Here is a 57,238-nt window from a genome sequence, read left to right as displayed (position 1 = left end):
GTCTTGAAGACCATGGTGGCGAGGCCGAGCGAGGACGCGTCGGCGGTGGCGTTGAGCGTGGCCACGCCGATCAGGTCCCACAGCGCCTCGACGGTGCGGGCGGACTGGCCGTGGCGCGCCAGCCAGCTCGCGAAGTCCGTGCCGTCGAGGGCGGGGTCCTGCGGGTCGAGGCCGCGCAGGGCCAGCGCGGCGCGGCCCACCCGGGCGCGCTCGGCGAGCGAGAGGTGCGGGTACGTGGCGAGGCTCGCGGCCAGGTGCAGGGGGACGGGCAGGGCGGTGCGGCGCAGCCGGCCCAGGCGCGGCCTGCCGGAGGGGTGGCCGACGTCGAGGACGGGCACGTCGAGCCGGTCCTGCAGGGGCGCGAGGTGCAGCGCGTCGATCCGGTCGAGGAACGAGCTGTAGGCGGTGCAGCAGCGCAGGTAGACGTGCTGGCCGTTGTCGATGGTGAGGTCGCCGCGGCGGAAGGAGAAGGCGAGGCCGCCGAGCCGGGGCCGGCCCTCCAGGAGGGTGACGCGCACGCCGGCGTCGGCGAGCTCCAGCGCGGCCGTGATGCCGGCGAGCCCGCCGCCGACGACGACCGCGCCGGCGGCCGGGTCGCCGTCCCCGTCGGTGGGGCCGCGGCCGGGTCCGGTTGTCGTGGCTGTCATGTGCCCACCCCTTCGGCTACTCTCAGGGACGTTTTCGCAGGGCGGAGGGTTGCGCGCCGTTTACCGGCCCGGAACAGGGGCATCAAGCGCGCCCCCCGGCGGTCCGCCGGTGGACGCTGCGGGCGTCGAGTCCGGACAGGCCGCGCACGGCGACGTAGACCTTCTCCCGGCCGGGCAGTGAGACCCGGCCGCGCAGGACCGCCTCGGGGTCCTCGGCGATACGGTCGAGCAGCCGGCGGTAGATGCCGGCCATGGCGGCGACGCAGGCGCCGCTGCGCCGGTCGAGCATGGGCAGGAGCCGGGTGCCCTCGGCGAAGAGCGCGCGGGCGCGCCGGACCTCGAAGTGGACGAGGCCGGTGAAGTCGGCGCCGGCCGGGGGCCTGGCGGAGTGGAAGCCGTCGGCGCAGCCGAACTTCGCGAGGTCGTCTGAGGGCAGGTAGGTGCGGCCGTTGGCCGCGTCCTCGCGGACGTCGCGCAGGATGTTGGTGAGCTGCAGCGCCAAACCGAGCGTATCGGCGTATTCCGAGGCGCGCGCGGCATCGCGTGCGCCGGGCACGGTGCCGAACACCCCGAGGGAGAGCCGGCCGATGGCACCCGCGACGCACCGGCAGTACACCGCGAGGTCGTCCCAGGTCTCGTACGACTCGCCGCGCACATCCATCTGAACGCCGTCGATGAGTTCGTCCAGCCCGCCGAGCGGGATGGGGAAGCGGCGCGCGGCATGGCTGAGCGCGACGGCCACCGGGTCGGTGTCGTCCTCGGCGATCCGGCCCTCCCGGATCCGCGCGAGCAGCTCGCGCGTCTCCTCCAGCCGGCGGTGCTTGTCCCCTGCGTCCAGCGGTCCGTCCCCGATGTCGTCGACACGCCGCGAGAAGGCGTAGAGCGCCGACATGGCGCGCCGCTTGGCGGTCGGCAGGAGCCGGATGCCGTAGCTGAAGTTGCCCGCCTGCTGCCCGGTGACCGCCTCGCAGTAGCTGTACGCGGCGAGCACCGGTGCGGACGCTTCCTGCGATCCGTTCACGGTCCCGCTCACCCCTCTCTTCGCAGTGTCGCTCCCACCTCGCGCAGCAGGCTGAGCTTGGTGGGCTTGGGCGGTCCGGGCAGTACGTCGTGTCCTGCGGCGGCGACCGCGCGGAGCGCGGCCCTCCCCCCGCCCACGAACCCCGCGAGCAACAGCTTCAACCTGCCGTGGACGCTACCCACCAGGGGGGTGCCTTCATTCAGCAGTTCCCCGGCGCGTTCCCCTTCGTACGCGACCAGGGCGCGCAACGACGCGCCGCCGGTCGGGCGCGCGAGGTCGGCCTCGGTGACGTGGAAGCGCTTCATGTCCTCGGCCGGGAGGTAGACGCGGTCGCGTCCGAGGTCCTCGGTGACGTCCTGCAGGTGTTCCACGATCTGCAGCCCGGTGCAGACCGCGTCCGAGCGGCGGATCCGCTCGGGGCTGGCGGTGCCGGTGATGCCCAGGACGAGGCGGCCGACGGGGTTCGCGGACAGCTCGCAGTAGGCGAGCAGATCGTCGTACGTACCGTAGCGGCGGACGCGCTGGTCCTGCCGGTTGGCCTCGATCAGCCCCAGGAAGGGCTCCGGGGTCAGGCCGCACCGGCGCACGGTGGGCCGCAGCCGGCGCAGCAGCGGATGGCGCGGGCCGGTGCCGGAGCGGTCGAAGACGCGCCGCAGGTCCGCCTCGAAGGCGTCCAGCATCGCGAGCCGGTCCTCGCCCGTATCGGTCCGCCTCCCCGCGAGCCCCAGCAGCTGCGCGTCGCGCCCGCCGGGGGCGAGGTCGCCGTCGCCGATGTCGTCGACGAGGCGGGCGTACCCGTAGACGGCCATGAGGTCGTCCCGCCAGGCGCGCGGCAGGAAGAAGGGTGCCACGGGGAAGTTCTCGTGCGCGGCCTTGTCGAGCACGGCGCGCTCGTGCGCGTCCGTCCCCGCCGTCACCGCGGGCTGCCCGGACCGGGGACGGCGTGCACGCCTCGGGGCTGGAGAGTTTCCGTAGCCATTGCCGTCACATCTCCCGTTCTACACTGCCGACCCAGAACATCCTATTTCGGACACGCCGCAGGGTAGACACCCCCTTCGGCGCCCCCTGCTCCCCCTTCGGCACCCACTGTCCCGCCGTATCCGACGCCGTCTCCGGAGCCGCGGATACACCGGTATCGCACGCTTCGCCGCAAATCAGCACGGTACAGCGTACGCCGCACACCAGTCCGACGCGCGGCCGGGTAGGTGCTTGATCCATACAATGCCACGCGAGCAACGAATCAACCCTGCCAATAAGCCAGTTGATCGTTACGGAAAGGTCAAGGCCCCCGCCGGAGCGCACCGGCGAGGGCCCGCGGGAACCGGCCCGCGCCGGCCCGTACGGCACCTAGCGGGCCGTCTCCTTCTCGTACGCCCGGACCACTTCCTCGGTCGGGCCGTCCATGAGCAGCTGTCCGTGCTCGAGCCACAGCACACGGTCGCAGGTGTCCCGGATCGACCTGTTGTTGTGACTGACGAGGAAGACCGTACCCGCCTGCTTGCGCAGCTCGCGGATGCGGGCCTCGGAACGCTTCTGGAACGAGCGGTCACCGGTGGCCAGCGCCTCGTCGATCATCAGCACGTCGTGATCCTTGGCCGCGGCGATGGAGAACCGCAGCCGGGCCGCCATGCCGGACGAGTAGGTCCGCATGGGCAGCGTGATGAAGTCGCCCTTCTCGTTGATCCCGGAGAAGTCGACGATGTCCTGGTAGCGCTCGCGGATCTGCTCGCGCGCCATCCCCATGGCCAGACCGCCGAGCATCACGTTCTTCTCGCCCGTGAGGTCGTTCATCATGGCCGCGTTCACGCCCAGCAGCGAGGGCTGGCCGTCGGTGTAGACCTTGCCGCGCTCGGTGGGCAGCAGCCCGGCGATGGCCTTGAGGAGGGTGGACTTGCCGGAGCCGTTGGAGCCGATCAGGCCGATCGCCTCGCCGCGGTAGGCGGTGAAGCTCACGCCCTTGACGGCGTGCACCTCGCGCACCCCGGCGCCCGGCGTGCGCTTGATGATCCGGTTCAGGGCCGCGGTCGCGCTGCCCCGGCCGGTGTTGCCGCCGTAGACGCGGTAGACGATGTGGACGTCGTCCGCGATCACGGTGGGCACTCGGGAAGCGTTCCCGGCGGAGTCCGCGGCGGAGCTCGCGGTGGGGTTCTGTTCAGCCACGGCCGTACTGCTCCTCAGCCTTCCAGAAGTACACGAAGCCGCCGATGCCGACCACGACCGCCCAGCCGAGCGCCAGCAGCCACACGTGCGGCGGCAGGTGGATCCGGCTGTGGTCCTCGATCAGCGACCAGCGCATCAGGTCGATGTAGACGGCGGCCGGGTTGGCCGAGAGGACGTCGATGACCCACTTCGGGGCGTGCGTCTTCTGCAGCGCGTCGACCAGGCTGTACATCACACCGGACGCGTACATCCACGTCCGCGTGATGAACGGCAGCAGCTGCGCCAGGTCGGGAGTCTTGCTGCCCGCGCGGGCCAGGACCATCGCCAGGCCGGTGTTGAAGAGGAACTGCAGCACCAGGACCGGGACGATCAGCACCCAGGACACGTCGGGCATGTGCCCGAAGCCCAGCAGGAAAACGAACAGCACGCACATCGACAGCAGCAGCTGCTGGAGCTGCTGCAGGGCGAAGGAGATCGGCAGCGCCGCCCGCGGGAAGTGCAGGGCGCGCACCAGACCCAGGTTGCCCGCGATGGACCGCACGCCCGCCATCGCCGAGCTCTGGGTGAAGGTGAAGACGAAGACACCCGTCACCAGGAAGGGCACGTAGGTGCGGATGCCCATGCCCTTGCTCTGCTGCATCAGCAGACCGAAGATCAGGAAGTAGACCGACGCGTTCAGCAGCGGCGTCGCCACCTGCCAGACCTGGCCCAGCTTGGCCTGGCTGTACTGGGCCGTCATCTTGGCCCGGGAGAACGCGACGATGAAATGCCGCCGCGCCCACAGCTGCCGGGCGTACTCCGGCAGGCTCGGGCGGGCCCCGCTGACCGCGAGGCCGTACTTCTTGGCCAGCTCGGCGGCGGACAGTCCGTCGTCGGGCGATGGCGGGGCACTCATGGCGACCGCACTGTCGTGCGTTGTCTCGCTCACAGTTGACACTTTCGTCCTCAAGGTGCGCTGCCGGGGGCTCGCCCCGGGCCGCGCCCGATGCTCATAGACAAGAGCTTGTCAGATCACGGGAGGCCGACCCAGCCGGGTCAGGCGCCACACGGTACGCCACTTCATGGGGCGCCGTGGACCACAGGGAGTCGTCCAGCCCTCCTTGAAGCCCCCGAGCCAGGCCCGCAGCGCGGGCAGGGACGGCCGCCGGGCCAGGGTGAGCAGCAGCCACACCCCGAGGTAGACCGGGACCAGCGGGGCGGGGAGGTTGCGCCGGGCGAGCCAGACGCGGTTGCGGGCGACCATGCGGTGGTAGACCGCGTGGCGGCTCGGCGCCGTCGTCGGGTGGTGCAGCACCATGTCCGAGCGGTAGTCGATCATCCAGCCCGCGTCGAGGGCCCGCCAGGCGAGGTCGGTCTCCTCGTGCGCGTAGAAGAACTCGTCCGGCAGCCCGCCGACCTCGGCGAAGACGCGGGTGCGGACCGCGTTGGCGCCGCCGAGGAAGGTGGTCACCCGCGAGGAGCGCATCGGGTCGGAGGCGCGCAGCCGCGGCACGTGGCGGCGCTGGGTGACGCCCGTGTCGGGATCGGCGATCCGGAAGCTGATGATGCCGAGCCTGGGGTCGGCGGCGAACGCCTGCCGGCACAGCTCGGCGGTGTCCTGGCCGGGCAGCAGGCCGTCGTCGTCCAGGAACAGCATGACGTCGACCTCGCGCCCGGCGGGCCCGAACGCCTCGATGCCCACGTTGCGCCCGGCCGGGATGCCGACGTTCTCCGACAGCTCGACGGTGCGCACGGCCAGGCCGGGGACGGCGATCGGCGGCAGCGGGGAGCCGTTGCCGACGACGACGACCTCGATCGGGTCGCCGTCCTGCTTGGCGACCGACTCCAGCAGGGCGCGCAGCTCCGCGGGGCGGTTGCCCATGGTGAGGACAACCGCGCCGACCTTGGCCGAAGGGGCGGAGGAAGCGTTCATCGGAGCCTGCTCGACGCGAGGATGGACACGAGGTGCAGCACAGTCTGCAGCACCGCGACGGCGGCGAGCAGGACCACCGCGACACGGGTGAACAGCAGGTCGCCGTGGACGAAGTCCGCGATGCCGGCCACCAGGATCACCAGCGACGCCTCGACGCCGCCGACCAGCCGGTGGAACTTCAGCGCGGCCGCGGCCCTGCGGGCCAGGGCCATGCCCGAGGAGCGCGGCGTGGCCGCGGAGTCCTCGGCGGCCGCCATGCCGCTGCGGGCGCGGGCCACGTCGACCAGGTCCGTCTCCGCCTTGATCAGGATGGCGCCGAGCGCCGCCAGCGTCCCCAGGAACGCCCACTGCCACTGCGTGGCCGCGCCGTCCTTGTGCAGGACGTCCGCCGCACGGATGCCGAAACCGACCAGCAGGGCGGCCTCGGAGAGGTAGTGGCCCACCCGGTCGAGGTAGACGCCGGTCGTGGAGGTGACCTTGCGCCAGCGCGCGAGCTCGCCGTCCACGCAGTCCAGCAGCAGGTACAGCTGAATGAGCAGCGCACCGAGGATCGCCCCGGCCAGGCCCGGGATCACCAGGGCCGCGCCCGCAGCGATGCCGGCCAGGATCATCAGGCCCGTGTACTGGTTGGGCGTGAGCCTGGTGTTCAGCAGGACCCGGGTGCAGCGCAGGGAGATCTCGCGCATGTACAGACGCCCGGCCCAGTGCTCGCCGCTGCGCCGGTCCTTGAGCCCGCCGGGGTGGACGACCGGGCGGAGTTCAGCTAGTGACGGTTTTGGCATAGTCGGCGTAAGCGTCCCTGATCTGGTCGGTGGAGAGCGCGAGGTGCTCCAGGATCGTGTAGCGGCCGGGGCGGGTCTGCGGCGCGTACTCCACGGCCGTGACGAACTCCTCGGCGCTGAATCCGATCTCCTGCGGCAGCACGGGCAGGCCGTGCCGGCGCAGCACCTCGACCATCAGCGCGGACTCCTCGCGGGCACCGCGCAGGTACATCGCGAAGGCCGCGCCGAGGCCGCACTGCTCGCCGTGGCTGGCCGCCCGCTTGGGGAAGAGCAGGTCGAAGGCGTGGTTGATCTCGTGGCAGGCGCCGGAGGCGGGGCGGCTGTCGCCGGCCACCGACATGGCGATGCCGGTGAGCACCAGGCCCTCGGCCAGCACCTGCAGGAAGCCGTCGTCGCCGACGCCGCCGGGGTGGCGCAGCACGGCCTCGCCGGCCTGCCGGGCCATGGCGGCGGCCAGGCCGTCGATGTCCTCGCCGCGCTCGCGGGCGGCGAGCTCCCAGTCCGCCACGGCGGAGATGTTGGAGATCGCGTCGCCGATGCCGGAGCGCACGAAGCGGACCGGGGCCTCACGGATGACGTCGAGGTCGATGACGACGGCGATGGGGTTGGGCACGCCGTACGAGCCGCGGCCCGCGTCGTTGTCCAAGGTCGCGACCGGCGAGCACAGGCCGTCGTGCGAGAGGTTGGTCGCGACGGCCACCAGGGGCAGGCCGATGCGCGCGGCGGCGTACTTCGCACAGTCGATGATCTTGCCGCCGCCGAGGCCCACCACGGCGTCGTAGTGGCCGGACTTCATCGCGTCGGCCAGCTTGATGGCGTCGTCCAGCGTGCCGCCGCCCACCTCGTACCACGAGGCGCCGGGCAGCGCCGGGGCGAGCCGCTCGCGCAGCACCGCCCCGGAGCCGCCGCTGATGGCGACGGCCAGCTTGCCGGAGCTGGAGATCCGCTGATCGGCGAGGACGCTCGCCAGATCGTTGAGGGCTCCGGCCCGGATGTCGACGACGACCGGCGAGGGGATGAGCCTCGTCAGTACTGGCACGCGATCCCCCGGCCCTTGGCGAGGTCGTCGTGGTTGTCGATCTCGACCCACTGGACATCGCCGATGGGCGCCACGTCGACCTTGAAGCCGCGGTTGACGAGCTCCTGGTAGCCGTCCTCGTAGTAGAGGTCGGGGTCGCGCTCGAAGGTGACCTTCAGCGCGTCGGCCAGGTCGGCGGCGGCCTCGCCCTCGATCAGGGTGACGCCGATGTACTCACCGGTGGCCTCGGCCGGGTCCATCAGCTTGGTGATGCGCTGGACGCCCTTGGCGGGGTCCACGACGACCTTCATCTCCTCGTCGGCGAGCTGCTTCACCGTGTCGAGGGCGAGGATGATCTTCTGGCCGTTGCCGCGGGCGGCGAGCAGGGTCTTCTCGACGGAGACCGGGTGCACGGTGTCACCGTTGGCGAGGATCACGCCGTCCTTGAGGGCGTCCCGGCCGCACCACAGGGAGTAGGCGTTGTTCCACTCCTCGGCCTTGTCGTTGTCGATCAGGGTGAGGCTCAGGCCGTACTTGGCCTCCAGGGCCTCCTTGCGGGCGTACACGGCCTCCTTGCGGTAGCCCACGATGATCGCGACCTCGGTCAGACCGATCTCGGCGAAGTTGGCCAGGGTGAGGTCGAGGATGGTGGTGTCACCGTCCACCGGCACCAGGGCCTTGGGCAGAGTGTCGGTGTAGGGACGCAGACGCCGTCCGGCGCCGGCGGCCAGCACGAGGCCGATCATGCGGGTTCTCCTGTTTCGTCGTGTACTGCGGGTGCCCCGGAGGACACCCAGAAGCGGATGCTCTCGCTGAGCACCACGAGGGCGATGGCGGTCGCCAGGACCGTCAGCGCGATGGTGAAACCTCGGCCGTGCCACAGGGCGGCCGCGATGGTGACCGCCAGGACGCGACCCTCGTGTCCGCCGATCGCCCGCACCAGCCGGTGCGGGGGCGCGCCGGTGCCACCGCGGATGCGGTACACCGTGTCGTAGTGATGGTAGGCGACCGCGGCCACCAGGCCGAAAGCCGCAGGAAGGGCCCCGGGGGCCCCGGACTGCGCCGCCAGCCCCAGGACGATGCCGTACTCCGCGCCCCGGAAGACCGGCGGGACCAGCCAGTCGAGGGGACCCTTGAGGGGCTGGGCGACGGCGACGCCGGCGAGGATCGCGTAGACCCCGGCCTGCAGGACGGCCCGCCAGGTGCCGCCGCTGCCGGTGACCAGCGGTCCCAGAAGGAGGCTGGCGGCGGCGAGCACGGCCCAGAAGGGGGCGCTGTAGGCCCGGCCGGGCACCGTGCGGCCGAGGCTGCCCGCCGCGGCCTCGGCGAGCGGGCCCGAGTCGGCGAGGTCGGCCAGCGCCTGTGCGGCGCGGTCCGTACGGTGCGCCTTGCGGGTCACGGAGCGCAGGACGCGGCCCGCGGTGGTGTAGCAGGCGGCGAAGGCGCAGCCGATCAGCAGCACGTAGAAGACGGTGCGGGGGGTGGTGAGCGCGGTGAGGGCCGCGATCAGCGCCCAGCGCTCGCCGATGGGCAGCACGATCATGCGGCGGACCCAGACCGTCCAGCCGACGCTGTCGAGGCGTCCGGAGAGGGCCGCCGTCGGGCTCGTGTTGGCCGTGGCGTCGTGGTTCGCCTCGTTGAACGCGAAGTCGACGACGTGCCGGCAGGTCATGAGGACCATCGCGCCGAGCGCGAGCGCCCATACGTCATCGTGGCCGCCGCCGCGGGACGCTCCGAGGGCCAGGCCCGCGTAGAAGGCGTACTCCTTGGCGCGGTCGAAGGTCGCGTCGAGCCAGGCGCCGAGCGTGGAGTACTGCAGGGAGTAGCGGGCGAGCTGGCCGTCGGTGCAGTCGAGGACGAACGAGAACAGCAGCAGCGCGCCGGCGGCGACGAAGCCGCCGCGGGTGCCGGTCGCCGCGCAGCCGGCCGCGATCAGCGCGGTCAGCAGGGACGCGGTGGTGACCTGGTTGGGGGTGAAGCCCCGGCGGGCGCACCAGCGCGCGAGGTAGCGCGAGTACGGGCTGATGCAGAAGGTGGTGAAGAACCCGTCGCGGGACTTCACGGCGTTGCGCAGGCGCACGGCCTCGTCGTCGACGGCCTTGGCCTCGGCGAGGGTCTTCGCCCGCGCGTCGTCCCCGTCCGGCACGGCCGCGACGAGCACACCGAGCTCGGGCCGGTGCACGGCGACGCCGTCGGCTTCCAGCCGGGCGGCGACGGCGTCGGGCAGGCCGTCTCCCGCCGCGGCGGGGGACGCGGGTTCGCGGCCGGCCGGGCCGGTGCCCAGGACCGCCCTGAGCGCGTGCGTCAGCGACGCGCGCGCCTCCGGCTGCGCGGTGAGCGCACCCTCGACGGCGGCGGCCGGGAAGCGGGGGTCGGTCAGGGCCAGCCGCAGGGCGTGCACGTGCCCCACGAAGCCGGGGTCCACCAGAGCGACGCGCTCGGCGGCCGGCACGGCGGCCAGCGCCCCTGCGGCGTCCTCCGCCACGCGAACGTCGAAGCCGAGAGACCGCAGGTCCTCCTCAAGGGAGGAGCCGGCGGGCGGCGTACCGGTGAGGATGGCGGTCGACAGACGAACTCACTCCTTGCGGCTGACATGGCCGCCTCGGGGCCGCGGGACGCGGCGAGCGGCAGTCGTGCCGGCAACCCCGGCGGGGGCGGCACGTCGGCAGAGGCTATCGGATCACCGGAAGGCCCCGTTCACCGCACGTGCGCCTCCTGCCTCCGGCAGGCGTCCGCCACGGAAAGGACGCTCGGGCGAAGCGTCTGGTTCCAGGCCGGGCGGTCCGGCACCGCCGCACTGCGCCATCGCGGTCCCTCACCGTTGCGGCGGAGGAAACATGCCCGCCGCGACGGCGGGACACCACCGCGGCGGGAGTCCGGCGGAATGCACGGCCACCGGAATCGAACGCAGGTCGTGACTCGCCGTTCAGGCGCTAGGGTGCCGGTCATGACATGGCTGATCACAGGCGGTGCCGGATACATCGGATCGCACGTCGCCCGGGCGATGACGCAGGCCGGCGAGCGGGTCGCCGTGCTGGACGACCTGTCCGCGGGCGTGGCCGAGCGGCTGCCCGCGGACTGCGTGCTGGTGCGGGGCTCGGTGCTGGACCGCGAGCTGCTGGACCGTACGTTCGCGGAGCTGGGCGTGACGGGCGTGGTGCACCTGGCGGCGAAGAAGCAGGTCGGGGAGTCGGTGGAGAAGCCGCTCCTCTACTACCGGGAGAACCTGCACGGGCTGACCGTACTGCTGGAGGCGGCGGTCGCCGCCGGGGTGCGCAGCTTCGTGTACTCCTCCTCCGCGGCCGTCTACGGCATGCCGGATGTGGACCTCGTCACGGAGGACACCCCCTGCGCGCCGATCAACCCGTACGGCGAGACCAAGCTGGCCGGCGAATGGCTGGTGCGGGCCACCGGCAAGGCGCACGGCCTGTCCACGGCGTGCCTGCGCTACTTCAACGTGGCGGGCGCCGCGGTGCCCGAGCTCGCCGACACCGGGATCTTCAACATCATCCCGATGATGTTCGACCGGCTCACCCGGGGCGAGGCCCCGCGCATCTTCGGTGACGACTACGCCACGCCGGACGGCACCTGCGTGCGCGACTACATCCACATCGAGGACCTGGCCACCGCGCACCTGGCGGCGGCCCGCCGGCTGGCCGAGCGGACGGAGCCGGGCGACCTGACGCTGAACGTGGGCACGGGGCAGGGCGTCTCGGTGCGCGAGATGGCCGGCCTGATCGCCGAGGTGACCGGCCGCACGGAGCCGGCACCGCTGGTGGAGCCGCGCCGTCCGGGTGATCCGGCGCGTGTCGTGGCGTCGAACGAGCTGATCGCGAAGGAGCTCGGCTGGAGCCCCGCGCACGACGTGCGCAGCATGGTCGCTTCCGCGTGGGAGGGCTGGTGCCTGCACCACCCGGAGGCCCGGCAGGCTCTTCCGCGCGCCTGACGCGGGCCGCCCACGGGTGATCGCCGCAGGTCGGTGCGGTGGACATCGTCGCAGGTCAGAGCACATGACAACGGTGTTCAGTGCCGCGTTGCCCGATACCCCCCGCCCGTAGTTCACTGGGTGCCCGGACGGCAGGAGCCGGCCGGGCGGGCACCCGTTTCCTTAAGGCGGCATTCATGGGCGCAGGGCACGATCACGGTCACTCGCACGGAGGACCTCCACCGGGCACGACCGGCACGGCGGCCGCGGCCTACAAGGGGCGGCTCAGGATCGCCCTGGGCATCACGCTCACCGTGCTGCTGGCCTACATCGTCGGCAGCGCGCTGACCGGTTCGCTGGCGCTGTTCGCCGAGGCGGGTCACATGGCGACGGATGCGGTGGGCGTCTCGATGGCGCTGCTGGCGATCCACTTCGCCAACCGCCCGGCGTCGAGCCGGCGCACCTACGGCTACGCCCGGGCCGAGATCCTCGCGGCGCTGCTGAACTGCCTGCTGCTGCTCGGCGTGGGCGGCTTCATCCTCGTCGAGGCGATCGAGCGGCTGGCGAACCCCACGGAGGTCCCGGGCGGCCAGACCGTCGCCTTCGGTCTCGTGGGTGTGGTCGCCAACGGGATCTCGCTGGCGCTGCTGATGCGGGGGCAGAAGGAGAGCCTCAATGTGCGCGGGGCGTTCCTGGAGGTGCTCTCGGACGCCCTGGGTTCGCTCGCGGTGGTGCTCTCCGCGCTGGTGATCATGGCCACGGGCTGGACGCAGGCGGACCCGATCGCCTCGCTGCTGATCGCGGTGATGATCGTGCCGCGCACGGTCAAGCTGCTGCGGGAGGCGCTGGACGTCCTGCTGGAGGCGGCTCCCCGGCACGTCGACATGGACGAGATCCGGTCACACATCATGGCGCTGCCCGGGGTGCAGGATCTGCACGACCTCCATGTGTGGACGATCACATCCGGGATGCCGGTCCTCTCCGCCCACGTCGTGGTCGATCACCTGGCCCTGGACGCCACCGGGCACGAGAAAATGCTGCACGACCTGCAGGGCTGCCTCGGCGAGCACTTCGATGTGGAGCACTGCACCTTCCAGCTGGAGCCCAGCGGCCATGCGGAGCACGAGGCGAAGCTCTGTCATTGACGCCCCTGCCGGGTACGGCAGACTTGAGGGTCGAAGACCGACAACGAGGATGGTCAATGCCGATCACACCAGCCAATGGCCTCTCCGCCGACACCGCTGCTGCCCCCTCCCAGGAGGAGTCAGCCGAACCGATCATGCTGGAGCTGGTCGACGAGGACGGCAGAACCATCGGCACGGCGGAGAAGCTCTCCGCCCACATCGCCCCCGGCAGACTGCACCGGGCCTTCTCGGTCTTCCTCTTCGACGACGAGGGCCGGCTGCTGCTGCAGCGGCGGGCGCTGGAGAAGTACCACTCCCCCGGTGTGTGGTCGAACACGTGCTGCGGTCACCCGTATCCCGGTGAGCCCCCGTTCGTGGCGGCGGCCCGCCGCACGGGCGAGGAGCTGGGGATCGCGCCCGCGCTGCTGCGCGAGGCCGGAACCGTGCGCTACAACCACCCCGACCCGGACTCGGGCCTGGTCGAGCAGGAGTACAACCACCTCTTCGTGGGAATCGTGCGGGCCGAGCCGCGCCCGGCCCCGGAGGAGATCGCGGAGACCGCGTTCGTGACCCCGGCCGAGCTGGACGCGCTGCGGGCGCGCCTCCCCTTCTCCGCGTGGTTCATGACGGTGCTGGATGCGGCGCGCCCCGTGGTGCGCGAGATCACCGGGGACGCGGCGGGCTGGTAGGCGCGGGGAGCGGCAGGGCGGCCCAGACCACCTTGCCGCCGTTCGCGGTGTGCTCGACGTCGCACATGCCGCCGGCCTCGTCGGAGATGGTCTTGACCAGCAGCAGTCCGCGGCCGCCGATGCGCTCGTCGTCCGCCTCCAGGGGCTTGGGCCGGTAGGGATGGTCGTCCTCGACGGCCACCCGGATCCAGTGCCGTCCGATGGAGACCTCCACGGCCACCTCGGGCGAGAGCAGTGCGGCGTGCTGGACGGCGTTGGTGACCAGCTCCGAGACGATCAGCAGCAGCCCCTGCAGCAGATCCTCGCAGAGCGGCACGCGCTGGTGCCGGAGGAGGTCGCGCACGGCGTGCCGCGCCCGGGGGACGGAGGAGTGCAGCGCGGGAGCGGTGAACCGCCAGGCCCCGTCGAATTCGACCGGGCGCCGGGGTGGGGCCTGCCCCGGTTCGGGCGGGACGCTCCCGAGGATTTCCATGTCCGATACCAACCCCTCACCATGGTCGACCGCAACCACGAGTGTTGGGAAGATGAGGGTCCGTACCGGCGGGGTGACCACAAATCAGCGGCTATCGACGGAGTTTGATCGTGTGCGTATGCCACGGTCACTGACGCGACTGATCCTGGCCACCCTGTTCCACGCTCCATGAACGATCCGGAGCGCTTTGTTCCACCCCGGCGCCGGGGGAACCCGCCGGCGCGTCCGGCGGGCCCGGATAGCATCCGGCGTATGGAGCCCGCACTTCACCTGGACGTCGCCGACGGCGTCGCGACGGTCCGCATCGCCCACCCCGCCAAGCGCAACGCCATGACCACCAACATGTGGCGGGCCCTGCCGGAGCTGCTGGCGCGGTGCGCCGGCGACCCGGACGTCCGGGTGCTGGTGCTCACCGGCGAGGGCGGCACGTTCTGCGCGGGCGCCGACATCTCCACCCTGACCGAGGGCGCCGAGCGCTCGCGGGACCTCGCGATCGCGGCCGAGGAGGCGCTGGCGGCCTTCCCCAAGCCCACGCTCGCGGCCGTGCGCGGCCACTGCGTGGGCGGCGGCTGCCAGCTGGCGGCCGCGTGCGACCTGCGGTTCGCCGCCGAGGACGCGTCCTTCGGGGTGACCCCGGCGAAGCTGGGGATCGTCTACGGGGCCTCCTCCACGCGGCGGCTGGTGGAGCTGACCGGCCCCTCGGCGGCCAAGTACCTGCTCTTCTCCGGCGAGTTGATCGATGCCGCGCGGGCGCTGCGGACGGGCCTGGTGGACGAGGTGTGGCCGCCGGAAGCGCTGGAGAAGCGGGTGGCGGAGTTCGCGCAGGTGCTGGCCTCGCGCTCGCTGCTGACGCAGGCCGCGGCGAAGGAGTTCGCCGCGGGCCCCGCGGCCCCGGACCGGATCGCGCACTGGGCGCAGCAGGAGCGCGGCAGCGGCGACACCGCGGAGGGCGTCGCCGCGTTTCTGGAGCGCAGGGCGCCGCGGTTCACTTGGGCCGCCGGCGAGGGGCCGTACGGAGGGTCTGACCTCCGTACCGGCCTTTCCGTTCCCGGTTGCTGAGCTCTTTCTCGGCTGCGGGCTGTCTGTGGCCGGTCGCGCAGTTCCCCGCGCCCCTTACGGGGCCCTGGTCTTCAGCATCTGTGTGAGGTCCACGTTCCGCCACTCGGCGACGAGGTCGGCCGGGGCCTTCTCCGGCGAGCCCGCGTCGTAAGGCGGCTGGGGGTCGTACTCGATGAGCAGCTGGATGGACTGTGCGGCGCGGTCTCCGGCGATCCGGCCCGCGAGCGTGAGCCCCATGTCGATGCCGGAGGAGACGCCGGCGGCCGTGACGTACTTGCCGTCGGTGACGACGCGTTCGCCGGTCGCCTCCGCCCCGAAGGAGGCGAGCTTGTCCAGGTACAGCCAGTGGCAGGTGGCGCGACGGCCCGTCAGCAGCCCGGCGGCGGCCAGGACCAGGGAACCGGAGCACACGGACGTCGTCCACGTCGTGGTGCGGTCCACCTCCTGCAGCCACTCCCGGACGGGGCCGGGCGCCATCGGGCCGCTCGGGTCGGGCGCGCCGGGCACGACGACGATGTCGGGGGCTGTGACCTCGGCGAGGGAGGCCTCGGCGACCAGGGAGAGGTTGCCGCTGTCGTTGCGCACGGGCCCCCGGCGCTCGGCGACGAGCACGGCCTCGGCGCCGGGGAGCGGGCCGAGGGTGTCGAACGGGCCGATGGCGTCGAGGGCGGTGAAGCCCGGGTAGAGCAGGAAGGCGATCTGCACGGTGGTCCTCGTTCCGGTGTGTCGGATGCGGGTCAGGCGGGGGCCGGGGGCGCGGGTGCCTCGCCGCCGGGCACCAGGAGGGTATGCGGGGCGGGGCGTCGTGGAGCGCGTGGCCGGGCACGACGCGCATTTCCTGCCGCCGCCGGGCGGTGCCCGCCGGCCACTTCCCGCCGTACCGACCAGTCGGTAACGTGCGGGCATGACCTCACTCAACGGGCCCCTGCCCGAGCTCGCCGGACGCCGCTGTCACCAGTGGCTCAACGCCCTCCACGCGACGGTGTACTTCTCTCCCGACTACCTGCGGGAGATGGCGGGCCTGGGCGTCGAGGACGACAACGCGGCGAACATCGCCGGGCGCACGGCCCCGCTCGGCCGCGTCGGCGCCGGGACGGTCACCGCGGCGTACTACAACTCCAAGCACGAACTGATCGCCCGTCATGTTCCGGGCGTCTGGGACGTCGTCTCCCCGCAGGACGCCCTCGCCGCGCGCCTGCGCGCGGCCGACGCGACGCTCCGCAGGCTGCTCGGCGAGGACGCCGTGGCCGCCCCCGAGATGGCCGAGGCCGCGGAGCTCGCCCTGCGCGCCACCGAGGGCTGCAGCCGCGGGGGCCGCCCGCTGTACTCCGCCCACGCCGACCTGCCGGTGCCCGGCGCACCGCACCTCGCGCTCTGGCACGCCGCCACGCTCCTGCGCGAGCACCGCGGGGACGGCCACATCATGGCGCTCGTACGGGCCGGTCTCGACCCGGTCGAGGCCCTCGTCAGCCACACCGCCACCGGCGGCGGCATGACCACCAAGTGGCTCGTCGCCACGCGCGGCTGGACCGAGGACGAGCTCGCCGCCGGCCGGGACCGGCTGCGGGCCCGCGGGCTGCTGGATGCGGAGGGCGAGCTGACCGAGGCGGGCGCCGCGCTGCGCGACGAGCTGGAGGCGGAGACGGACCGCCTCGACGCCGCGCCGTACGAGCACCTGGGAGCGGCGGGCGTCGAGCGCCTGACCGCCCTGGGCAAGGAGTACGCGAAGGCGGCCATGCTCGCGGGCGCCTTCCCCGCGGACCTGCTCGGCAACGCCTGACGCGGCGCCCCGGGCCGCGCCGCGGGCCGGGCCCCGGGCGGCCGCCGCGGCGCCGCCGCGAGGCTCACGCACCGCGTTGTCGGCGGCACCTGCCACAATGCAGACCGCAGCCCGAAGAGAAAGCGGAGCGTGATCGTGACGGCAATTGGTGCGTCGCCCGGGGCGTCGATCGAAGGCAGGATCGCCGAGGAGCTCGGCGTGCGGGAGCGGCAGGTGAAGGCCGCGGTCGACTTGCTCGACGGCGGCTCGACCGTGCCGTTCATCGCGCGTTACCGCAAGGAGGCCACCGAGATGCTCGACGATGCGCAGCTGCGCACCGTCGAGGAGCGGCTGCGGTATCTGCGCGAGCTGGAGGAGCGCCGCACGGCGGTCCTGGAGTCCGTGCGCTCCCAGGGCAAGCTGGACGAGGCCCTGGAGGCGCGCATCCGCGCCGCCGACTCCAAGGCCCGGCTGGAGGACATCTACCTGCCCTTCAAGCCCAAGCGCCGCACGAAGGCGCAGATCGCCCGGGAGGCCGGGCTGGAGCCGCTGGCGGAGGGGCTGCTCGGGGACCCGGGCACCGAGCCGCTCGCCGCGGCCGCCGCCTTCGTCGACGCGGACAAGGGCGTCGCGGACGCCGCGGCGGCCCTGGAGGGCGCGCGGGCGATCCTCACCGAGCGCTTCGGCGAGGACGCCGACCTCATCGGCGAGCTCCGCGAGCGCATGTGGACGCGCGGGCGCGTGGCCGCGAAGGTGCGCGAGGGCAAGGAGGAGGCGGGCGCGAAGTTCGCCGACTACTTCGACTTCGCCGAGCCCTTCACCGAGCTGCCCTCGCACCGCGTGCTGGCGATGCTGCGCGGCGAGAAGGAAGAGGTCCTCGACCTCACACTGGAGCCCGAGCCGGCGGACGAGGCGGACCGGGCGGCCGCGGGCCCGAGCTCGTACGAGCAGATGATCGCGCAGCGCTTCGGCGTCGCGGACCGCGGCCGGCCGGCGGACAAGTGGCTGGGCGACACGGTGCGGTGGGCCTGGCGCACACGCGTCCTCGTCCACCTCGGGATCGACCTGCGGCTGCGGCTGCGCCAGGCCGCCGAGGACGAGGCGGTCCGCGTCTTCGCGGCGAACCTGCGCGACCTGCTGCTCGCCGCCCCGGCCGGCACGCGCGCCACGATGGGCCTCGACCCCGGCTTCCGCACGGGCGTGAAGGTCGCCGTCGTGGACGCCACGGGCAAGGTCGCGGCCACCGAGACGATCTACCCGCACGTCCCGCAGAACAAGTGGGACGCCTCGCTCGCCACGCTGGCCCGCCTCGCCCGGGAGCACGGCGTGGAGCTCGTCGCCATCGGCAACGGCACCGCCTCCCGCGAGACGGACCGGCTGGCGACCGATCTGATCACCCGTCATCCGGAGCTGAAGCTCACCAAGGTGATGGTCTCCGAGGCCGGCGCCTCGGTCTACTCCGCCTCCGCGTTCGCCTCCCAGGAGCTGCCCGGGCTGGACGTCTCGCTGCGCGGCGCGGTCTCGATCGCCCGCCGCCTGCAGGACCCGCTCGCCGAGCTCGTCAAGATCGACCCCAAGTCGATCGGCGTCGGCCAGTACCAGCACGACCTGTCCGAGGTGAAGCTCTCCCGCTCGCTCGACGCCGTCGTGGAGGACTGCGTCAACGGCGTCGGCGTCGACGTGAACACCGCGTCCGCGCCGCTGCTCGCGCGCGTCTCCGGCATCAGCTCCGGCCTCGCCGAGAACATCGTCGCCCACCGCGACTCCAACGGCCCCTTCCGGTCCCGCCGGGCGCTGAAGGACGTGGCCCGGCTCGGCCCGAAGGCCTACGAGCAGTGCGCGGGCTTCCTGCGCATCCGCGGCGGGGACGACCCGCTGGACGCCTCCAGCGTCCACCCCGAGGCGTATCCGGTGGTGCGGAAGATGGTCAAGAGCACGGGCGGCGAGGTCGCCTCCCTCGTCGGCAACACCTCCGTGCTGCGCTCCCTGCGCCCGGAGGAGTTCGTCGACGACACCTTCGGCCTGCCGACGGTCACCGACATCCTGCGCGAGCTGGAGAAGCCCGGCCGCGACCCGCGACCCGCCTTCAAGACGGCGAGCTTCAAGGAGGGCGTCGAGAAGATCGGCGACCTGGAGCCGGGGATGATCCTGGAAGGCGTCGTCACCAACGTGGCCGCGTTCGGGGCGTTCGTGGACGTGGGTGTCCACCAGGACGGCCTGGTGCACGTGTCGGCCATGTCGCGGACGTTCGTGAAGGACCCGCGGGACGTGGTCAAGCCCGGCGACATCGTGCGGGTCAAGGTCATGGACGTCGACATCCCGCGCAAGCGGATCTCGCTGACACTGCGGCTGGACGACGAGGCGGGGGCGCCGTCCGGCGGGGGCGGAGGCGGTCGTCCGCGCCCGGAGCGGGGCTCCGAGCGGGGCTCCGAGCGCGGCTCGGGACGCCGGGGTACGGGCACGAGTGCGGCTGCGGGTGCGCCGCAGCAGCGCCGCGGCAACTCCCGCGAGCGCGGGCAAGCGGCTCCGGTGAACGACGCGATGGCAGAGGCCCTGCGCAGGGCGGGCCTCCGCTAGCGCAGGACGAACCACGACGTACGTGGCGGGCCCGGCCGGCTGTCCATTCCGCCGGACCCGCCACGTCGTGGCACTTCGCCGTCGCGGCAGCTCTTTCCGGGCGACGGTTCTTCCGTGCGGTGGCTCTTTCCCGCCGGGCCGTGCCCTCGCGGCGCTCGCGCACTGCGGCGGGCACGTTTCCTGCCGCCGCAACGGCGTGGAACCACGACGCGGCAGACCGGCGGTACGGCCCGCCCCGCACCGCGGTGCGGGCCGCAGGCCGGGCGTCAGCGCTCCGTGAGACGGCCCTCCGAGACCTCGATCCGGCGGGTCGTACGGACCGCGTCCAGCATCCGGCGGTCGTGCGTGACCAGCAGCAGCGTGCCCGTGTACGAATCCAGCGCGGACTCCAGCTGCTCGATCGCCGGAAGGTCGAGGTGGTTGGTCGGCTCGTCCAGGACCAGCAGATTGACCCCGCGCGCCTGCAGCAGGGCCAGCGCCGAACGGGTCCGCTCGCCCGGCGAGAGGGTCACCGCCGGGCGCAGCACGTGATCGGCCTTCAGTCCGAACTTGGCGAGCAGCGTCCGGACGTCGGCGGGCGCGAGGTCGGGGACGGCCGCAGCGAAGGCGTCCAGCAGCGCCTCCGTACCGAAGAAAAGGGCCCGCGCCTGGTCCACCTCGCCCACGACGACGCCCGGGCCCAGCGCCGCGTGCCCGGCGTCCAGCGGCAGCCGGCCGAGCAGGGCCGCGAGGAGCGTGGACTTGCCGGAGCCGTTGGCGCCGGTCACCGCGATCCGGTCGGCCCAGTCGATCTGCAGGTCGGCGGGGCCGAAGGCGAAGGACCCCCGGCGCACCTCGGCGCCGCGCAGAGTGGCCACGACCGCGCCGGAGCGCGGCGCCGCCGCGATCTCCATGCGCAGCTCCCACTCCTTGCGGGGCTCCTCGACGACCTCCAGCCGCTCGATGAGCCGCTCGGTCTGCCGGGCCTTGGCGGCCTGCTTCTCGGTGGACTCGGTGCGGAACTTGCGGCCGATCTTGTCGTTGTCGCTCGCCTTGCGGCGGGCGTTCTTGACGCCCTTCTCCATCCAGTTCCGCTGGGTGCGGGCGCGGTCCTCCAGGCCGGAGCGCGTGTCGGCGTACTCCTCGTAGGCCTCGCGGGCGTGCCGACGGGCGGTCTCGCGCTCCTCCAGATAGGCGGAGTAGCCGCCGCCGTAGAGGCGGACCTGCTGCTGGGCGAGGTCGAGCTCGAGGACCTTGGTCACCGTACGGGTCAGGAACTCGCGGTCGTGGCTGACCACGACCGTGCCGGCGCGCAGCCCGGTGACGAAGGACTCCAGGCGGGCGAGCCCGTCGAGATCGAGGTCGTTGGTGGGCTCGTCCAGCAGGAAGACGTCGTAGCGGCTCAGCAGCAGGGAGGCGAGCCCGGCGCGGGCGGCCTGGCCGCCGGAGAGGCTGGTCATGGGCCGGTCGAGCCCGACGGACAGCCCCAGCGAGGCGGCGACCTCCTCGGCGCGCTCGTCCAGGTCGGCACCGCCGAGGCCGAGCCAGCGGTCGAGGCCGGTGGCGTAGGCGTCGTCGGCCCCCGGCGCGCCGTCCACGAGCGCCTGCGTGGCGGCGTCCAGCTCGGCCTGGGCCCGGGCCACCCCGGTCCGGCGGGCGAGAAACGCCCGCACGGTCTCCCCCGGCCGCCGCTCGGGCTCCTGCGGCAGATGCCCCACGGTGGCCGTCGGCGGACTGAGCGAGAGCCCGCCCTCCTCCGGCACGTCCAGCCCGGCGAGCAGCCGCAGCAGCGTGGATTTACCGGCCCCGTTGGCACCGACCAGACCGATGACGTCCCCGGGCGCGACGACGAGGTCGAGCCCGGAGAAGAGGGTGCGGTCGCCGTGTCCGGCGGCGAGACTTTTGGCGACGAGAGTGGCACTCATAACGGGTCGACTCTAACCGGAGTGGCGGAGGAGGTCGTACCGGATTTCTCGGGTGGTCCGGGGCGGCATCCCTTCTCACTCCGGACCGCTGATCATCCGCAAGGACGTACCGCGCATACTGGGGCGATGCCCGCCCCCTCCGCTCCGCCTCTCCGATTCCGGGACCCCGGACACAACAAGTACCACTTCGCCTGTGCCGGCCGAGTGCTCGTACGCTGCCCGAAGTGCGAGCGGCAAGCGCAGGTCGTTCCGGAGCCCCGTGACGCCGGCAGCGCGACGCCCACGTGGTCCACGGAGCGGCGGCTCGTGTGCCGCCACTGCGGGCTGTCCCGGACGCGGGACAGCAGGCAGCCGGTCACCTTCCACTGGTACAGCGACCTCGAGATGAACGACCCCTGGTTCCAGGTGCCGTTGTGGCTCCAGGTGCGGACGCGGCACGGCCTCCTGTGGGCGTACAACCCCGAACACCTCGGCCTGCTGCGGCACTACGTACAGGCGACCCTGCGCGAGCACGACCCCTGGTACGAGCCCTGGCGCAAGATGGGGGTCATCGGCCGCCTCCCGGCATGGATCAAGCAGGCGAAGAACCGTGACGAGGTGCTGCGGGGGCTGGACCGCATCCGGGCGTCACTGGCGCCGACATACTGATCTCGCCCCCTCCGAAGGCTCGGCGCGGCCCTACCGCGCCGGAAAGGCGGTCGCCGTGGGTCTGCCCGTTCCCCTGTCCGGGGTCGTTCCGCCGCTCTGCACGCCGCTGACCCCGTCCGGCGAAGTCGACACCCGCTCGCTCGGCTCGCTCGTGGAGCATGTGCTCGCCGCCGGTGTCCACGCGGTCTTCGTGCTCGGGTCCAGCGGGGAGACGGCCTACCTGGACGACGCCCGGCGCCGCACCGCGCTGCGGGCCGCCGTCGACGCCGTCGCCGGGCGGGTGCCGGTGCTGGCCGGAGTGGTCGACATGACCACCGCGCGCGTCCTGGACCACGCGCGGGCCGCCGCCGCGCTCGGCGCGGACGCGCTCGTCGCCACCGCGCCCTTCTACACCGCCACCCACCCCGTGGAGGTCCGTGACCACTTCCGCCGCATCCGGGCCGGCGCCGGGCTGCCGCTCGTCGCGTACGACATCCCCTCGTCCGTCCCCACCAGGCTGGACGCCGGGATCCTCCTGCCCCTCGCCGAGGACGGGACGCTGGCCGGGCTCAAGGACAGCAGCGGTGATCTCGGCGGGCTGCGCCGGCTCCTCGTCGAGCTGCGCCGCCGCGGTCTCGACGACTCGTTCGCCGTGCTGACCGGGTCCGAACTGGCGGTCGACGGGGCCCTGCTGGCCGGGGCGCACGGCGTCGTCCCGGGGCTGGGCAACGTGGACCCGGCCGGGTACGTACGGCTGTACGAGCACGCCCGTGCGGGCCGCTGGGCCGAGGCGGCGGCCGAACAGGACCGGCTCGCGGCCCTGTTCGCCCTCATCGAGACGGGCGACCTCACCGGCATGAGCTGGAGCGCGTCCGCACTGGGCGGCTTCAAGGCGGCCCTGCACCTCCTGGGGGTCATCGACTGCCCGGCGGCGGCCGCCCCGCAGCGCCCCCTGCCTGGCGCGGCCGTGGACGCCGTGCGGCACCACCTGGCGGAGGCCGGGCTGCTGTGATCCCGGGCGATGTCACACCCGAGGGCTAGCGTGTACGGACAAGAGACATGCAAGAGACATAGAGGCACAGAGGCGCACGCGCACTACCCCGGAGGCATCCCATGACCTTGTCCGCCCCTCTCAAGGCCCGCGCGAAGGTGCGGGAATTCGCGCTCTCGCTGCCCGGCACCGTCGAGGAGTTCCCCTGGGAGGAGGACGCCGTCGTCAAGGTCAACAAGAAGATCTTCGTCTTCCTCGGCTCCGAGGGGAACACCGAGTCGCCCGGCATCTCGGTCAAGCTCAAGGACGAGGAGGTGCACGGCCACGCCATGGCCGTCCCCGGCGCGGCGCCCACCTCCTACGGCCTCGGCAGACACGGCTGGGTGTCGATCCCGCTCACCGGGGAGAGCGCCCCGGCGGAGGTGCTGTGCGACTGGGTGGAGGAGAGCTACCGCACCATCGCCCCCAAGCGCCTCATCGCCGAGCTCGACGCGCACTGAGCAGGCCCTAAGTGCGCTACCGGGGGAGCGATGTGACGCCGCGGCCGGGAGCCGAGGTCTTGTGAAAACTGGAACCTGTTCTTAGCATCGCGAGTGTGACAGCGGTTGTGTCACAGACGTCGCGTCACAGACGTCGTGTCACCAAGGTCGCGCACGCGCACCAGGGTCGTGTCACCGAAGTCGGTTCACAAAGCCACAGGGGGTCCGGATGACCGGGACAGCCAGCGGTCCGCTCGACGGCGTGCGCGTCGTCGAGCTCGCGGGAATCGGGCCCGGCCCGTTCGCCGCCATGCTCCTGGCCGACCTCGGGGCCGACGTCGTCCGCGTCGACCGGCCCGGCGGCCCGGGCCTGCACATCGCCCCGTCCCGCGACGTCACCAACCGCAACAAGCGCTCGGTGACGGCCGACCTCAAGACCGCCGACGGCCGCCGCGCGGTCCTCGACCTCGCCGCCCGGGCCGACGTGCTGATCGAGGGCTACCGGCCCGGCGTCGCCGAGCGGCTCGGCGTCGGCCCCGACGCCTGCCTCGCCCGCAACCCCCGCCTCGTCTACGGGCGGATGACCGGCTGGGGCCAGCACGGCCCCCTCGCCGACACCGCCGGCCACGACATCGCGTACATCGCCGTCACCGGCGCCCTCGGCCTGTCCGGCCCGGCCGACGGGCCGCCCGCCTTCCCCGCCAACCTCCTCGGCGACTTCGGCGGCGGCGCGCTCTACCTGGTCGTCGGCGTCCTCGCCGCCCTCCACCACGCCCGCGCCGGCGGCACCGGCCAGGTCGTCGACGCGGCCATCGTCGACGGCACCGCCCACCTCACCGCGCTCCTCCACGGCATGCTGGCCGCCGGTGCCTGGCAGGACCGGCGCGAGGCCAACTTCTTCGACGGCGGATCGCCCTTCTACGGCACGTACGAGGCGGCCGACGGCGGCCACATGGCGGTCGGCGCCCTGGAGCAGCGCTTCTACGCGGAGTTCATGGAGCTCCTCGGCCTCGCCGAGCTCGCTCCCGCCCGCGACGACCCCTCCCGCTGGGGCGAGCTGCGCGCCGCCGTCGCCGCCCGCTTCCGCACGCGCACCCGCGCCGAGTGGACGGCCGTCTTCGAGGGCTCGGACGCCTGCGTCGCCCCTGTACTCTCCCTGCGCGAGGCCCCCGCCCACCCGCACCTTGCCGCCCGCGGCACCTTCGTCGAGCACGCCGGTCTCACCCAGCCCGCCCCCGCCCCGCGCTTCTCCGCCACCCCCGGCTCCGTCCGCCGCCCGCCCGCGCGGCCCGGCGCGGACACCGCCGAGGTGGCGCGGGACTGGGACGTCCCCAGCCTCGAGTCGCTCCAGAAGGGCCCGCAGTCATGAAGCGCCAGATCTTCACCGCCGAGCACGATGCCTTCCGCGAGACCGTACGGACCTTCCTCACCAAGGAGGTCGTCCCGCACTACGAGCAGTGGGAGCGCGACGGCATCGTCTCGCGCGAGGCCTGGCGGGCGGCCGGGCGCCAGGGCCTGCTCGGGCTCGCGGTGCCCGAGGAGTACGGCGGCGGGGGCACCGGCGACTTCCGCTACAGCGCCGTGCTCACCGAGGAGTTCACCCGCGCGGGGGCGGCCGGCCTCGCGATCGGGCTGCACAACGACATCGTCGGACCGTATCTGACGGGCCTCGCCACCGCGGAGCAGAAGCGGCGCTGGCTGCCCGGCTTCTGCACGGGCGAGATCATCACCGCCGTCGCGATGACGGAGCCGGGCGCCGGCTCCGACCTGCAGGGCATCCGTACCGCCGCCGAGGACCGCGGCGACCACTGGCTGCTCAACGGCTCCAAGACCTTCATCTCCAACGGCATCCTCGCCGACCTCGTGGTCGTCGTGGCGCGCACGACGCCCGAGGGCGGGGCCAAGGGCCTGAGCCTGCTCGTCGTCGAGCGCGGCATGGCCGGCTTCGAGCGCGGCCGCAACCTCGACAAGATCGGGCAGAAGGCGCAGGACACCGCCGAGCTCTTCTTCCACGACGTGCGCGTGCCCAAGGAGAACCTGCTGGGCGAGCTCAACGGCGGGTTCGTCCACCTGATGACCAACCTGGCCCAGGAGCGGATGAACATCGCCGTCGCCGGGATCGCCGCCGCCGAGCACCTGCTGGAGCTCACCACGGGCTATGTCAAGGAGCGCGAGGCCTTCGGCCGTCCGCTCGCCAAGCTGCAGCACATCCGCTTCGAGATCGCCGAGATGGCCACCGAGTGCGCCGTCACCCGCACCTTCCTGGACCGCTGCATCGCCGAGCACACCGCGGGCACGCTCGACGCCGTGCACGCCTCCATGGCCAAGTGGTGGGCGACCGAGCTGCAAAAGCGCGTCGCCGACCGCTGCTTGCAACTGCACGGCGGGTACGGGTACATGACGGAGTACCGGGTCGCCAAGGCGTTCACCGACGGCCGGATCCAGACGATCTACGGCGGCACCACCGAGATCATGAAGGAGATCATCGGCCGTTCCCTGCTCTCCTGATCCACCCCCGACCAGCGTCCCCCGCCCCGAAAGGCCCACGACCTTGAGCAGCACCGAAGCGTACGTATACGACGCGATCCGCACCCCGCGCGGCCGCGGCAAGGCCAACGGCGCCCTGCACGGTACCAAGCCCGTCGACCTCGTCGTCGGCCTCATCCACGAGCTGCGCCGCCGCCTGCCCGGCCTGGACCCGGCCGCCGTCGACGACATCGTGCTCGGCGTCGTGAGCCCCCTGGGCGACCAGGGCTCCGACATCGCCCGGATCGCGGCGATCGCCGCCGGCCTGCCCGACACCGTCGCCGGCGTGCAGGAGAACCGCTTCTGTGCCTCGGGCCTGGAAGCCGTCAACCTCGCCGCGGCCAAGGTCCGCTCCGGCTGGGAGGACCTCGTCCTCGCCGGCGGCGTGGAGTCGATGTCGCGGGTGCCGATGGGCTCCGACGGCGGCGCCTGGTTCGCCGACCCCATGACCAACTTCGACGTCAACTTCGTGCCCCAGGGCATCGGCGCCGACCTGATCGCGACCCTCGGCGGCTTCACCCGGCGGGACGTGGACGCCTTCGCCGCCCGCTCGCAGGAGAACGCCGTCGCCGCGTGGAAGGACGGCCGCTTCGAGCGCTCCGTGATCCCCGTGCGCGACCGCAACGGCCTCGTCGTCCTCGACCGGGACGAGCACCCCCGCCCCGGCACCACCGTCGAGACCCTGGCCGGGCTCAAGCCCTCCTTCGCCTCGATCGGCGAGGCCGGCGGCTTCGACGCCGTGGCCCTGCAGCAGTACCACTGGGTCGAGAAGATCGACCACGTCCACCACGCGGGCAACTCCTCCGGCATCGTCGACGGCGCCTCCCTCGTCGCCATCGGCAACCGCGAGACCGGCGAGCGCTACGGGCTGACGCCGCGGGCCCGCATCGTCTCCGCCGCCGTCTCGGGCTCCGACCCCACCATCATGCTGACCGGCCCCGCCCCCGCCTCCCGCAAGGCGCTCGCCAAGGCGGGCCTGACCATCGGCGACATCGACCTGATCGAGGTCAACGAGGCCTTCTCCGCGGTGGTGCTGCACTTCGCCCGCGAGATGGGTATCGGCCTCGACAAGATCAACGTCAACGGCGGTGCCATCGCCCTCGGCCACCCGCTCGGCGCCACCGGCGCCATGCTGCTGGGCACCGTCATCGACGAACTCGAACGCCAGGACAAGCAGTACGGCCTGGTCACCCTCTGCGTGGGCGGCGGCATGGGCATCGCCACCGTCGTCGAGCGCGTGTAGCCTCCGGCGGACCTTCACCCCGTGGCTGCGGGGCGGAGCGGCACCGCCGGTCCGCCGCCGTCGTGGTTCCCCGCCCGGGCCCCGGGCCGGCCCGCCCCGCCCCCTTCCCCCTGTCCGGCGACCGAGGACACACCCCCAATGGAGAGCACCGACATGAGCGAGCGCAACACCATCCGCTGGGAGCGGAGCGACGACGGCATCGTCACCCTCGTCCTGGACGACCCCGACCAGTCCGCCAACACCATGAACAACGCCTTCAAGGCGTCCCTCACGGCGGTCGCCGACCGCCTGGAGGCGGAGCGCCAGGCGGAACCGGCGTCGGTGCGCGGCGTCGTCTTCACCTCCGCGAAGAAGACCTTCTTCGCCGGCGGCGACCTGCGCGAGCTGATCGCCGCGACCCCCGCCGACGCCGGGAGCGTCCTCGAGGCGAGCATGACGGTCAAGCGCGACCTGCGCCGGATCGAGACCCTCGGCGTGCCCGTCGTGGCCGCCGTCAACGGCGCGGCCCTCGGCGGCGGCTACGAGATCGCGCTCGCCTGCCACCACCGCATCGCCCTCGACGCCCCCGGCTCGAAGATCGGCCTCCCCGAGGTCACCCTCGGCCTGCTGCCCGGAGGCGGCGGCGTCACCCGTACCGTACGGCTCCTCGGCATCACCGACGCGCTGCTGAAGGTGCTGCTGCAGGGCACGCAGTACGACCCGCGCCGCGCCCTGGAGGCCGGGCTCGTCCACGAGCTGGCGGCCGACCGCGACGAACTCCTCGCCAAGGCCCGGGCGTTCATCGACGCGCACCCCGAGTCGCAGCAGCCCTGGGACGTCAAGGGCTACAAGATCCCCGGCGGCACCCCGGCCAGCCCGCGCTTCGCCGCGAACCTCCCGGCCTTCCCCGCCAACCTCAAGAAGCAGCTCGGCGGCGCCCCCTACCCGGCCCCGCGCAACATCCTGGCGGCCGCGGTCGAGGGCTCCCAGGTGGACTTCGAGACCGCGCAGCTCATCGAGGCCCGCTACTTCACCGAGCTGGTCACCGGCCGGACCGCGAAGAACATGATCCAGGCGTTCTTCTTCGACCTCCAGGCCGTCAACTCCGGCGTCAGCCGCCCGCGTGACGTCTCCCCCCGCCAGGTGCGCAAGGTCGCCGTCCTCGGCGCCGGCATGATGGGCGCGGGCATCGCCTACGCCTGCGCCAAGGCCGGCATCGAGGTCGTCCTGAAGGACGTCTCCGACGAAGCGGCCCGCAAGGGCAAGGCCTACTCCGAGGGCCTGCTGGCCAAGGCCCTCGCCCGGGGCCGCACGACCGAGGCCAAGCGGGACGAGCTGCTCGCCCGGATCACCCCGACCGCCGACGTGGCCGACCTCGCGGGCTGTGACGCCGTCATCGAGGCGGTCTTCGAGGACCCGGCCCTCAAGCACAAGGTCTTCCAGGAGATCCAGCACGTCGTCGCGCCCGACGCGCTGCTGTGCTCCAACACCTCCACCCTGCCCATCACCCTCCTCGCCGAGGGCGTCGAGCGGCCCGTGGACTTCGTCGGCCTGCACTTCTTCTCGCCCGTCGACAAGATGCCGCTCGTGGAGATCATCAAGGGGGAGCGCACCGGTGACGAGGCGCTGGCCCGCGCCTTCGACCTGGTCCGGCAGATCCGCAAGACGCCCATCGTGGTCAACGACTCGCGCGGCTTCTTCACCTCGCGCGTCATCGGCCGCTTCATCAACGAGGGCGTGGCGATGATCGGCGAGGGCGCCGACCCGGCCTCGGTCGAGCAGGCCGCCGCGCAGGCCGGCTACCCCGCCAAGGTGCTCTCCCTGATGGACGAGCTGACCCTCACCCTGCCCCGGAAGATCCGCGAGGAGACCCGGCGGGCGGCCGAGGCGGCCGGCGAGACCTGGACGCCGCACCCCGCGGACGCGGTCATCGACCGCATGGTCGAGGAGTTCGGCCGCCCGGGGCGCAGCGGCGGCGCAGGCTTCTACGAGTACGCGGACGGCAAGCGCGCCGGGCTGTGGCCGGGGCTGCGCGAGCACTTCACGAAGAAGGACGTGGAGATCCCGTTCGCGGACATGAAGGAGCGCATGCTGTTCTCCGAGGCGCTGGACACCGTCCGCTGCCTGGAGGAAGGCGTCCTGGCCTCCGTCGCGGACGCCAACATCGGCTCGATCCTCGGCATCGGCTTCCCCGGCTGGACGGGCGGCGCGCTGCAGTACATCAACGGCTACGAGGGCGGCCTGCCGGGCTTCGTGACCCGGGCCCGGGAACTCGCGGCGACGTACGGCGAGCGGTTCGAGCCGTCGGCCCTGCTGGTGGAGAAGGCGGAGACCGGGGGCCGCTTCTAGCCGCGGTCCGGTGCGGCACCGCCGGCATCCGCCACGCGGGCCGGTCACCGGGGCGAGCCTCTTGTTGCCGCCGCAACGGCGAGTGGCCGCAACCCAGGTACCCGGCGGTGCCGAACTGCGCGACTGGCGCGGCACCGCTCGCAGGCGGCCCCGCGGCCCCGCGGCCCTGTGCCCGGTGGTGCGTCGGTCAGTCGCGGGCGGCGTCCTCGTAAGCCGCCCGCAGTTCGTGGTTCAGCGAGCGCTGGAACGCGGTGACCAGCGCCTGGACCACGAGCGGCTGCATGTGGGCCGACAGCGACTTCATCGCCGCGACGTCCGGCGTCTCCACCTCGTCGCGGAACAGGCGCGTCAGCTCCCGGGCAGTGGCGCGGGCGTGCTCCAGCAGGACGGTGCGGGCGGCCAGGACGGTCTCCGGAGCGATGGGGACGTCCAGCAGCCGGACGCCCAGGTGCAGCAGGGCCGGGTCGACGAGGTAGGAGCCGGCGGCCTCGCCCCGCTGGAGGGACTCGCCCCGCTGGAGGGCGTTCATCGCGGCGAGCCGGTCGATGTCCTCCTCGGTGAGGGCCCGGCCCGCCCGCCTCTCCAGCTCCTCCCGGGTGGTCTCCTCGGCCCCGTCGGGCGTCCAGGAGGCCACGAGGGCACGATGGATGGCGAGGTCCTGGGGGCTGAGGCCTTCGGGGAGCCGGTTCAGGTAACGCTCGATGGCGGCGAGCGTGAGCCCCTGGTGCTGCAGTTCTTCGATCAGGGCGAGCCGGGAGAGGTGGCCGGGCCCGTAGCGCCCGACCCGGCGCGGGCCGATCTCGGGCGGGGGCAGCAGCCCCCGGGTGCTGTAGAAGCGCACGGTGCGGACGGTCACTCCGGCCCGGGCAGCCAACTCGTCCACCGTCAGGGTCGCTTCCCCGGTCTCCGTCTCCGCGGCCATGGGCGGCACCTCGCTCTCTGTTCCGCACCTGTCGGTGTCGAACAGTATTGCTGTGCCACCGGTGCTGTGAAACCGGCGGCGGCCCGCCGTACCGCATGCACGCGCGGGGCGGCGGCGGTACGGCGGGCCCGTGCACAGGACCGGTCAGTGCCGGTGGGCGCGCTCCGCGTCCTGGATCTTCTTCCAGGACTTGGGCGCCGTGACGCCGGCCTTCAGCGACTTCGTGGCCTTGGCGGATCCGGTGCCGGCCGGAGCCGGCAGCGTGCTCGGCTTCGACGGCTGGAACAGCCAGGTGTCGAAGAGCGGGGCGAGCTTCTTGCCGGAGGCCTTCTCGGCGAACTTCACGAAGTCCTGCACGGAGGCGTTGCCGTAGCGGTTCTCCGTCGGCCACTGCTTGAGGATGGCGAAGAACGTCTTGTCGCCGACGGTGTTGCGCAGCGCCTGCAGGGCGACGGCGCCGCGGTTGTAGACGGCGCGGTCGAACTGCCGGTTCGCGCCCGGGTCGCCCGGCTTGACCTTCCAGAAGTCGTTGTCGGCCGGGATGCCGTTGTAGACGTACTCGGCGAGCTCCTGGGCGGTGCCCTCGCCCTCCTTCTCCGACCACAGCCACTGGGCGTAGGTGGCGAAGCCCTCGTTCACCCAGATGTCGCGCCAGTCCTTGACGGAGACGCTGTCACCGAACCACTGGTGCGCGAGCTCGTGCACGACGATCGACTGGTTGGCGCCGCTCGTGAAGGACGCCGGGCTGTAGAACGGCCGGGTCTGGGTCTCCAGCGCGTAGGACGACTTGACGTTCGGCACGTACCCGCCGACGGCGTTGAAGGGGTACGGGCCGAAGACCGTGCTCGCCCAGTCGGTGATCTCGGCGGTGCGCTCGATGCTGGCCTTGGCCGAGGGGAGGTTCTCGCCCAGGTCCTTGCTGTAGGCGTTGACGACGGGCAGGCCGCTCTCCGTCGTACCGGTGGTGATGTCGAACTTGCCGACGGCCAGGGTCGTCAGGTAGCTCGCCTGGGGCTTGGTGGAGCGCCAGTTGTAGCGCGTCCAGCCGAGCTTGGAGGACTGGGAGGCGAGCACGCCGTTGCTGATGGCCTGGACGTCGTCCGGTACGGAGACGGACACGTCGTAGGTGGCCTTGTCGGTGGGGTGGTCGTTGCTCGGGAACCACCAGGCCGCCGACTGCGGCTCCTGTGCCACGACCGCGCCGTCCGGGGTGCGCTTCCAGGCGGTGTAGCCGTCGATCTTCACGGTGGAGGGGGTGCCGCTGTAGCGCACGACGACGCTGACGGGCTTGCCCTGCTCCAGCGGGCCGGCCGGGGTGATCTCCAGCTCGTGGGCGCCCGACTGCTTGTACGCGGCCTTCCTGCCGCCCACCAGGACCTCGCTCACGTCGAGCGTGAAGTCGAGGTTGAAGCGGGACAGGGCCTGGGTGGGGGTGGCGAGCAGGGTCGCCGTGCCCTCCAGCCGGTCCGTCTTCGGCTGGTACTTCAGCCGCAGGTCGTAGTGGGAGACGTCGTACCCGCCGTTGCCGTCTTCCGGGTAGTACGAGTCTCCGGCGCCCGGGGCGCCGGGCGTGGCGTCCGCCGCCGACGCCGGGACCGCGAGCAGCAGGAAGGCGGCAGCGGCCGTGCTCGGAACGATGAGTCTGTGACGACGCACGAGTCACTCCAACTCGTAGAGGAGAACGATCACTCGGAAGCCTATGTACTCACCGAGGAGGGGGGTATGTCCATGGGGCCTTCCGACATGTGATCGACATGTGCGCGTCATGCTGCGGGGCGGCCGTCAACTCCTGAAGCTGCCGTAACCCCTTCTGTTCCGGGCCCCGTCGGCGCTACCGTCCGCCCGTGATCAGACGCCCGCGGGACTCCCGCACTCCCTGGACCTCACTCATACTGGCGGCAGTTGCCGCCCTGGTGGCGGTGCTCGTGTCACCGCCCGGCACCGCGCAGGCCGCCGCCCCGCCGCGCGGCAAGGAGAGCACGCCGGTCTATTCGTACGACCGCGCCGTACGCGAATCCGTCTGGGTCGACACCCGGGTGGACGCCGACGGGGACGGCAGGTCCGACCGGGTGGCCGCCGACGTCATCCGGCCCCGGGAGGCCGCCGAACAGGGCAGGCGGGTCCCCGTCATCATGGACGCGAGCCCGTACTACTCGTGCTGCGGCCGCGGCAACGAGAGCCAGAAGAAGACCTACGACGCGCAGGGAAAGCCGGTCGGGTTCCCGCTGTACTACGACAACTACTTCGTACCGCGCGGCTACGCCGTCGTGCTCGTCGACCTCGCCGGCACCAACCGCTCCGACGGGTGCGTCGACATCGGCGGCCGGTCCGACGTGCAGTCGGCCAAGGCCGTCGTCGACTGGCTGAACGGCCGGGCCCGCGGCTACACCACCCGCGGAGGGAGCGATTCCGTCACGGCCGGCTGGACCACCGGGGCCGTCGGCATGATCGGCAAGAGCTACGACGGGACCGTCGCCAACGCCGTCGCCGCGACCGGCGTCGAAGGCCTGAAGACCATCGTCCCCATCGGTGCCATCAGCTCCTGGTACGACTACTACTTCGCCCAGGGCGCGGCCCTCTACGACGGCGGCCCCGACGGCCTCGCCGACCGCATCGAGAGCCCCGAGGCCCGCGGCCGCTGCCAGGCCGTACAGCGCGAGCTCGTCGAGGGCGCCCCGCGCAACGGCGACCGGACGGCCCTGTGGGAGGCCCGCGACTACGTCAAGGACGCCGGGAACGTGCGCGCCAGCGTCTTCGCCGTCCACGGCCTGCAGGACCTCAATGTACGGACCAAGCACTTCGGCCAGTGGTGGGACGCCCTCGCGGAGAACGGCGTCGAGCGCAAGGTCTGGCTCTCCCAGGCCGGCCACGTCGACCCCTTCGACTTCCGCCGCGAGGCGTGGGTGACCGCCCTGCACCGCTGGTTCGACCACTACCTCCTCGGCTACGACAACGGCGTCGAGCGCGAGCCCATGGCCGACGTCGAGCGCGCCCCCGACCAGTGGTCCACCGACCGCGTCTGGCCCCCGCGCGACACCCGCACGACCACCCTGCGCCCCGCCACCGGCCCCGTCGCGGGCGTCGGCACGCTCGGCCTGAAGCCCGCGCCCCAGGGCGCCACCGCCGAGTTCACCGACGACCCCGGGCTCAACGAGAGCGACTGGTCAGCGAGCATCGACCGCGCCACGCCCGGAAAGGCCGGCTTCATCACCCCGCCCCTCAGCCGCGACCTGCGCCTCTCCGGCTCTTCGGCCGTGCGCCTGACGGTCACTCCGTCCACGGCCTCGGCCCACCTGTCCGCCGTCCTCGTCGACCTCGGCCCCGCCGAGATCCGCGACTACGCCGCCCGCGGCGAAGGCATCCGCACGCTCGACGACCGCACCTGCTGGGGCAGCGGCAACGCCGGCGACAGCGCCTGCTACAAGCGCACCGAGGCGACGAAGGCCCGGGTCGGCCACACGGTCTTCAGCCGCGGCTGGGCCGACCTCGGCCACTGGGACGGCTCCGGCAAGGGCGGCCCCCTGACCCCCGGCAAGCCGTACACCCTCACCCTCGGCCTCGCCGCCACCGACCACGTCGTCCCGGCGGGCCACCGCCTGGCCCTGATCGTCGCCGGCACCGACGCCGGCCTCATCGAGCCCGCCTCCACCACCCCGCACGTGACGGTGGACCTGCGCCGCACCTCCGCGGCCCTCCCCCTGGTCGGCGGCTACGCGGCGTTCGCCCGCGCCACCGCAGGCGGCACGCACGCAAAGCCCGCGGAACCGCGCGGGCTGAACGTTCCGCCGCTGGTGCACGTGCCGTAGCGAGCGCTCGAGTGCCGGGCCTCTACAGCCCCGGCCGGCGCTGATACCCCGTCACCCCCTCACCCCGCCACCAGCCCCTTCAATGCCCGCCGGCACAGGCCGTCCGCCGCTCTCGTCGTTTCCGGGAGGCGGAAGGCGGGGGCCAGGGCGAGGGTGTGGGCGGTGGCGTTGTCGAGGCTGATGCGGTGGCCGACCGAGACGAAGACCGGTTTGACGCCGGACTGGGTGCGCAGGGCGCGGCCCACTTCCTCGTCGCCGTCGAGGAGGGGCGAGGTGTCGCCGCGGTGCGGCCCGGGGGCGTCGTAGCGGAAGGTGAAGGGGTTCTTGGCGACACCGATCGTCGGCAGGCCGGTCACGACGCCCAGATGGCTGGCGAGGCCGAAGCGGCGCGGGTGGGCGAGGCCGTAGCCGTCGCAGACGACCAGGCCGGGGGTGACGCCGAGCCGTTCCAGGGCGGCGAGCACGGTGGGGATCTCGCGGAAGGCGAGCAGCCCGGGCACGTACGGGAAGGCGACCCGGCCGACCGCCGTCGCCTCCTCCACCACGCTCAGCGTGGCGGTGTCCAGGGCGACGGCGGCGGCCACGACGACGTCCCGCTCGTCGTCGTAGGCCACGTCGACGCCGACGGCCACGAGCGGCTCGCCGGGCGGGGGCCCCGGTTCGTCCAGGACGGTGCGGCCCCGCAACTCGTCCTGGAGGGCGGTCGCTTCCGCCTCGGTCGTGGGCCACCCGGGCGGTACGTCGGTTACCTCTGCCATGCTCATAGTGCGGGTCACGCTACCCGGCGCGTAGCCTGGCGATCATGTTCGTACTGGAGCTGACCTACATCGCGCCGATCGAGCGCATCGACGCCGCCCTCGCCGAGCACGTCGCCTGGCTGGACGCGCACTACGCGTCCGGCGTCTTCATCGCCTCCGGCCGGAAAGTGCCCCGGGACGGCGGTGTCATCCTCGCCGTCGGGGAGGACCGGGCGAAGATCGAGGAGATCACGCGGAGCGACCCGTTCAGCGTGGCGGGGGTGTGCGAGTACTCCATCACCGAGTTCATCCCGACGAAGACGGCCCCCGCCATGGAGTCCTACCGGCAGGAACTGCCGTCCTGACCGCGGCTCCCGCCGCCCCGGGCGCGCCTACCGGCCGCTGAGCCGGGCGAGGCGCCCCTTCTCCCCCGCCGCCCAGCAGCCGCCGTCCGGCGCGCAGTCCACCGTGTCGTACGAGCCGGTGCCGAAGGCGCGCCAGGTGCGGCCGCCGTCCGTGGTGAGGTCGCTGCCCGCCGGGCCGACCGCGAGCGCCGTGGTGCGGCTGTGCGGCAGCCAGGCGACGCCGGAGCGGTAGGAGCCGGGCGGGCGGGAGGCGGCCGTCCAGGTCCTGCCGCCGTCGCCGCTGACGGCCGCGGCGCGCTCCGAGGGCTGCCCGGTGCGGTAGTCGCCGCCGACGGCGAGGCCGTGCGTCCGGTCGCGGAAGGCGAGGCCGAAGACGCCGCGCGCGGGGTCGCCCGCGGGTACGGGCGTACCGGCGACGGTCCAGGTGCGGCCGCGGTCGGCGGAGTGCAGGACGCGGGAGGACGCGGCGCCGCCGGTGGCGATCCAGGCGTCGTGCCTGCCCGAGCTCACCACGCACTGGCCGCTCGCCGCGAACGCGGCCTCGCCGGGGAGGGCGGCCGGCATGCCGCGGGCGGGCAGGACGCGCCAGCTGCGGCCGCCGTCGCCGGTGGCGAGGATGCGGAACCGGCCGTCCACGGGGTCGCCGAGGGCGATGCCGTGGCGCGGGTCGAAGAAGGTCAGGCAGTCGTAGAACGCCTTCGGATCGGTGTTGCGGAAGGTCTCCGTCCAGGTGCTGCCGCCGTCGTCCGTGCGGAAGACTCTGGACGCCTCGCCCTCGCCGATGGCCAGCACGACGGCGCGGCGGCCGTCGAACGCCTCCACGTCGCGGAATTCGAGCGCGCCCGCGCCGGGCGGCGAGACGTTCCGCCAGCTGCGCCCGCCGTCGCGGGTGAGCAGGACCGTCCCCTTCGTGCCGGCGGCCCACGCCGTGGAGCGGCTGACGGCCGCGAGCCCCCGGAAGCGGGCGTCGGCACCGGCGTCCCTGCTCTCCCACGCCGGGCCCGCGCCCCCGCTCCCGGCGTGGGCCGGTGCAGCGGTGGCGACCGGCGCGGCGGTGGCGACCGGCGCGAGCACGGCGCAGGCGAGCGCCCCCGTCAGTCCGCACAGTCTGCGTAACGTCTTCCCCGTCCGTCTCATGACCGGGGAAGCTAGCCGACACCGGGCAAGCCGTCCACGGAACCGCCGCTCCCACCCCTGCCCGCGGCCTGTCCCCTCCCCGTCCGCTGCCGCGCAAGCCGTCCAACGTTCATCCTTTTGGCCAGGCGGGTGTGGCTTTACGGGCGATCCCCGGCCTCCGCGCCCCGCCTAGCGTGAGCGCATGACGCCCACATCCCTGCCGTTCTCCCCCGCCGGGACCGCCGACGCCCCGTCCCGGGCCGGGCGCCACCGGGGCCGGCTGCAGGCCGGCCTGTGCGGCCTGTGGCTGCTGGAGGGCCACCTGCTGTCCCGGGGCGCCGCCTACCCCGGGCAGACCGGCGGCCACCACGCCCACCTCGTGGTGTGGGCCGCCGGGCTGCTGGTCGCCCTGTGCCTGCTGCCGCGGGCCCCGCTCGCCGCGCGCGCCGCGGCGGCGATCGCGGTGTCGTGGTCGGCGACCGGGTACCTGATGGCCGCAGGCGAGCACCTGCCCGTCTGGGGGCTGACCGAGAGCGCGGCCCTGCTGGTGCTGCTCGCCCTCGTCGCGTGGCGGGCGCCGGTGCGGGCCGCCGTGCCGACGGGTGTCGCGCTGGCCGCCGGGGTGCTGGTGGCGCCCGTGCGCGATACGGACGCTCCCGGGGCGGCCGTCGTCGTCTACGCCCTGGTCGTGGCCGGTGTCACCTCGGCGGGCCTGTGCCTGCGCTACCGGGACGGCGAGCGCGCCCGGGCCGTGGCCGCCGCGCGCGACGCCGAGCGCCTGGAGCTGGCGGGCGAGCTGCACGACTTCGTCTCCCACCACGTCGCCGCGATGACGCTGCTGGCCAAGGCCACCGGCACCGTCGCCAAGGACGAGCAGGTCGCCGCCTCGCTGCGGGACATCCAGGCGGCCGGCGACGAGGCGCTGACCTCGTCCCGGCGGCTGCTGCGCGTCCTGCAGCAGGACCAGGCCCACCGCGCGCCGCTGCCCGGGCTGGACGGGGTGAGCGCGCTCGTCGACGAATTCCGCCGGACGGGGCCGGGCGCCGCGCGGGTCGAGCTGCACGTCGACCCCCGCTTCGGCTCCGCGACGGCCCCGGAGCTGGCCGCCTCCGTCCACCGGATCGTCGCCGAGGGGCTGGCGAACGTGGCCAAGCACAGCCCCGGGGCGTCGGCCGTGCGCGTGACGCTGCGTGAGGAGGAGCGGCGCCTGTTCGTCTCCGTGCGCGACGACGGCGCCGCGGGCCGGCCGGCGCCCCACGCGCCCGAGGACACCGGGGGCCTGGGGCTGGTGGGGCTCACCGAGCGGGCGGACGCGATCGGCGGGTCCCTGACGGCGGGGCCGGTCCCGGGCGGGGGGTGGGAGGTGCTGGCGGTGCTGCCGGTGCAGCGGTAGGAGACGGGACGGCGGTGGGGGCCGGGACGGCGGCGGCGGGCGTATACGGCAGTGAACAAAGTGGCGTACGGGCAGCGATTTCATGGCTGAGACGGCTTATGTCCTTTCCAATCAAAGGATCGTGATGCAGGTCACGCTTGAATCATGTGCACTGCAGCGATCGAACCGCCGTCTCTTCAGACGGCGTCTCTCCTGTCGGCGGATCCCTCCCGGATCCGGCCGGTGTCCGGACGCCGACAGGAACAGCACGACCCGTAGGACCCGCAGGACCCGTACGACCACCACCGCACCAGCACCCCGTACCACCGCAAGGACCCGCACCACATCACAGCGATCGCGAGGGAGCACGCGTTGTCCACTGTCATCGACCAGGCTGTCCAGGCACGGCTCATTGCGTCGGCCCCGCAGGACCGCGCCGTCCCCGCGCAGCTGCGCTACGTACCCTCCGACCCCTTCGCCGTCCACATCGCCTTCCCGCCCGTGGCCTCCCTCGACGGGGCGGACGTGGAATGGGTCTTCGCCCGCGAGACGCTCGCCTGCGGCCTGATCGCGCCCACCGGGGGCGGCGACGTCCACGTGTGGCCGTGCGGGCCGGACCGCACGGTGCTGGAGTTCCACGCCGTCGAGGGCGTGGCCATGGTGCAGATCGGCACGGCCGAGCTGCGGCGCTTCCTCGCACGCTCCTACGCGCTGGTGCCGGCCGGCAGCGAGGGCGGCCACCTGGACGTGGACGGGGACCTCGCGGCGCTGCTGCGGGAGGCCTGAACTCAGGGGAGGTACGCGGTTCAGCCGGTTCGGCCGGATCCGGGAAGCGGACGGGGGTGCCGGGCGCGGGCCGCCGCGGCCCGGGCGTAGGAGGCGGAGATCTCCGCTTCGGCGGCGGCGCGGTCCGCCCAGCGGGTGCCGTCGTCGACGGACTTGCCGGGTTCGAGCTCCTTGTACACCTCGAAGAAGTGCTGGATCTCCAGCCGGTCGAACTCGGCCAGGTGGCGCAGGTCCCTCATGTGCTCGTGGCGCGGATCGGACGAGGGGACGCACAGCACCTTGTCGTCCTCGCCCTGCTCGTCGCGCATGCGGAACATCCCGATGGCGCGGCATCTGATGACGATGCCCGGGAACGTCGGCTCGCCCGCGAGGACGAGGGCGTCGAGTGGTTCGCCGTCGGCGCCCAGGGTCCGCTCGATGTAGCCGTAGTCGGCGGGGTAGCGGGTCGAGGTGAACAGCAGCCGGTCCAGGCGGATACGGCCGCGCTCGTGGTCCATCTCGTACTTGTTTCGGCTGCCTTGCGGGATCTCCACGACGACGTCGAAGTCCACGGGGTTCCTCCGGAGGGGGTGGGCCGGACGGACGGGCCCATCGTGTCGTGGTTCCCGCGCCAGGGCCATACCTCCTCGCGGAGGGCGCTCACGGACGACGGCGGGCCCGCCACGCTCGGCACGGCACCGCCGGGACGCGCTGTCGCGGCTGATCGTCCTTGCGGCGGAAGGGATCTCGGGGCGCACCCCCGTAACGCCCGCCACTGCAGCTGCAGTCAGCTCACCCGTCGTCCACCGCATGGCGGGCCGGCGGGCTAATCCTGCTTCGCCGTCGCGTGGGTGAGTCCTCCGCGGGCGCGTGGGACGGTCCGGGTGCCGTCGGGGGTGCGGAGGCCGGCGCGGGGCGGGGCGAGGCGGCTGAGGGTGATCACGCCGGCTACGGCGACCGTGCCGGCCAGGGCGGCCAGGAGCCCGCCCGTCACGCCGTATCGAAACGTTTCCCCCAGCACCGCCGTCCCTACGGCAGCCGCGACCACGGGGTTCACGGTGGTCACCGTCGCCAGCGGCGCCGCCAGGCCCGCTCCGCGGTAGGAGGCCTGGGACAGGAGCATGCCGCCCGCGGCGAGGACGGCGGTGACCAGCGCCGTGAAGGCGAAGAAGTCCGTCTTGTGCGAGGTCCAGTCCTGCGCGGCGGCCTTGGTGAAGACGGAGGCCATACCGAAGGCGACGCCCGCGGCCGCGGCCAGCACCACTCCGCGGACGACGGCGCGCCGTGCCCAGCGCGCACCGAGCGCGAGGAGCACCGCCCCGGCGATCGCCACGGCGGCGAGGCCGGGCCGCTGGGCGGTGTCGAGACTCTCGGCGTGCGGCGGGCCGGTCAGGCTGAGGAGCCCGGCGAGCCCGGCGGTGGCCAGCAGGGCGCCGCGCCACCCCGCCGCGCCGACGGGTCTGCGGGCGGACACCGCCGCCATGGGCAGCGCGAAGACGATCGTGAGCGCCCCCAGGGGCTGCACCAGGCTCAGCGGTCCGTAGGCGAGCGCCACCACGTGCAGCCCCGCGCCGAGCGCGGTCAGGGCGACCGCGCCCCACCAGCCGGGCCGGCGCAGCGGCCCGCAGGGCCCGCCCGGCGTCGTGGCCGCGACGCGCTCCTGCACGACGGCCGCGGCCGCGTACGCCACTGCCGACACCAGGCAGAGCAGCACGGGAAGCAGGAGCGAGCTCACATCGCTCTCCGCCGTCGCCCGGACCGGCAGCGCTCCCTGTCCTTCATGCTCTCCATGCCTCCATGTCTCCACCATGCCTCGCGCCGCCGCTCGCGTCGTCGTCCCAGGGGACGGATCCGGCCGTCCTACCAGCGGAGTACGGGATGACCCTGAACGTAGTACGCGTCACCGGCACCACCAGCCGTCGCTCTGCGTAGTGCGGCTGCTCCGCCGGGTGTTACTCCCGCGGGAGTACCAACCCCCCTGTTGCACCCGGCGGATTAGCTTCCGCTTCGCTCTCCGGGCCGACGTGCCGGGCGCTTCGCGCCGGAATCCTGGGAGGGTCAGTGGATTTCGGCTCGGAGGAGGCGGCGGGACACATGGCTCCGGCGGCGGAAGCGCAGCGGAAGGAAGGCCGGCTGCGACCGGCACGCGAAGGGAGGTCGAGGCGCCGCGCCCTTCCGTGGGCGGTGATCGCCCTGTGGATCGTGGTGCTCGCGGTCACGGCGCCCTTCGCCGAGAAGCTCGGCGGCGCGGCGCGGGACCGGCCGGTGGACTACCTGCCGGCCAGCGCCGAGTCCACCAGGGTCGAGCACCTGCTGGAGAAGCTGCCGGGCGGCAACACCTCGGACGCGATCCTCGTGTACCACCGCGACGGCGGTCTCTCCGACGGCGACCGCAAGGCCGCGCAGGAGCAGATCAAGCGGATCGCGGGGCGTTACGAGCTGCGGGGCGGGGGCGAGCCGCCCACGGTGGTCTCCAAGGACGGCGCCACGTCGATGACGGCGCTGTCGGTGTCCGGGCTGGCGGACGCCGCCGCGCAGGGCAAGGCGGTCGACGGCATCCGGGACATCGTCAAGAAGGACAAGCCCGAGGGCCTGAAGGCCGAACTCGGGGGGCAGGTGGCCCTCGCCTCCGACCAGAACGAGGTCTTCCAGTCCATCGACGGCACCCTGCTGATCGGCACTGCGGGCGTCGTCGCCGTCCTGCTCATCCTGATCTACCGCAGCCCCTTCCTGTGGCTGGTGCCGCTGGGCGTGGTCGGCGTGGCGGCCTCGGCGGCCATGGCGGGCGTGTACGGGCTGATCAAGGCCTTCGATCTGACGGTGACGACGATGAGCACGTCGGTGATGACGGTGCTCATCTTCGGCGCGGGCACGGACTACGCGCTGCTGCTGGTGGCCCGCTACCGCGAGGAGCTGCGCCGCACCGAGCAGCCATACGACGCGATGCTGTCCGCGATCCGCGGCTGCGGGCCGGCCGTGCTCGCCTCGTCCGGAACGGTCGTCGCGGGCCTGATGTGCCTGATGGCGGCGGACCTCAACAGCAGCAGCGGCCTCGGGCCGGTCGGCGCGGTGGGCGTCTTCTGCGCGCTGGCGGCCATGCTGACACTGCTGCCCGCGGTGCTGGTCCTGCTGGGCCGCCGCGTCTTCTGGCCGATCGTGCCGGCCTACGGGTCGGAGGTCGTGCACCGGCGTTCGCTGTTCGCGGCGATGGGCAGCTCCGCGGGCCGCCGCCCGGGCCTGGTGCTGCTGTGCGGCGTCGCGGCGCTGGCCGCCCTGTCGGTCGGCGCGGTGAAGCTGCCGGGCACGCTGAAGCAGGAGGACGCCTTCCTCAAGAAGCCCGACTCGGTCGCCGCGATGCGCACGGTCGCCGAGGCCTTCCCCGACTCCAGCAGCCTGCCGATCACCGTGGTGACGCGTACCGGGCAGGCGGGCGAGGTGGAGAAGCGCATCAAGGCGACGAAGGGCGTCGCCACGGTGCAGCCGGGCCGCAGCGGCGGGGACCGCACCGAGCTGCAGGTGTTCTCCGTGGCCAAGCCCGAGTCGGACGGCGAGAAGAAGACCATCACCGCGCTGCGCGGTGCGGTGCACGACGTGCCGGGCGCGCAGGCGATCGTCGGCGGGCCCACCGCCCAGCAGATGGACCTCGCGACCACCAACGCCGACGACCGGGTCAAGGTGATCCCGCTGGTGCTGGTCGCGGTCCTGATCGTGCTGATCGCCCTGCTGCGCAGCCTCGTGGCGCCCCTGGTGCTCGTCCTCGCCGTGATCGCCTCCTGGGGCGCGGCGATGGGCCTCAGCGGCCTGGTCTTCGGCCCGGCCCTCGGCTACAAGGGCCTCGATCCGAGTCTGCCGCTGCTGACGTTCGTCTTCCTCATCGCGCTCGGCGTCGACTACGGCATCTTCCTGATGCACCGGGCCCGTGAGGAGCGGCTGAAGGGCGCGGACTCGTCCGAGGCGGCGCTCACCGCGCTGCGCACCACGGGCGGGGTCATCACTTCCGCGGGCATCGTGCTGGCGGCGACCTTCGCCGTGCTGGCGACGCTGCCGCTGGTGGCGCTGGTCGAGATGGGGTTCATCATCGCGGTCGGCGTGCTGCTGGACACCTTCCTGGTCCGTACCTATCTGGTCACCTCTGCAAGCCTGGTGCTGAAGAGGTGGATGTGGTGGCCCGGGAAGCTCTCCCGGGGTTCGATGGAAGCGTGATGCCGTCCCGGGAACCGGTTGCCCCTATGATCGCGCGTCTGCTGCTGCCGCGGCACGCGGCCGTACGACGCAGTGTCCTGCTGCAGGACTTCGGAATCGCGCTGGCGGTCCTCGCCGTGCAGAGCGTGCTCTTCGTGGTCACCACGCGGCGGTCACCGGACCTCCCGGGATGGGCGCTCCTCACCGGCGCCGCGCTCGTCCTGACGGCGCGGCGCCGGGCACCGTGGCTCACGGTGCTGGCCGTCGCCTGTATGAACGGCCCGTTCTACGCGCTGGGTTACCCCCGCACGGCGGTGCTGCCGGCGGGCCTGGTGGCCCTGTGCACGCTCGCCGTCGTCGGGCCGCCCAAGCGCAGCTTCCTCACCCTCGGCGGCATCTTCGGCGTGGCCACGGCCGTCCTGCTGGCGTTCGGCAAGGGGCACGAGATCGTGCCGACGCTGGTGAGCGCCGGCTGGATCGCCGACGTCGTCCTGATCGGCGAGGCGGTGCGCCTGCACCGCAATTACGTCGGGGCCATCATGGAGCGCGCGGAGCGCGCCGAAGCGATGCGCGAGCGCGAGGCGGCGCGCAGGGTCGCGGAGGAGCGGGTGCACATCGCGCGCGACCTCCACGACCTGCTGGCCCACAGCATCACCCTGATCGGGGTGCAGACGGCGGTCGCGGCCCACGTCCTGGTCGCCGACCCCGAGCGGCTCGACCGCGCGGCGCTCGCCAAGGCGCTGGACGGGATCGCCGACACGTGCCGGGACGCCCGGGCGGAGCTGCGCGCGACGCTGGAGGTGCTCCGCGGGAACGATTCCGCGGGCTACGGGCCCCTGCCGGGCCTGGACGGGCTGCCCGACCTGGCGCGGGCGGCGGAGGCGGCCGGGGCGCGGGTGAGCCTGCAGGTGCACATGGGGCCGGATCCGCAGGGCGGGACGGCGGGGAGCAACGGGGCGGGCCCCGGCAGCGCGGCGCATTCCACGGCCGATCCCGCGGCAACGGCCTTCCCCGCCCCGGCAGTCGGGGCCGCTGCGTACCGTATCGTGCAGGAAGCGCTCACCAACGCGGTCCGCCACGGCGGGCCCTCGGTCCGCGTCTGGGTGACGGTGGCGCGCGGCGAGGAGGACGGCGCCCTGCGGGTCACCGTGCTCGACGACGGTGGTTCGGGAGCTCCTGCGCGCGACCCGGTGCCGGGGAACGAGCCGAACGGCACCGGCGGTTACGGCATCGTCGGGATGCGCGAGCGGGCCCGCAGCGTCGGCGGCGGGCTGCAGGCCGGGCCGCGCGCCGGTGGCACCGGGTTCGCGGTCACCGCGGTCCTGCCGTCGGCCCCCGCTGACGGGACCGCCCTCCGGTGAGCGCGCCGTGAGACGCCGGCGAGCGCGTGCGTCCGTGCGTGCAGTGCCCGCATCAGTGAACGACCCGCGCCGCGGGGCGCGGTGCGGGTCCCCACCCCGAAGGATGACTCCGATGACATCAGCACCGACTCCGGCAGCACCGCCCTCCCCCGGGGGGAGGGACGGCCGATGAACGCGCAGCAGCCGATCCGGGTCCTGCTCGCCGACGACCAGCGGCTCGTCCGCTCCGCGTTCGCGATGCTGGTGGACACCGCCCCCGACATGGAGGTCGTGGGCGAGGCGGGCACGGGCCGGCAGGCCGTCGAGCTGGCCCGCACCGCCCGCGCGGACCTGGTGGTGATGGACATCCGGATGCCGGACCTGGACGGCATCGAGGCGACCCAGCGGATCGCGGCCGACGAGGACATGGCCGGCGTGAAAGTGCTCGTCCTGACGACGTACGACACCGACGAGTACGTCATCGACGCGTTGCGTGCCGGCGCCTCGGGCTTCCTGGTGAAGGACACGCGACCGGCGGCGCTGCTGGAGGCGATCCGGACCATCGCCGCCGGGGAGGCGCTGCTGTCGCCCGGGCCGACCTCGCGTCTGATCGCCCGGGTGCTGCGGGCGCCGAGGGCGGACATCCCGGCCGGCTTCGTGACCAACGGCCTGGCGGTGCTCTCGGTCCGCGAGCGCCAGGTGCTGACCCTGGTGGCCAGGGGTCTGAACAACGCCGAGGTGGGCGATGTGCTCGGGCTCAGCCCGCTCACCGCCAAGACCCATGTCAGCCGGATCATGGGCAAGTTGTGCGCCCGCGACCGGGTCCAGCTGGTCATCGCCGCGTACGAGGCGGGGCTGGTGACGCCGGGCGCCGTGCCGGGGGTACCGCCCGCCGGTGGCGGCGGGGGCGGCGCGTACTCTTCCTGAAGCCCCCCTGAAGAGAACGGACGCCGTCCCTACGCCACGGGGCGGAACGGCGCGGGCGGCCCGCGTCATCCGTTGTGTTGACGCCGTGTTGAGCCGGGCGCGCACGCGGCTCAATGAACGTTCGAGGCGCCCGCCCGGCTCCGCCATCCGTTGAGGGCGGAAAGGGGCCGGGGGATGGATGACGCCGGTTGTTCCACGTTGCAAGGATTGGGCGCCGAAAGGGGGTAAAGGCTGTCCAAGCTCCTGTTCTGATCTCCGGCGGAAACCGCTGTGGGGGGAAATTCGTGCAAATTGAAATACTCGGTCCGGTGCGCGTCAGCGTTGCGGAGAGGAGCAGCGACATTCGGGCCAGCAAGGTCCGTTCCATGCTCGCCACCCTCGCCCTCCGGGCGGGTCGGGCGGTGTCGCACATGGAGCTCGTCGACGAGCTGTGGTGCGGTTCCACCCTCGGCAATCCCCGCAACGCCCTGCAGGCCCAGGCCACCAGGGTGCGCAAAGTACTCGAGGCACACACTCCGATGCACCGTACGACCGTCCTGCGCGCCGTCCCGAACGGCTATCTGCTGGACGTGCCCGCGGAGTGCGTCGACGCCAACAGATTTCTCGATCTCGCCTCCCGCGGCGGAGCCGCGCTGACCACCGACCCCGAGCAGGCGGCGAGGCTGCTGGAAACCGGTCTGCGGCTGTGGCGCGGCCCGGCCCTGTTCGACGCCGGGGAGGGACTGCGGTGCGCGAGCGCCGCGACCCTCTTCGAGGAGCGCCGGCTGACCGCCTGGGAGGACCTGGTGAGCGCCCGTCTGGTGCTCGGCCACAACACCCAGGTGATCGCCGAGCTGCAGCAGCTCGTCGCGCAGCACCCGCTGCACGAGCGGTTCTGCGAGCTGCTGATGCTGGCGCTGTACCGGTCCGGGCGGCAGAGCGAGGCACTGGAGCGCTTCCGCCTGACCCGCAAGCGGCTGGACGAGCAGCTGGGCATCCAGCCGGGCGCCGGGCTGCAGCGCCGCCACGCCGAGATCCTCGCCCAGGATCCGGCGCTGGCACAGCCGGGCGCGCTGTGGAACGGGCGGCGCGAGCCGGTCGCGACCAGCGCGTAGCGCCCTGCGGGCGGGCTTGATCGCATCGCACGGTGCCGCACGGCGCCGCACGGTCCGGCACCGCAGGAATCCGCCGTCGTGGTCACTCCCCCGGCTACCGCCGGGAGGTGCCCCCAGCCGCGGCGGAGGGATGTCGCCGGGCACCGATCCCCCTTCGTCCGTCCGCCGCTTCCGGCCGACTGAGACATGCCGACCGAGACATCTGGAGCCACCCGGACATGCACACAGAGCTCGATGGACACCAGAACGAACCCGTCGCGATCGTCGGCATCGCGGCGCTCTACCCCGGCATCCGGGGAGCCGACGCGTACTGGAGGGCCCTGACCGAGCCCCCGCCGCCGCCCGGCGCCGGCCCGGCGCCGTCGCTCGCCGGCATCGAGGTCGACGTCGCGCGGTTCGGCATACCGCCCGCGCAGGCCGGGGCGCTCACGCGCATGCAGCTGCTGATGCTGGAGGCGGCCCGCGAGTGCCTGGAGGACGCCAAGGCCGGTGACCGGACGCTGCAGGCCGAGCGCACGGACGTGGTGGCCGGGGTGTGTTCCGGCCTGGACCGGCAGTACGCCAACGCGCTGCGCGTCGAGGGCAGCCGGTACGCCCGGGAGCTGGAACGGGCGGTGTCCGCACCGGAGTTCGGCGGCTCGGCCCGTACGGCCGCGGAGGCGGCCGACGAGCTGCGCACCGCCCTGGTGCGGCGCCTGGGCGCCTCGCCGCACGACCGGGTCGGGGAGATGGCGAGCACCATCCCCGCCCGGATCGCGAGCGCGTTCAAGCTCCGGGGCCGCACCCTGGCCCTGGAGTCGGCCGACGCGACGTCGTTCCTGGCGATCGCGCACGCCCTCGACAGCCTGCGCGGCGGGCTGTCGGAGGCCGTGCTGGTGGTGACCGGCCAACGCGAGGAGGGCCCGTACCTGCGGGCGGCGCTCGCGGCCAAGGGCCTCGTCGCGCAGAGCACCCGGCCCTTCGCCGCGGACGGCGACGGCTTCACCGCGGACGGCGACGGCTTCGCGCTCGGCGAGGGCGTGGGCGCGCTGCTGCTCAAACGGCTGTCGTCCGCGGTCCGCGACGGGGACCGTATCTACGCGACGGTCCGCGGGTGCGCGGTGCACCACCAGGGGCGTCCGGGCGTGTTCCGCTACTCCACGTCCGTGGAGCGGCGCGCGGAGACGGCCCGGGCCGCCCTCCGGGAGTGCGGCGTCTCCCCGGGCACGGTCGGCTACGTGGAGTGCGGCGCCTCCGGCGAGCCGCGCGAGACGGCCGCCGAACTCGCCGCGCTGGCCGCGGTGTTCGCGGACGCGGAGCCCGGCTCCGTGGTGGTGGGCAGCGTACGCGACCGGCTGGGGCACACTTTCGCCAACGCAGGTCTGGCCGGCGTCACCAAGGCGGCGCTGGCGCTGTACCACCAGCGGCTCCCGGCCAGGCTTCCGCAAACGCCCGGGGCGGCGCAGGAGCCCGGGGTGGCGCAGGAGCCCGGGGTGGCGCAGGACCTCTCCGCCGCCCCCTTCCGCACGCCGGCGGAGCCGCAGAAGTGGGCCCCGGCACCGGGCGGCGAACCGCGCCGCGCCTCCGTCAGCGGCGCCTCGCTGACGGGCACGCTCTGCCACCTGGTCCTGGAGGAGCACGGGACGGCCGGCGCCGCGCCCGGCCCGCCCCGGCCGCGCACCGCGCGCGCCTCCGCCGCGCCGGAGCCCGTCGCGGTGGTGGGCTTCGGGGGCCGCTTCGGCGACGCTCCCGACGCCGACGCCTTCTGGGCCGCCATGCTCTGCGGGCAGGACCGCATCGGGCCGCTGCCGGAGTCCCTGCTCGACCGGGAGCTCTACCACCGGCCGGGCAAACTGAGCCTGACCCACAGCTACACCGACCTGGGCTCCCCGGTGGAAGTGCCCACGGCGCCCCCGGAGGGGCTGCGCATCCCCCCGCACCGCTACGCGGTCATGGACGCCGCGCAGCGGGTGGCCCTGTGCGTGGCCGGCGAGCTCCTCGCCCGGCGCGGGCGGGCGGCCGCGCGGCCGGCCGGCCGGGGCCTGGTCGCGATGGGCACCAGCCTGAGCCTGTCCCGGGAGCGGCGCACGGCGGCCGGCCTGGCCCTGGGCGAGGTCGAGGCGGCCGTCGGCGAGCTCGCGGCGCTCGGGCACCTGGACGCGACCGGGGTGGCCACCCTGCTCGACCTGGTCCGCGAGCGGTACGCCGCGGACCCGGCCCCGGGCGGGCCGGAGGACCTCGACGGCTCCCTCGCCGGGGGCGTCGCCGCGGTGATCGCCAACGAGTACGGCCTGGACGCCGTGCCGCTGGGGGTCGAGGCGGCGTGCGCGTCCTCGCTCGCGGCGCTGGACGTGGCGGTGGGCCGGCTGCGCTCCGGCAGCGTGGACTACGCGCTGGCGGGCGGCGTCGAACTGCCCTGCAACGCCCGTGACATGGTGCTGTGCTCGGCCCTGGGGCTGCTCTCGCACGAGCGCATCACCCCCTTCGACACCGCGGCCGACGGCTTCACCCCGGGGGACGGCTGCGCGCTCTTCCTGCTCAAGCGCTACGCGGACGCGCGGCGCGACGGGGACGCGATCCACGGGCTGCTGCGCGGGATCGGGGCGTCCAACGACGCGAAGTCCCTGATCGCACCGGACGTGGACGGCCAGGTGCGGGCCATGCGCCAGGCCTTCGGACAGGCGGGCTTCGACCCGGCGGACGTCGGCTACCTGGAGGCGCACGGCACCGGCACCCGGGTCGGCGACCGGGTCGAGATCGCCGCGGCGGCGCGGGTGTACGCGAGCCCGCACCGGCGGCGCCCGCTGGAGATCGGCTCCGCCAAGTCGTTCTTCGGCCACACCTTCGCGGCCGCCGGCGGCGCCGGGCTGCTGCGGGCGCTCTACGCCCTGCGCACCGGCGTGCTGCCGGCCAACGCGGGCCTGACCACCGTCAACCCGGAGCTCGACCTGGACCGCATCCCCGCGCGCGTCTCCACCGGGACGGCGCCCTGGGAGTCCGCCCCCGGCCGGCCGCGCCGGGCGGGCGTGAGCTCCTTCGGCACCGGCGGCATCAACTATCACGTGCTGATCGAGGAACACCTGGACGGGCCACGATGAACTTCGACTTCGACACCGAGACCGCGGAGATGCGCGACATGGTCGTGCGCTTCGCCAGGCGCGACCTCTGCGACGGCACGGCGGCGCACGACCCGCAGGAGTTCCGGCGCCGCTGGCGGCTCGCGGGGAAGCAGGGCATCGTGGGCGCGAGCGTGCCCGCCGCGTACGGCGGCAGCGGCCTCGACGCCGTCACCACCGCGGCCCTGATGGAGGCCCTCGGCTACGGCTGCGCCGACCAGGGCTTCGCGTTCTCCGTCGCCGCGCACCTGTTCGCCGCCGTCATGCCGGTCACCGAGTTCGGCACCGAGGAGCAGAAGCAGCGCTGGCTGCCGCCGCTCGCCTCGGGCGAGGCGATCGCGGCGCACGCCATCACCGAGCCGCACGCCGGGTCGGACGCCCTGAACCTGCAGACGCGCGCCGTGCGGAAGGGCGACGCGTACGTGATCAACGGCAGCAAGTGCTTCACCACCAACTCCCCCGTCGCCGACGTGTTCGTCCTGCAGGCGGCGACGTCGCCCGGCGGCGGCTTCTTCGGCCTCACCACCTTCGTCGTGGAGGCGGACACGCCCGGCCTGACCGTGGGCCCGCGCTACGACAAGGTCGGCCTGCGGGGCTCGCCGATGGCCGACGTGCACCTCGCGGACTGCGTGGTGCCGGCGGCGAACGTGCTCGGCGAGGAGGGTGCCGGGGCGAGCATCTTCTCGTCCTCGATGAAGTGGGAGCGCACCTGCCTGTTCGCCACCTACGTCGGGGCGATGCAGCGCGTGCTGGAGTCGACGGTGGACTACGCCCGGGAGCGGGAGCAGTTCGGCTCGGCCATCGGCGGCTTCCAGGCCGTCAGCCACCGCCTCGTCGACATGACGATCCGCCTGGAGTCGGCCAGGCTGCTGCTGTACAAGGCCGCGTGCGGGCTGGCCGCGGGCAGCGACGACGAGGTCGCTCCCGCCCTGGCCAAGGTCGCGGTGAGCGAGGCGGCGGTGCAGCTCGGGCTGGACGCCGTGCAGTTGCGCGGGGCCCTCGGGATCCTCGGCGGCGAGGCTGAGACGTTCCTGCGGGATGCTCTGCCCTCCCGCATCTTCTCCGGCACGAACGAGATCCAGAAGAACAATGCGGCCCGGGCGCTGGGCCTGGGCGGACGCCGTTCCCGAAAGCGCCGTTGATGATGTACCGGCCACCGATACCGAGCCGGCTTCCCGTAATGAACCGCAAGAGAATCCAGAGGGGATTTCCGGCGTCGTGGACATGATTGTGCACCGAATTCGGCTCCGCCCGAACGTCACTCCCGCCCGTTTCGAAACCTGGGTCAAGGAAACGGACTACGCCACCTGCCCGGAACTTCCGAGCGTGCTGTCATTCAGCGTGCAACGGGTATCCGCGGACCCGGCGGCTCCCGTTCACTTCTTCGAAGTCATCGGGGTGAGCAGCCGGGCCGATTTCGAACGGGACACGACAAGTGACGCCTTCGGCCGGCTGGTCGCCGATTTCGAGGGAATGGCCGAGGTCGTGGATGAAATCAGCGGAGCCCGTGTGGAGCCCGGATACCGGGCCGGGGCGGGCTGACGGGCTCCGCGCGGCGGCCTTCAGAGGCGGCCCTGCGCCTGCCGTTCCATGGCGTCGATCAGCCCCGTCTCGTAGGCGATGGCCACCGCGCGGGCGCGGGTCCCCGCGTCCAGCTTGCGCAGGACGTGGTGGACGTGGGAGCGGACCGTCGTGTTGGAGATGGAGAGCTTCTCGGCGATCTCCGCATTGGACCGGCCCTGCGCGAGCAGCAGCATCACCTCGGCCTCGCGCGGGGTCAGGGCACCGGCCGCCGGCGGTGCGGGGGCCGGGGGCTGCTCGGTGCGGAGCTGCTCGAGGGCCTTGCGGGCGGTCAGCGGGGCGACCATGGCGTCGACCTCGATGACCGTCTTGATCATGCGGATCAGCTCCTCGGGCGGGTCCTCCAGGGAGAGCACGGCCCGCACGCCGATCCGCAGGGCCTCGAAGGCCCTCGGGGTCGTGTCGGGCCGGGCGAGGAGGATGACCTTGGCCATCCGGGAGAGTTCGGCGAGTTCACTGGTGTCGTCGATACTCAGTGCCGGGGCCACGATGACAATGGCATCCGGAGTCATCTCCTTGGCGGCCGCCACCGTGCTGCGCACGGACGTTTTCGTGTGTGCATCCAGGCCGTGCTGGCCCAGCAGTGCCTGCATACCCGCGCCTAGGATGAGCTTGTCGCAGCACAGCAGTATGCGCATACTCATCGAGCCTGCTTCCAGTTAACGGAACGGTTCCGAACGGAGTCACTTCGGGGAGCAGGCGCTATTGTGGCCGACGGGGTTGTGGGGGTGAAGACCGCCCAAGTCCCCCCGCCGGCGGTTCGATGGCTCAATGACGTCATCTCCGTGGCCACGGCATCCCCCTGAACGTCTCACCTGACTGTACGCCAGCGGCAACTGACGGCCGGGCGTCCCGACAGGTTTTGGCGGGAAATATGTCACGGTAAAGGCGGCGGCAACGAGCAGTATCCCCGACCGCGCGGCGTACGGGTTCCGGGCCTGGCCGGAATGTTCCGCTGCTTTTGCGGCGGGCCGGCGGACGGACCGGCCGGCCCGGATCGCCCCCTTCTGCGCTGCGTGGTCCGTAGTGTGCAGCAGGCCTTTCAGACCGTGCGGTGATCCGCCGCTCCGGCGCTCCGGGGCGCCGGAGGGAAGGCCGTACGGGGCCGGCCGACACGGCTGACGAAGAAGAGCCTCCCGGAAAGGCCCAGTTGCTCCTGGAGCATCGCCCGCAGGGGGTCGTGCTGCATGACGACGCTCAGGGGGTGCAGGGCCAGCCCCGCGGTGGCCGCGTGCAGCCAGTAGTCGGCGATGCGCGCGCCGCCCCGGAAGGCGTCGGCCACCCCGGGGGCTTCCTCCGCGAAGTTCATCAGCACGACGGCGGGAGTGCGGCGGATCTCGGCGGCCAGGCCTGCGGCGAGCGACCGGTCATAACCGAAGCGGCACAGGAATTTCATCACCGGCGGGGACAGGGCGATCCGCTTCGCGAGCCGCTGCCGGGCCGACATTGGCCCGAAAAGCTGGGTCACGGGGAAGCCGTCGCCGTAGGCGCGCACCGCCGCCGGGCTCCAACGGATGTACGAGTGGGTTTCCCGCCACGCCGCCGGGTGGCTGAAATCGATGCCTCCGTGGCGGGCGAGGAAGCCCGCGAAGACATCACGCTCGTGACGTCCCGTCAGGTGGCGGATCTCCGTCGCGGGTCCCCCGGTGGGCGGGTGGCGCGCGAGGTCGCCGAGCAGCTGCGGGGCCAGGGGCCGCTCGTCGTACGGGCCGCGGTTGGTGTGCCGGGCGCGGGCCGCGTCCGACAGGGCGGTCAGGCTCTCGGCGGCCTCCCCGGTCCGGCGCAGCGCCGCCGTCCACAGCAGCGACCAGTCCCGGGGCCACGGGCCGCCGGGCAGCCGGGAGTCGGCGCCGGGCCCGCCTCCCCCGTCGCCCCCGCTCTCGTGCGCCCGTTCCCGCACCAGCGCCCAGCCCTGGGCGGCCAGCGCCCGGGAGAGCATCCGCCAGTAGGCGGCACAGCTCAGCCGCATCTCCAGCAGGTGGGCGGGCAGGGCCGTGAGGCTGCGCCGGCGGTCGACGGCGAGGGCGAGGTACACGTGGGTGCCGTCGTCCGGGCAGCCGAGCAGGTCGGCCGCGGCCCGGCGCGCCGGCCTGCTCTCCAGCCGGGCGAGCGCCCAGGGCTGGCAGTTGTGCGAGGAGGGGCTGAGGGCGGCGATGCCGGTGGCGTGCCGCAGGGCCTCGGGGAAGGGTGCGCCGAGGCCGGGGGCGCGCGAAGAGGTCGGTGTCATGGGTCCGTTCATCACGTCCATACCAGGGCGAGGAAGTAGCCGTCGATCCGCCGGGCCCAGCTGTGCAGGCGGCCGTCGCCCGCCGAGGGGGCGTGGCGCAGGAGGTCGGGCCCGGGACGCCACGTGTAGGTGTGGTCGTCGCGCCAGGCGTGCAGGGCGACCTCGCGCGGGTCGATGCGCAGGCCGAAGCCGAAGTGCTTGAGGACGGCCTCCTTGCAGGCCCAGCGCAACGGCAGGGGCATGGCGGCGAGGCGGCGGCGGTCGGGGTCGGCGCAGGCCGCGGCCCGGTCGTCGCCGGCGGTCAGGAGCGAGGTGAGCATCGGCGGCATGCGGCGCTCGTGCTCCAGGTCGACGCCGACGGGGCGCGGCCCGCACACGGCGATGGCGAAGTCGCCGGAGTGGGACAGGCCTACGTCGACGGGGGCGTTGACGACGGGTTTTCCGGCCCGCAGCCCGTGGGCGACGGCGCCGACCCGGATGTCGCGGGTGCGCCCGGCCCGGCCCCAGTGCCGCCTGCCGTGGGCGAGGACGCCGTGCTTGACGGCGAGGCGGCCGGCGAGCCACTCGTAGCGCCGCTTGGGCACGCGCAGGCCCGCCGCGTGGGCGGCCTCGTCGTCGGTCAGGTGGCGGGCCTCCAGCGCGGCACGGACGGCATCGCCCTGGGCGCGCAGCCAGGCGATGGACACGACGGCGGCGGTGAGCTGCTCGGCCGGCCGGGCCAGGTGCAGCGGGCGCGCGGGGTCGAGGGCCAGGGTCTCCTCGGCGAGGCCGCCCGCGTGGGGCTGCCGGGGCGCGGCGAGGGTGTCAGCGCTCGACATCGGGCGGCAGCAGGAAGGGGTAGGGGCGGTGGCGCACCTTGAGGTGCCAGGCGCGGTCGGCCTTGCGCAGCCGCTGGATGAGCTCCCACATCGAAGCGTCGCCCTTGTAGTACTTGGCGACCTCCTCGGCGGTGAGGGCGGGCGTGATACGGGCGTTGGCCTGTTCGAGGAAGCCGGGGATCAGGTCGGCCAGCTTCTCCTTGTGGAGGTTGCCGAGGAAGTCGAGGACGACACCGCGCGGTGTGTAGAACTTGTCGAAGATGGACTTGGCCATCGCGATGCGGACGGGGTCGCGCAGGATCCGGGGCAGCGAGGTGAAGAAGAGCCGGACGTCGAGGCGTTCGCGGCCGCGGGCGTCGCGCATGAGGGGCGAGGTGACGTCGAGGTAGACGAGTTCGCCGTCGAGGTCGATCCAGTTGGACGCCTGGGCGTCGAGGCCGAGGATCGGGGTGACGCAGCCGTGCACGCGGTCGAGGAAGCGGGCGAAGAAGTCCTCGGCCCAGGCGTCGCCCTCGCTGTGCAGCAGGCCGGGGACGAGCCGTTTGACGGGCAGGGTCTGCTGGACGCAGTAGCCGACGATCCTGCCCGAGGGCAGCTCGGTGTGCCACAGCCGGGTCTCGGCGACGTGGATGCCGGCCGCGCGCAGGCGCTCGATGTACCGGTCGAGGGTGCGCCCGTAGGCCTCGAAGCGCTTGCGGCCGTCGAAGACGGGCAGCCGCTTGCAGGCGAAGGCGCCGCGTTCGCTCTCCAGGGCGAGGACGAGGGTGACCTCGCCGTAGCCGAGGACGGTCAGCCCGCGGGGGTCGCCTGCGGCGAGCGCGTGCTGGACCTGCTGTTCGAGTTCCCGGAGGTCGTCCTCCGGGACGGTGAACGTCATGGACGCGCCTGCCTTCCGTTTCGGGGTGTGTCGGTTGCGGTGGATGCCGATTCCGCCGGACCCTCGCCGCGGGGGTTGCTCACCGTGGCGGCGGGCACTTCTCCTGTGCCGAAGCCGGCGGACTCTTCTCCCGCCGCGACGGCGACGTGCAACGACGGCGAGGGTCCGGCGGAATCCGCACCGGCCGGCACCGCCGCGTGCCCGGGATCCGCCGGAACGGCATCACGCCGCGGTGAAGACCAGCGCCGCGTTCTGCCCGCCGAATCCGAACGAAGTGGAGAGCGCCGCGTCGACGGCCGTCTTGCGGGGGCCGCCCGCGACGACGTCCAGTTCGACGGCCGGGTCCAGCTGTTCGAGGTTGGCGGTCGGCGGGACGAGCGAGCGTTCGACGGCGAGGACGGTGAGCGCGGCCTCGATGGCGCCCGCGGCGCCGAGGGTGTGCCCGAGCACGCCCTTGGTGGAGGTGACCGCGGCGCCGTCGCCGAGCGCCGTGCGCAGGGCGGCGGCCTCGACGGCGTCGTTGAGGCGGGTCGAGGTGCCGTGGGCGTTGACGTGGCCGATGTCGCCGGGGGCGGTGCCGGCCTGGTCCAGGGCCGTGCGGACGGCCGCGAGGACGGCCCGGCCCTCCGGTTCGGGCGCGGTGAGGTGGTGGGCGTCGGCGGAGGCCCCGTAGCCCGCGAGGAGCGAGCGGACCCGGGCGCCGCGGGCGCGCGCATCGGCCTCCCGCTCCAGTACGAGGATGCCGCCGCCCTCGCCGATGACGAAGCCGTCGCGGCCGGCGTCGAAGGGCCGCGAGGCGGCGGCGGGGTCGTCCAGCCTCCGCGAGAGCGCGCCCATCTGCGCGAAGCCGGTGACCATCAGCGGGCTGACGCCGGCCTCCGCGCCGCCGGTGACGACGATGTCGCAGGCGCCCTCGCGCAGCAGCTGGGCCGCGGTACCGATGGCGGTGGCCCCGGAGGAACAGGCCGTGGCGGTCACGAGGTTGGGCCCCGTGGCGCCGAGGTCGATGGCCAGGTTCCCGGCGGCCATGTTGGGAACCAGCATGGGGACGAGGAGCGCGGAGACCTTCGCCGGGCCGTGTTCCAGCATCCGGCGGTGCTGTGCCTCCCAGGTGCCGACGCCCCCGAGGCCGCAGCCCACGACCACGCCGACGCGCGCGCCGTCCCACTGTGCGGGGTCGAGCCCGGCGTCGGCCACCGCCTCGCGCGCGGCGACGATCGCCAGCTGCGTGAAGCGGTCGTGCATCAGGGCGCTGCGGCGGCCGACGTGGCGGGCGGGGTCCAGTCCGGGGACGGTGCACGAGATGTCCACCGGCAGCCCTTCCAGGGCGGGGTTGCGGGTGGCCGTGGAGAGGCCCGCGCACACACCGTCCCAGGTCGCCTCGGTGCCGATGCCGGCCGCGGTGACCAGGCCGAGGCCGGTGACGGCGACCGGTGCCGCGGCGCTCACGGCGCCGTGGCCGCGATCTCGTTCGCGATCACCTTCACCACCGTGGCGATGGTGTCGGTCGGCGCGGCGGCCTCCTCGCCGATCTTCACCTGGAACTCGGACTCGATGACGAGCAGCAGCTCGACGAGGAACAGCGAGTCCATCTCCAGTTCCTCGAAGGTCACGTCCGGGCCGATGGCCGCGCGGTCCACCGCGAAGCGGTCGACAAGCAGGTCCACCAGCTTGTCGTAGACAGGGCTCATGGTGCGGTCCGCCTTTCCCGTGGGGTCAGGTGCGTGCGTCACCGGGCCTTTTGCGGCACGCCGTCCGGCCCGGTGTGCGGCAAGTCTGGACGGCCGCGCTGACGGGGGGCTGACGGATGGCTGACCCCGGACCGGGTCAGCCATCCGTCAGCGTCCGGTCAGCCCGGGTGAGCAGACTCGGCACGCCGGAGCCGTCCGGCTGTCCGCATCGGAGGAGCGCTCGCGTGGTTTGCTTCCGTCCTAGCCGCACATCTTTCCGGAGGGCCGAGCACGGGCCCGGGCGCCGTGGCGGTGCCCGGTGACGCGGGCGGCCGTCGTGGCCGGAGTGGGCAGCGCGCTGCCACCGGTGCCCGTCACCAACGACGAGCTGGTGGCGGCGCTCGACACCTCCGACGAGTGGATCCGCTCCCGGACCGGCATCCGGCAGCGCTACTTCGCCCCGGACTCCATGGCGACCTCCGACCTGGCCGCGGGGGCCGGCGCCAAGGCGCTGAAGTCCGCGGGCGGCCGGCCGGTCGACACCGTGGTCGTGGCGACCACCACGCCGGACCGGCCGTGCCCGGCGACCGCGCCCACCGTGGCGGGCAAGCTGGGCCTCGGCCACGTCGCGGCCTACGACGTCGCCGCGGTGTGCTCCGGCTTCGTCTACGCCCTGGCGACCGCGGCGGGCCTCATCGCGTGCGGCGCCTCCGACGGGGTCCTGGTCATCGGCGCGGAGACGTTCTCCCGGATCCTCAACCCGGCCGACCGCTCCACCGCGGTGATCTTCGGTGACGGGGCCGGGGCCCTGGTCCTGCGGCCCGGCAGGGAGGGTGAGACCGGCGCGCTCGGGCCCTTCGACCTCGGCAGCGACGGCGAGGGCCTGGAGCTGATCACGGTGCCCGCGGGCGGCTCCGAGCGGCGCCCGCACGCGCCGCGCGAGGAGGACCACTACTTCACGATGCAGGGCAAGCAGGTCTTCCGGCTGGCCGTGCAGCGCATGGGGCGGTCGGCGCGCGCCGTCCTGGACCGCGCCGGGTGGCGGGTGAGCGACGTCGACCACCTCGTCAGCCACCAGGCCAACCACAGAATCACCGCCCG

General features: G+C 73.3%; 50 protein-coding genes (2 of these 50 running past the window's edge). 25 read left to right on the top strand and 25 right to left on the bottom strand.

Translation table 11 applies throughout. The annotated features are described in order from the left end of the window. The 10 genes from hpnE to FGW37_RS26760 form a co-directional block, all read right to left on the bottom strand. Positions 1–647: the start of a hydroxysqualene dehydroxylase HpnE gene (gene hpnE, locus FGW37_RS26805; protein WP_179083395.1), read on the bottom strand. The gene continues 805 nt to the left of window position 1, outside the view; the window shows 647 of its 1,452 coding nt (coding positions 1–647); the start codon lies at positions 645–647; its stop codon lies beyond the left edge, outside the window. An 82-nt stretch (positions 648–729) separates the two neighbouring features. Further along, positions 730–1,680 carry a presqualene diphosphate synthase HpnD gene (hpnD, locus tag FGW37_RS26800; RefSeq protein WP_179083394.1) on the bottom strand — a complete coding sequence of 317 codons (951 nt, stop codon included), beginning with the start codon at positions 1,678–1,680 and terminating at the stop codon, positions 730–732. After that, a complete protein-coding gene (gene hpnC / locus FGW37_RS26795) occupies positions 1,677–2,552 on the bottom strand; it encodes a squalene synthase HpnC (protein ID WP_425506665.1) in 876 nt (291 codons plus the stop codon). The genes hpnD and hpnC overlap by 4 nt, the downstream gene beginning before the upstream one ends. A 463-nt stretch (positions 2,553–3,015) precedes the next feature. Further along, positions 3,016–3,828 carry an ABC transporter ATP-binding protein gene (locus tag FGW37_RS26790; protein WP_179083392.1) on the bottom strand — a complete coding sequence of 271 codons (813 nt, stop codon included), beginning with the start codon at positions 3,826–3,828 and terminating at the stop codon, positions 3,016–3,018. After that, on the bottom strand, positions 3,821–4,756 hold the full coding sequence (locus FGW37_RS26785; RefSeq protein WP_179083391.1) for an ABC transporter permease: 936 nt from the start codon (positions 4,754–4,756) through the stop codon (positions 3,821–3,823). The genes FGW37_RS26790 and FGW37_RS26785 overlap by 8 nt, the downstream gene beginning before the upstream one ends. Positions 4,757–4,834: 78 nt before the next feature. Continuing rightward, on the bottom strand, positions 4,835–5,740 hold the full coding sequence (locus FGW37_RS26780) for a glycosyltransferase family 2 protein (RefSeq protein WP_179083390.1): 906 nt from the start codon (positions 5,738–5,740) through the stop codon (positions 4,835–4,837). Further along, a complete protein-coding gene (locus FGW37_RS26775; RefSeq protein WP_179083389.1) occupies positions 5,737–6,522 on the bottom strand; it encodes a CDP-alcohol phosphatidyltransferase family protein in 786 nt (261 codons plus the stop codon). Before FGW37_RS26775 ends, FGW37_RS26780 begins: the two co-directional genes overlap by 4 nt. Next, complete coding sequence (locus FGW37_RS26770) at positions 6,500–7,561, bottom strand: iron-containing alcohol dehydrogenase family protein (protein ID WP_179083388.1); 1,062 nt, start codon at positions 7,559–7,561, stop codon at positions 6,500–6,502. Before FGW37_RS26770 ends, FGW37_RS26775 begins: the two co-directional genes overlap by 23 nt. Further along, positions 7,549–8,286: a phosphocholine cytidylyltransferase family protein gene (locus tag FGW37_RS26765; protein WP_179083387.1), complete on the bottom strand. Its 738-nt coding sequence runs from the start codon at positions 8,284–8,286 to the stop codon at positions 7,549–7,551. The genes FGW37_RS26770 and FGW37_RS26765 overlap by 13 nt, the downstream gene beginning before the upstream one ends. Next, positions 8,283–10,109: a DUF5941 domain-containing protein gene (locus FGW37_RS26760; RefSeq protein ID WP_179084931.1), complete on the bottom strand. Its 1,827-nt coding sequence runs from the start codon at positions 10,107–10,109 to the stop codon at positions 8,283–8,285. Before FGW37_RS26760 ends, FGW37_RS26765 begins: the two co-directional genes overlap by 4 nt. A gap of 378 nt (positions 10,110–10,487) precedes the next feature. On the opposite strand from FGW37_RS26760, the gene galE reads away from it, so the two are divergent. From galE to idi, 3 genes are all read left to right on the top strand, one after another. After that, the gene (gene galE, locus FGW37_RS26755; RefSeq protein ID WP_179083386.1) at positions 10,488–11,486 is read left to right on the top strand and encodes a UDP-glucose 4-epimerase GalE; all 999 of its coding nucleotides are present in this window, start codon (positions 10,488–10,490) and stop codon (positions 11,484–11,486) included. A gap of 176 nt (positions 11,487–11,662) precedes the next feature. Continuing rightward, the gene (locus FGW37_RS26750) at positions 11,663–12,610 is read left to right on the top strand and encodes a cation diffusion facilitator family transporter (RefSeq protein ID WP_179083385.1); all 948 of its coding nucleotides are present in this window, start codon (positions 11,663–11,665) and stop codon (positions 12,608–12,610) included. A 56-nt stretch (positions 12,611–12,666) separates the two neighbouring features. Further along, entirely contained in the window at positions 12,667–13,278 is a 612-nt protein-coding gene (gene idi, locus FGW37_RS26745; RefSeq protein ID WP_179083384.1) for an isopentenyl-diphosphate Delta-isomerase, read from the top strand. Here idi and FGW37_RS26740 read toward each other — a convergent pair. Next, positions 13,253–13,750, bottom strand: a complete 498-nt coding sequence (locus tag FGW37_RS26740; RefSeq protein ID WP_179083383.1) for an ATP-binding protein — start codon at positions 13,748–13,750, stop codon at positions 13,253–13,255. The genes idi and FGW37_RS26740 overlap by 26 nt on opposite strands. A 252-nt stretch (positions 13,751–14,002) precedes the next feature. Between FGW37_RS26740 and FGW37_RS26735 the strand changes: the two genes are divergently transcribed. Further along, the gene (locus tag FGW37_RS26735; RefSeq protein WP_179083382.1) at positions 14,003–14,809 is read left to right on the top strand and encodes an enoyl-CoA hydratase/isomerase family protein; all 807 of its coding nucleotides are present in this window, start codon (positions 14,003–14,005) and stop codon (positions 14,807–14,809) included. 54 nt (positions 14,810–14,863) lie between these two features. Here FGW37_RS26735 and FGW37_RS26730 read toward each other — a convergent pair whose 3' ends face one another. Further along, positions 14,864–15,514 carry a DJ-1/PfpI family protein gene (locus FGW37_RS26730; RefSeq protein WP_179083381.1) on the bottom strand — a complete coding sequence of 217 codons (651 nt, stop codon included), beginning with the start codon at positions 15,512–15,514 and terminating at the stop codon, positions 14,864–14,866. Positions 15,515–15,713: 199 nt separating this feature from the next. On the opposite strand from FGW37_RS26730, the gene FGW37_RS26725 reads away from it, so the two are divergent. Further along, a complete protein-coding gene (locus FGW37_RS26725) occupies positions 15,714–16,589 on the top strand; it encodes an SCO6745 family protein (RefSeq protein ID WP_179083380.1) in 876 nt (291 codons plus the stop codon). Between the two features lie 135 nt (positions 16,590–16,724). Continuing rightward, a complete protein-coding gene (locus FGW37_RS26720; RefSeq protein WP_246430581.1) occupies positions 16,725–19,145 on the top strand; it encodes a Tex family protein in 2,421 nt (806 codons plus the stop codon). A gap of 266 nt (positions 19,146–19,411) precedes the next feature. Here FGW37_RS26720 and FGW37_RS26715 read toward each other — a convergent pair whose 3' ends face one another. Continuing rightward, complete coding sequence (locus FGW37_RS26715) at positions 19,412–21,049, bottom strand: ABC-F family ATP-binding cassette domain-containing protein (protein ID WP_179083378.1); 1,638 nt, start codon at positions 21,047–21,049, stop codon at positions 19,412–19,414. 126 nt (positions 21,050–21,175) lie between these two features. Between FGW37_RS26715 and FGW37_RS26710 the strand changes: the two genes are divergently transcribed. The 7 genes from FGW37_RS26710 to FGW37_RS26680 all read left to right on the top strand — a co-directional run bounded on the left by FGW37_RS26710 (position 21,176) and on the right by FGW37_RS26680 (position 29,243). Next, positions 21,176–21,697, top strand: a complete 522-nt coding sequence (locus FGW37_RS26710; protein WP_179083377.1) for a hypothetical protein — start codon at positions 21,176–21,178, stop codon at positions 21,695–21,697. Positions 21,698–21,752: 55 nt separating this feature from the next. Next, positions 21,753–22,688: a dihydrodipicolinate synthase family protein gene (locus FGW37_RS26705; protein ID WP_179083376.1), complete on the top strand. Its 936-nt coding sequence runs from the start codon at positions 21,753–21,755 to the stop codon at positions 22,686–22,688. A gap of 101 nt (positions 22,689–22,789) precedes the next feature. Next, entirely contained in the window at positions 22,790–23,167 is a 378-nt protein-coding gene (locus FGW37_RS26700) for an MmcQ/YjbR family DNA-binding protein (RefSeq protein ID WP_179083375.1), read from the top strand. 208 nt (positions 23,168–23,375) lie between these two features. Further along, positions 23,376–24,515, top strand: a complete 1,140-nt coding sequence (locus tag FGW37_RS26695) for a CaiB/BaiF CoA transferase family protein (RefSeq protein ID WP_179083374.1) — start codon at positions 23,376–23,378, stop codon at positions 24,513–24,515. Further along, positions 24,512–25,654, top strand: a complete 1,143-nt coding sequence (locus FGW37_RS26690) for an acyl-CoA dehydrogenase family protein (protein WP_179083373.1) — start codon at positions 24,512–24,514, stop codon at positions 25,652–25,654. The genes FGW37_RS26695 and FGW37_RS26690 overlap by 4 nt, the downstream gene beginning before the upstream one ends. Before the next feature lie 43 nt (positions 25,655–25,697). Further along, positions 25,698–26,915, top strand: coding sequence for an acetyl-CoA C-acetyltransferase (locus FGW37_RS26685; protein ID WP_179083372.1), 1,218 nt, complete (start codon positions 25,698–25,700; stop codon positions 26,913–26,915). A gap of 153 nt (positions 26,916–27,068) precedes the next feature. Continuing rightward, the gene (locus FGW37_RS26680) at positions 27,069–29,243 is read left to right on the top strand and encodes a 3-hydroxyacyl-CoA dehydrogenase NAD-binding domain-containing protein (protein ID WP_179083371.1); all 2,175 of its coding nucleotides are present in this window, start codon (positions 27,069–27,071) and stop codon (positions 29,241–29,243) included. A 187-nt stretch (positions 29,244–29,430) separates the two neighbouring features. On the opposite strand, the gene FGW37_RS26675 is transcribed toward FGW37_RS26680, so the two are convergent. Continuing rightward, on the bottom strand, positions 29,431–30,165 hold the full coding sequence (locus FGW37_RS26675; RefSeq protein WP_179083370.1) for a MerR family transcriptional regulator: 735 nt from the start codon (positions 30,163–30,165) through the stop codon (positions 29,431–29,433). 144 nt (positions 30,166–30,309) lie between these two features. After that, a complete protein-coding gene (locus tag FGW37_RS26670) occupies positions 30,310–31,821 on the bottom strand; it encodes a M1 family metallopeptidase (protein ID WP_179083369.1) in 1,512 nt (503 codons plus the stop codon). A gap of 188 nt (positions 31,822–32,009) precedes the next feature. Here FGW37_RS26670 and FGW37_RS26665 point away from each other — a divergent pair, with 188 nt between their 5' ends. Next, complete coding sequence (locus FGW37_RS26665) at positions 32,010–33,971, top strand: Xaa-Pro dipeptidyl-peptidase (protein ID WP_246430580.1); 1,962 nt, start codon at positions 32,010–32,012, stop codon at positions 33,969–33,971. A 59-nt stretch (positions 33,972–34,030) separates the two neighbouring features. Here FGW37_RS26665 and FGW37_RS26660 read toward each other — a convergent pair whose 3' ends face one another. After that, positions 34,031–34,729 (bottom strand): endonuclease V, encoded by a 699-nt coding sequence (locus FGW37_RS26660; protein ID WP_179083368.1) that lies wholly within the window; start codon positions 34,727–34,729, stop codon positions 34,031–34,033. 44 nt (positions 34,730–34,773) lie between these two features. On the opposite strand from FGW37_RS26660, the gene FGW37_RS26655 reads away from it, so the two are divergent. Continuing rightward, positions 34,774–35,073 (top strand): YciI family protein, encoded by a 300-nt coding sequence (locus tag FGW37_RS26655; RefSeq protein ID WP_179083367.1) that lies wholly within the window; start codon positions 34,774–34,776, stop codon positions 35,071–35,073. Positions 35,074–35,100: 27 nt separating this feature from the next. Here FGW37_RS26655 and FGW37_RS26650 read toward each other — a convergent pair whose 3' ends face one another. Then, a complete protein-coding gene (locus tag FGW37_RS26650; RefSeq protein WP_179083366.1) occupies positions 35,101–36,210 on the bottom strand; it encodes a WD40/YVTN/BNR-like repeat-containing protein in 1,110 nt (369 codons plus the stop codon). 181 nt (positions 36,211–36,391) lie between these two features. On the opposite strand from FGW37_RS26650, the gene FGW37_RS26645 reads away from it, so the two are divergent. Continuing rightward, positions 36,392–37,582, top strand: coding sequence for a sensor histidine kinase (locus tag FGW37_RS26645; protein WP_179083365.1), 1,191 nt, complete (start codon positions 36,392–36,394; stop codon positions 37,580–37,582). Between the two features lie 351 nt (positions 37,583–37,933). After that, positions 37,934–38,347 carry a spore wall synthesis regulator SsgD gene (gene ssgD, locus FGW37_RS26640; protein WP_179083364.1) on the top strand — a complete coding sequence of 138 codons (414 nt, stop codon included), beginning with the start codon at positions 37,934–37,936 and terminating at the stop codon, positions 38,345–38,347. 20 nt (positions 38,348–38,367) lie between these two features. Here the strand turns inward: ssgD and FGW37_RS26635 are convergent, their stop codons facing one another. Both FGW37_RS26635 and FGW37_RS26630 read right to left on the bottom strand, forming a co-directional pair. Further along, entirely contained in the window at positions 38,368–38,898 is a 531-nt protein-coding gene (locus FGW37_RS26635; protein WP_179083363.1) for an inorganic diphosphatase, read from the bottom strand. Positions 38,899–39,152: 254 nt separating this feature from the next. After that, entirely contained in the window at positions 39,153–40,061 is a 909-nt protein-coding gene (locus tag FGW37_RS26630; protein WP_179083362.1) for a DMT family transporter, read from the bottom strand. A 359-nt stretch (positions 40,062–40,420) separates the two neighbouring features. Here FGW37_RS26630 and FGW37_RS26625 point away from each other — a divergent pair, with 359 nt between their 5' ends. The 7 genes from FGW37_RS26625 to FGW37_RS26595 all read left to right on the top strand — a co-directional run bounded on the left by FGW37_RS26625 (position 40,421) and on the right by FGW37_RS26595 (position 50,506). Further along, complete coding sequence (locus FGW37_RS26625) at positions 40,421–42,529, top strand: MMPL family transporter (protein ID WP_179083361.1); 2,109 nt, start codon at positions 40,421–40,423, stop codon at positions 42,527–42,529. A 26-nt stretch (positions 42,530–42,555) separates the two neighbouring features. Continuing rightward, positions 42,556–43,869 carry a sensor histidine kinase gene (locus FGW37_RS26620; protein ID WP_179083360.1) on the top strand — a complete coding sequence of 438 codons (1,314 nt, stop codon included), beginning with the start codon at positions 42,556–42,558 and terminating at the stop codon, positions 43,867–43,869. Between the two features lie 168 nt (positions 43,870–44,037). Then, a complete protein-coding gene (locus FGW37_RS26615; protein WP_179083359.1) occupies positions 44,038–44,775 on the top strand; it encodes a response regulator in 738 nt (245 codons plus the stop codon). 308 nt (positions 44,776–45,083) lie between these two features. Continuing rightward, a complete protein-coding gene (locus FGW37_RS26610; protein ID WP_246430579.1) occupies positions 45,084–45,869 on the top strand; it encodes an AfsR/SARP family transcriptional regulator in 786 nt (261 codons plus the stop codon). Between the two features lie 218 nt (positions 45,870–46,087). Further along, positions 46,088–48,946, top strand: coding sequence for a beta-ketoacyl [acyl carrier protein] synthase domain-containing protein (locus tag FGW37_RS26605; RefSeq protein ID WP_179083358.1), 2,859 nt, complete (start codon positions 46,088–46,090; stop codon positions 48,944–48,946). Continuing rightward, positions 48,943–50,106 carry an L-prolyl-[peptidyl-carrier protein] dehydrogenase gene (gene redW / locus FGW37_RS26600; protein WP_179083357.1) on the top strand — a complete coding sequence of 388 codons (1,164 nt, stop codon included), beginning with the start codon at positions 48,943–48,945 and terminating at the stop codon, positions 50,104–50,106. The genes FGW37_RS26605 and redW overlap by 4 nt, the downstream gene beginning before the upstream one ends. 82 nt (positions 50,107–50,188) lie before the next feature. Next, positions 50,189–50,506 carry a RedY protein gene (locus FGW37_RS26595; protein ID WP_343067227.1) on the top strand — a complete coding sequence of 106 codons (318 nt, stop codon included), beginning with the start codon at positions 50,189–50,191 and terminating at the stop codon, positions 50,504–50,506. 20 nt (positions 50,507–50,526) lie between these two features. On the opposite strand, the gene FGW37_RS26590 is transcribed toward FGW37_RS26595, so the two are convergent. From FGW37_RS26590 to FGW37_RS26565, 6 genes are all read right to left on the bottom strand, one after another. Further along, the gene (locus FGW37_RS26590) at positions 50,527–51,189 is read right to left on the bottom strand and encodes a response regulator transcription factor (protein ID WP_179083355.1); all 663 of its coding nucleotides are present in this window, start codon (positions 51,187–51,189) and stop codon (positions 50,527–50,529) included. A 398-nt stretch (positions 51,190–51,587) separates the two neighbouring features. Beyond that, complete coding sequence (locus FGW37_RS26585; RefSeq protein WP_179083354.1) at positions 51,588–52,772, bottom strand: nitroreductase family protein; 1,185 nt, start codon at positions 52,770–52,772, stop codon at positions 51,588–51,590. Positions 52,773–52,783: 11 nt separating this feature from the next. Then, positions 52,784–53,590 (bottom strand): 4'-phosphopantetheinyl transferase family protein, encoded by an 807-nt coding sequence (locus FGW37_RS26580; protein WP_179083353.1) that lies wholly within the window; start codon positions 53,588–53,590, stop codon positions 52,784–52,786. Continuing rightward, the gene (locus tag FGW37_RS26575; protein WP_179083352.1) at positions 53,577–54,467 is read right to left on the bottom strand and encodes a DUF6206 family protein; all 891 of its coding nucleotides are present in this window, start codon (positions 54,465–54,467) and stop codon (positions 53,577–53,579) included. Before FGW37_RS26575 ends, FGW37_RS26580 begins: the two co-directional genes overlap by 14 nt. A 222-nt stretch (positions 54,468–54,689) precedes the next feature. Next, the gene (locus FGW37_RS26570; protein ID WP_179083351.1) at positions 54,690–55,916 is read right to left on the bottom strand and encodes a beta-ketoacyl-[acyl-carrier-protein] synthase family protein; all 1,227 of its coding nucleotides are present in this window, start codon (positions 55,914–55,916) and stop codon (positions 54,690–54,692) included. Further along, complete coding sequence (locus FGW37_RS26565; RefSeq protein ID WP_179083350.1) at positions 55,913–56,158, bottom strand: acyl carrier protein; 246 nt, start codon at positions 56,156–56,158, stop codon at positions 55,913–55,915. Before FGW37_RS26565 ends, FGW37_RS26570 begins: the two co-directional genes overlap by 4 nt. A 298-nt stretch (positions 56,159–56,456) precedes the next feature. Here FGW37_RS26565 and FGW37_RS26560 point away from each other — a divergent pair, with 298 nt between their 5' ends. Further along, positions 56,457–57,238 carry the 5' portion of a beta-ketoacyl-ACP synthase III gene (locus FGW37_RS26560; protein ID WP_179083349.1) on the top strand. Its footprint extends 214 nt past the window's final position, so 782 of the gene's 996 nt are visible here — the first part of the coding sequence; its start codon is at positions 56,457–56,459; the stop codon falls past the right edge of the window.

The organism is Streptomyces rectiverticillatus, assembly GCF_013394065.1.
GTDB lineage: Bacteria > Actinomycetota > Actinomycetes > Streptomycetales > Streptomycetaceae > Streptomyces > Streptomyces rectiverticillatus.
The sequence above is the reverse complement of the archived record's forward strand: the minus strand, read 5'-3'. Positions and strand labels throughout refer to the sequence as shown.

Bases quoted from the DNA above. Each gene is read 5' to 3' on its own strand.
- FGW37_RS26620 (WP_179083360.1), top strand. From the start codon at position 42,556: ATGATCGCGCGTCTGCTGCTGCCGCGGCACGCGGCCGTACGACGCAGT.
- FGW37_RS26590 (WP_179083355.1), bottom strand. From the start codon at position 51,189: ATGAGTATGCGCATACTGCTGTGCTGCGACAAGCTCATCCTAGGCGCG.
- FGW37_RS26710 (WP_179083377.1), top strand. From the start codon at position 21,176: ATGCCCGCCCCCTCCGCTCCGCCTCTCCGATTCCGGGACCCCGGACAC.
- FGW37_RS26625 (WP_179083361.1), top strand. From the start codon at position 40,421: ATGGCTCCGGCGGCGGAAGCGCAGCGGAAGGAAGGCCGGCTGCGACCG.
- FGW37_RS26585 (WP_179083354.1), bottom strand. From the start codon at position 52,772: ATGACACCGACCTCTTCGCGCGCCCCCGGCCTCGGCGCACCCTTCCCC.
- FGW37_RS26615 (WP_179083359.1), top strand. From the start codon at position 44,038: ATGAACGCGCAGCAGCCGATCCGGGTCCTGCTCGCCGACGACCAGCGG.
- FGW37_RS26680 (WP_179083371.1), top strand. From the start codon at position 27,069: ATGAGCGAGCGCAACACCATCCGCTGGGAGCGGAGCGACGACGGCATC.
- FGW37_RS26675 (WP_179083370.1), bottom strand. From the start codon at position 30,165: ATGGCCGCGGAGACGGAGACCGGGGAAGCGACCCTGACGGTGGACGAG.
- redW (WP_179083357.1), top strand. From the start codon at position 48,943: ATGAACTTCGACTTCGACACCGAGACCGCGGAGATGCGCGACATGGTC.
- FGW37_RS26605 (WP_179083358.1), top strand. From the start codon at position 46,088: ATGCACACAGAGCTCGATGGACACCAGAACGAACCCGTCGCGATCGTC.
- FGW37_RS26765 (WP_179083387.1), bottom strand. From the start codon at position 8,286: ATGATCGGCCTCGTGCTGGCCGCCGGCGCCGGACGGCGTCTGCGTCCC.
- FGW37_RS26735 (WP_179083382.1), top strand. From the start codon at position 14,003: ATGGAGCCCGCACTTCACCTGGACGTCGCCGACGGCGTCGCGACGGTC.
- FGW37_RS26725 (WP_179083380.1), top strand. From the start codon at position 15,714: ATGACCTCACTCAACGGGCCCCTGCCCGAGCTCGCCGGACGCCGCTGT.
- FGW37_RS26700 (WP_179083375.1), top strand. From the start codon at position 22,790: ATGACCTTGTCCGCCCCTCTCAAGGCCCGCGCGAAGGTGCGGGAATTC.
- FGW37_RS26565 (WP_179083350.1), bottom strand. From the start codon at position 56,158: ATGAGCCCTGTCTACGACAAGCTGGTGGACCTGCTTGTCGACCGCTTC.
- FGW37_RS26780 (WP_179083390.1), bottom strand. From the start codon at position 5,740: ATGAACGCTTCCTCCGCCCCTTCGGCCAAGGTCGGCGCGGTTGTCCTC.
- FGW37_RS26690 (WP_179083373.1), top strand. From the start codon at position 24,512: ATGAAGCGCCAGATCTTCACCGCCGAGCACGATGCCTTCCGCGAGACC.
- FGW37_RS26575 (WP_179083352.1), bottom strand. From the start codon at position 54,467: ATGACGTTCACCGTCCCGGAGGACGACCTCCGGGAACTCGAACAGCAG.
- FGW37_RS26660 (WP_179083368.1), bottom strand. From the start codon at position 34,729: ATGGCAGAGGTAACCGACGTACCGCCCGGGTGGCCCACGACCGAGGCG.
- idi (WP_179083384.1), top strand. From the start codon at position 12,667: ATGCCGATCACACCAGCCAATGGCCTCTCCGCCGACACCGCTGCTGCC.
- FGW37_RS26595 (WP_343067227.1), top strand. From the start codon at position 50,189: ATGATTGTGCACCGAATTCGGCTCCGCCCGAACGTCACTCCCGCCCGT.
- FGW37_RS26695 (WP_179083374.1), top strand. From the start codon at position 23,376: ATGACCGGGACAGCCAGCGGTCCGCTCGACGGCGTGCGCGTCGTCGAG.
- FGW37_RS26650 (WP_179083366.1), bottom strand. From the start codon at position 36,210: ATGAGACGGACGGGGAAGACGTTACGCAGACTGTGCGGACTGACGGGG.
- FGW37_RS26645 (WP_179083365.1), top strand. From the start codon at position 36,392: ATGACGCCCACATCCCTGCCGTTCTCCCCCGCCGGGACCGCCGACGCC.
- FGW37_RS26740 (WP_179083383.1), bottom strand. From the start codon at position 13,750: ATGGAAATCCTCGGGAGCGTCCCGCCCGAACCGGGGCAGGCCCCACCC.
- galE (WP_179083386.1), top strand. From the start codon at position 10,488: ATGACATGGCTGATCACAGGCGGTGCCGGATACATCGGATCGCACGTC.
- FGW37_RS26750 (WP_179083385.1), top strand. From the start codon at position 11,663: ATGGGCGCAGGGCACGATCACGGTCACTCGCACGGAGGACCTCCACCG.
- FGW37_RS26655 (WP_179083367.1), top strand. From the start codon at position 34,774: ATGTTCGTACTGGAGCTGACCTACATCGCGCCGATCGAGCGCATCGAC.
- FGW37_RS26715 (WP_179083378.1), bottom strand. From the start codon at position 21,049: ATGAGTGCCACTCTCGTCGCCAAAAGTCTCGCCGCCGGACACGGCGAC.
- FGW37_RS26580 (WP_179083353.1), bottom strand. From the start codon at position 53,590: ATGTCGAGCGCTGACACCCTCGCCGCGCCCCGGCAGCCCCACGCGGGC.
- FGW37_RS26775 (WP_179083389.1), bottom strand. From the start codon at position 6,522: ATGCCAAAACCGTCACTAGCTGAACTCCGCCCGGTCGTCCACCCCGGC.